Raw genomic sequence first — 56,335 nt, forward strand, 5'->3', positions numbered from 1 at the left:
CAGCCACGGGGCCATCAGCTCGCCGACGACGGTCGCCAGCATCAGCGCGCCGGTGACCAGGCCCGCCTCGTCGCTGCCCCGGCCCGGCACGCTCTGCGCGTACATCGGGACGACCGACAGCAGGAGGAAGAAGCTGGCGGAGGAGCCGATGACGGTGACGAAGCGCATCAGCAGCGCCCGGGTCAGCAGCCGCGGGCGTGCCGCGGCCGCCCGGTGCCGCGGATCGACGGATGAGGTCATGCGGTGACCCCGAGGATCGGACCGGCCATCGGTGTGCTCCCCTTCCATGCCGTCATGCCGGGCGGGTGTGGATCACGAGCCGGTCGGCGGCCCGGCGGGACCGGGCCACGGCGGTGTCCGTGTCGGGGCCCCGGGCGGCCACATGCCCCAGGCCGTCCCACTGGCCGACGAACGGCCGTACCAGGTCGCCGGGGCGCACCCAGAGGTCGACCGCCACCGTGTCCGGGTCCGCCCCGACCGTGTCGAGTCCGTCGACGCGGTGCACCCGTCCCTCGTCGGCCAACAGCAGCCAGCTGGCGGCCGCTCCGCGCGGGGCCGACCGCTCCGGCAGCGGTTCCACCAGGCCCACCGGCCACCCGATGGCCATCGACATCGGGTCGTGGCCGTAGACGTCCTCGATCATGTCGGTCAGCAGGGCGCCGCCGACCCGGTTCTGCGACTCGCAGATCACCGGGCCGCGCGGGCCGAGGATGATCTCCGTGTGCGTGGGGCCGTCCCGGAAGCCCATGGCGTCGAGGAACGCGACCGCCGTGCCGACGACCGCCCGCTCGACGTCCGGGGCGAGCCGGGCCGGGAGGGCATGCCCGACATGGACGTGGTTCGACTTCTCCGTGATCGCCTCCGTCACGGCCATCACCACGTGCCGGCCGTCGAAGCTGAACGCCTCGGCGCTGTAGAGCGGCCCCTCGACGTACTCCTCCATGACGAACCGGTCGATCCGGTAGGCGTCGATCAGCGGATGCCCGGAACCGGCCCGCAGGTGCTGGACCTGACGCCAGACCGGTTCGGTGGCGGCACGGTCCCGCACCACCATCACGCCGAAGCTGGCGGTGCCGTTGCCGGGCTTGACGATGAACGGGTAGCCGTGTGCCTCGCCGAACCGGACGAGGCTGTCGTGGCCGTCCACCAGTCCCGCGGCCACCGGCAGCAGGCCGTCGGGCGCGGTCTCGGCGAGGCGGCGGCGCATCAGCCACTTGTCGGTGAACCGATGGCTCACCTCGTACGGCGTTCCGCCCAGCCCCAGCAGGTCGTTGACGCGGGCGACGGGGTCGAGGCCGGGCTCGGTCAGCGAGACGGCGGCCGAGAAGCCCCACTTCTCGTACGCCTCCTCCACCAGCGGCCGCAGGGTCGTCCAGTCGGTGTAGTCGGTGAGCAGGACGTCGTCGACCAGGTCCCGCTGCTCGGGGGCGAAGTCCTGCTCGAACTGGCAGTACACGACGTCCAGGCCCAGGTCCTTGGCCTTCCGCAGCTGGTAATCCGGGCCTCCGATGAGGAGGACGCGCTTCGGACTCGTCACGGGGATTCCTCGTTGAACAGGTTCGGGAAGTAGTTGATGTCAGCGGTCAGATCGGCGAGCAGCGAGCGGGCCGGTGGGCTGGGTCCCGCGGGCAGGCGCAGGAGTTCCCGGTGGCGCGCCAGGGAGCGGGCGGACAGCTGGAGGCCGCCGGGCGAGAGGTAGCGGACGGCTCCCTCGGGGTCCCGCTTCGGGATGACCCGGGACCGGGCGAACCGGCTGGCGCTGAACGGGATGTCGAGGGTGCCCTGGTCGAACGCCTCGGCGATCGCCGGTATCAGGTCCCGGCGCGCCAGGACCGGTTTCACGATCTCGTCGACCTCGGCCAGTATCCACTCCCGCTCGCGGCGTACCCGGTCCCGGTCCAGCGACCGGGAAAGGAAGCCCAGCAGCGGGGAGTTGCACCGGTCGGCGAGCCTGAGTCCCTCGATGTTCGCGCGGGTGCCGGGGATGCCCAGCGCCTCCTGGTGGGTCTTGGTGATGATCTTGGAGGCGCCGCCCAGCCGGGCCACCAGGGCGCCGTAGAGGATCAGGTCCTCGGCATGGCGGCGGAGCCTCGGGAAGACGCCCATGAACTCGTGCAGCACGGGGTGGACGTCGACGCCCGCGGGCAGGTATCTCCCGGCCAGCTCCGGGATGGTCTCCAGCGCGGCCACGTCCTGGGCCAGATGGCCGCCCTGCGGATAGGCGACGGAGACGCACCGCACCCCGGCCCGGGCGGCGAGCACCGCCTCCAGGACGCTGACGGCCAGGCTGACCGAGGGCGGCACCAGGACGGCGGTCAGGGTGCCGAAGAGCTCCCGGTCGACCACGACCCCCGACTCGGCCAGCTCCCCGCACCTCCTGTCCACGGCCTCCCAGGCGGCCAGCGACGTGGTCAGCGGCACCGCCTTCGCGTAGGGCAGGTTGTACGAGATCCCGCCGCCCTCGAACGACGTGAAGCCGCTGGCGAGCGAGACGTCGAAGAGGGGCCGGGGGTCCGGCGAACCGTGCCGCACCTCCAGCGGGGCCGCGACCGCCTCGTTGAGTTCCCGGCCCCGGCGCCAGCCATGGGCGACGAGCGGATAGCCGTTGAGATCCTCCGGCCGCGTGGCAAGGGTGCGCGCCGCCTGTTCGAAGCGCCGCAACCGGGTGTGGGAGTCGATGGTCACGGTGAGGACGTCGGGTTCGGCCTCCGTCTCCAGGGCGCGCAGCAGTGCCCTCATCTCCTCGTGGCCGCCGACTCCGCACCGGGGCTGCACGGCCACCCGCCGTCGGGCCCGCGCCTCGCCGAGCACCTGCGCCACGGTGGGCTTGCCCAGCGAGGTGATGTAGGAGACCGACTCCCGCAGACCGGGTACGGAGCCGGGCACCCCGGCGCCCCGCCTGCCTCCCCGGCGCCCCGCGGAGGCGAGGGGTATCGGCCGGTTCATGACGCGGCCGACCGCGCGCATCGCCCGACCGAGGCCCGGTCGGCCCGCAGTTCGTCCAGTACGGCGGGCAGGTCGGCGGGGTCCGCCACGATCCGGTCCACGCCGCAGGCGTACAGCCGGGCCAGGGCCGAGGGGTCCTTCCGGCTGCCCACCGACAGGTTCCCGCCGACCACGACCGGGCAGCGGATGCGTCCCGACAGCTTGGCCTCCGCCAGGTCGCGCAGGTCCTCGTGGGCGTGGCCGTTGAGGCTGCCGATCAGGACCGCCTCGGCCTCCGGGTGGTCCGCGCAGGCGTCGGCGAACTCCTCGACGGAGGTGCACGCGCCCAGGTTGACCACGTGGAAGCCGACCTCGCCCAGGAAGTGGGCGATGAGCTGGTTGGCCACCACATGGGAATCGCTGGCGGCCACACCGAGCACGACCAGTCGGCGGCCGTCGGGCGCACGGGGGGCGGGGGTCCGCGGTTGCTCCCCTGACGTCGGCATGTGAACTAGACCAGTTCGCCGGTGCACAGGTCGTCGAGGTACGCCTGCTTGGCGGCGTGGTCGCGCTCCGACAGCAGGTAGCGGGACCAGCCGCGCCGCTCGTGGGCGGTGGCGTCGAGTTCCTCGATGCTCTGGGTGGGCCGCAGGAAGCCGGGCTTCGGCGGGTAGGGCAGGAAGCCCGCGTCGTCCTTGTAGTAGAGGCCCTGCCACATCTCGTTCTTGTCCCGCCAGACGCAGACGAGCATGAAGTACTTGGCGCCGTCCCGGTGCAGCAGGACGAACCCCAGTTCCTGGCGGAACTCGAGCCGTTCGGCCGTGGCCTCCGCCGCGAGGAAGTCCCGCGCCTCGGCGCTGACCTCCGGGGTGGCGTCCTGGTCGGCGCCTCGGATGTCGTACCACTTCAGACAGGCTCCGGGCAGGTACAGGGGCTCGCCCGGGAAGATCGGCTTGGCGCGGTGCGTCCAGTCCGCCGGGTAGTCGGCGAGAGCGTCGAGGGAGGACTTCGTCCGGGTCATGGGATGCGGGTGCCTTTCGGTGGTTGATGTCGCCGGGGTCAGGCGGGCCGGTCGCCCCGGGAGGCGTCGTAGAGGCCGTTCTTCTCCAGGTCGCGCAGTCGCCGGTAGTCCGCCTCGACCCGGGCGGGGTCGGCGGCGGCGAGGTACAGGTAGCCGGGTGAGGTGAACAGGTCGACGGTGCGGGGCAGCGGTGTGTCCTGCGGGACGGTGAGGACCAGGTCGACGAAGGAGTCGAGCGAGCGCAGCTCCGCCAGGTGCCCGGCCGACAGGACCGCCGCCTCGTACGGGTTGACGAGCGTCACGTACCGCAGTCGGGACGAGGGCCGGTAGCGGGGCAGTCTGCGTGCGAAGAGGTCCTCGGGGCGGGCGATGGCCCGTGCCATGCAGTCGAGTTGGTCGGTGCCGAGGAACCGCGAGACCACCGCGGGGGCGTGCGATCCACCGGCCCGCGCGGCGCTCTCGACGAGGACCGGCCCGCGCGCGGTGAGGATCACCTCGGTGTGCGCCGCGCCGTTGCGGATCTCCAGCGCGTCCAGGACGGACAGGACGTACGGCACGACGGTGGCGACCGCCGGGTCCTCGGGCGGCACCGGTTCCTCGAAGTCGTACATCGGACGGGCGCCGTCGATGGGGCTCTTGTGGTACCTCCACACCTCCACCAGGTGGTGGGACCCGTCGCGGCTCACGGTGTTGACGAAGTACTCGTCACCACGCAGGTACTCCTGGGCGAGCACCGTCGTGTTGTCACCGCCGTAGCGGTCGGTGTCGGCGGTGACGGCCTCGAACGCCTCCTTCAGGTCCTGCTCCGCGTGGCAGAAGCGGACGTTGTCCGTACCGGCGCTGGACCGCGGTTTGACCACCACCGGCCAGGAGTCGTGCTCGCGCGCCCACCGTGTCAGCTCCCGCGCGGACGAGGTGGCGATGCCCGCCGCGGTGGCCAGTCCGGCCTCCCGGACGGCCCGGGTCATCTCGTACTTGTCCCGCCGGGCCGTCGGCCGTGCCATGCCGTTGCCGGGCGTGCCGAGTTCGGCGGAGAGCCGGTCGGCGAGCAGGACGCCCGACTCGGTGCCCGCGATGACGAAGCCGACGCCGTGTGCGCGCAGCGCTCGGGCGGTGGCGGCCACGTCGCCGTGGTGCTGTATGTCCACGGCGAAGTCCCCCGCCGCCCGGCCCGCCATCTGGAGGTCCGGGGTGTCGGAGCGCACATGGACGCACGCGACCCGGTGCCGGGCCAGGGCCGCGGGCAGGAAGGCGCCCATGCCGTGGGCGTCGACGACGGCCGCCGTCCCGGCCCCCGCCACGGACGGCTCCGGATCGGCGGAGCTCCGCGCCGTCATACGGCGGTCACCTGCGGGATGCTCGACGCGGCCCGGGCCAGCGCCTCGTCGTCGGCCTCGGCCTCGGTCAGCTCACCGGCGAAGTACGAGTCGTAGGCGGCCAGGTCGAAGTGGCCGTGGCCGGAGAGACCGAACACGATGGCGCGGGAGACACCCTCCTCCCGGCACCGCACCGCCTCGTCGATGGCGACGCGGACGGCGTGCGTCGACTCGGGCGCGGGCAGGACGCCCTCGGCGCGGGCGAAGGTGACGCCCGCCTCCAGACAGGCGACCTGGCCGACGGCGACGGGCTCGATGAGCCCGTCCTCCACCGCGCGGCTGATCAGCGGAGCCATGCCGTGTGCGCGCAGCCCGCCCGCGTGCACGGCCGGTGGCACGAACGTGTGGCCGAGCGAGTGCATCCGGAACAGCGGGCCGAGCCTGCCGGTGTCGGCGTAGTCGTACACGACGGAGCCCTTGGTCAGGGTGGGGCAGGCGGCGGGCTCCGCCGCGATCACCCGCACCGGTGTGCCGCCGCGCAGCATGGCGCCCAGGAAGGGGAACGCGAGGCCCGCGAGGTTGCTGCCGCCGCCCGCGCAGCCGATCACGATGTCCGGGTGGTCGTCGGCCAGCTCCAGCTGCCGGAGGGCCTCCTGGCCGATCACGGTCTGGTGCAGCAGGACATGGTTGGCCCCGCTGCCGAGCACATAACCGAGTGAGGGGTCCTGGGCGAACGCCTCCAGCGCCTCCGAGGTGGCGATGCCGAGGCTGCCGGGGCAGTCCGGGTCGTCGGCGAGCACGGCCCGGCCGACCGCCGTCTGCGGGCTGGGGCTCGGCACGCAGGCCGCGCCGTACAGCTCCATCAGCGACCTGCGGTGGGGCTTCTGCCGGTAGCTCACCCTGACCATGTAGATCTTGGCGGTCAGGCCGAAGAACGAGGCGCTCAGCGCGGTGGCGCTGCCCCACTGGCCCGCGCCCGTCTCGGTGACCAGGCCCGTCTTACCGGCCAGCTTGTTGTAATAAGCCTGCGGGATGCCCGTGTTGGGTTTGTGGCTGCCGGTCGGTGCCACGCCCTCGTACTTGTAGTAGATCCGCGCCGGGGTGTCCAGGGCCCGCTCCAGACGGTGGGCGCGGAACAGCGGGGAGGGGCGCCACAGGGCGTACAACTCCCGTACCCGCTCGGGTATCTCGTAGGTGCGGTCCGTGCCGGTCTCCTGGTCGATCAGCGGCTCCGGCATGGTGTGGGCCATCTCGTCCCGCGTCAGGGGTTTGCCCGTGTCCGCGTTGAGCGCCGGTGCGAGGGGCGGGCCCGGCAGGTCCGCGGCGATGTTGTACCAGTGGGTCGGCATGTCGGCCTCGGCCAGCGTGAACTTCGTCCTCGGCATGTCAGGAACCCTCCACGGTGGTGGCCTCCGCGACGAGCGAGCCGGCGGCGGTCCGGTCCGCGCTCGCGAAGAGCAGCGGATGCGCCTGCCTGATGCCGTCGGTGACCAGGGAATAGGGAACGTCGTCGAACTCGCCGCGCTGGGCGAGGAACTCCATGTGCCGTCGCCCCTGCTCGTCGTAGGGGTGGTAGAGACTGTCCGTCCGGCCGTCGAAGTCGAGCGGCTTGATGCCGTAGAGGCGGCAGAGCAACTTGTTGAAGACCGGAGTGGCCTTGAGCCAGGTGCCGCCGAGGCGGACCGACGTGAGGCTGTGGAAGCGGAAGACGTCGCCCCCGACCAGCTCCCGCAGCCGCGGGGAGGCCAGGTGATTGCGTACGTCCGCGTAGACGATCCGGCTGGGCACGCCCACGGCGCGCAGCGCGGTCGCGTACACGATGGACTTGTGGACGCAGAAACCGGCGCCGCGCTCGATGACCCGGCTCGCCGTCAGACCCCGGCGGGACAGCTCGGCGTCGTAGACGTCGTACCGGATGCCGTCGCGGACGGCGTAGTACAGCGCGACGGCCCGGTCCGTGTCGGTGGCCGCGCCGGTGCCCGAGAGGGCCCGGTCGACGAACTCGCGGACCACCGGGGACTCGTGGTCGAGGAACTCCGTCGGGCTGAGAGTCGCGTCGGGGCTTGCCGTCATGTGCGCACTCCTCTAACCGCCCCGCACCGTGGGGGCTTTGTGCAGGCCCATGAACGAGGCGAGTCGCTGCCGTTGCGTTTCCGAGGTGCCGGAGTAGATGGTCCCGGCGACCGCGTTCCGCAGCTCCTTCTCGATTCCGTGCTCGGTGCTGTATCCGGCTCCGCCGAATATCTGCACCGCCGCGAGCGCCGACCGTACGTTCGCCTCGCTCACCACGAGTTTGGTGATGGCGAGGTCCGTGGCGATGCCCTGCTTCTCGGTGAACTTCTCCGCCGTGTCGTAGAGCCACTTCCGGGATGTCTCCACGTCCATCCGCATGTCGACGACCCGGTGGGAGATCGCCTGGTGGGAGCCGATGTTCACCCCGAACTGGACCCGGTCACGGACCTGGTCGACGCAGCGTTCCAGCCGGTGGGACATCTCGCCGAGGGTGGCCGCGAACCCGCACAGGATCTCCCACTTCATCACCTCGTCCAGGACGAGGAATCCCGAACCGACCGCTCCCAGCACGTGGGTGCCGGGCACCCGGACGTCGTCGAGGAACAGTTCGGAGGTGGGCGAGGTACGCAGGCCCATCTTCTCGATGGGCGCGCCGACGGCGAGGCCGGGCGTGTCCGTCGGGACCAGGAACGCGGTGATGCCGTCCAGGGCACCCGGCGCCCCGGTACGGGCGTAGACGATCACCAGGTCGGCGATCGGCCCGTTGCTCACGAACGACTTGTTGCCCTTGAGTACGAACGCGTCGCCGTCGGCCACGGCGGTGGTGCGCATGTTCAGCACGTCGGAACCGCCCTCCGGCTCGGTGATCGCGTGTGCTCCGATCACCGATCCGGCGCAGACGGCCCGCAGATGGCGCGCTTTCAGGGACTCCGAGCCGAAACGCTGCAGCGGTACGCCCGTGCTGACCAGGTGGGTGACGGCCGAGAAGGTCAGCCCGGCGTCGCGGCATGCGTGGCCGAGGCCCTCCAGGATGTACATCGTGGTCGGCAGGTCCAGCTCCGCGCCGCCCCACGCGGCGCCGAGGGGCGCCCCGAACAGCCCGATGTCGCGCAGTCCCGCCCAGCCGTCCCACGCGAAGCCGCCCGGACCGTCACGCTCCAGATGATCCGCGCCCACGGCCTCGCCGACCTTCTCGGCCGCGGCCCGCAGCGCCTGCTGCTCGTCGCTCCACCGCATCATTCGTGGCCCCCTCAGTACTGCGAGAACGCGTCCTCGTCCAGGGTGTGCCGCTCATCGCCCTGCAGCGGCGGGTTGAAGACGCTGATCAGCTCCAGATCGACGTCCGGAGCCGCGATCAGGAAGTGGGCGTCGTGCTCGTCGAGCGCGTAGAGGACGCCCGGGCGCAGTTCGTGCGTGGTGCCGCCGTCGGCCGTGGAGACCCAGCCGCGTCCGGAGATGCAGTAACAAGCCTCCAGGTGACGCCGGTACTCCAGCCGTGACTTGGTGCCCGCCCGGACCACGGTGTGGCAGAGGCTGAACCCCATCCGGTCGCCCCGCAGGAGGAAGCGATAGCTGAGGCCGTTTCCCCAGTCGACGGCCTTGACCTCTTCTTTCCTTCTGACGATCATCCCCGTCAGTCCCCGTCCGCGCGCGCGTAGGACAACTGCTGGGCGTGCTCCACGAACTCCCGTATCGCCGTGACGGAGCGGAACGAGCGTGGGGACAGCGCCAGGTCGTCGACCGGAATGGCATAGCGGCCGCGCAGCCACTCGATGAGTTCGAGCAGTTGCAGACTGCTCACCACTCCGCTGTCGAACAGGTCCAGCGAGGGCTCGAGTTCGTCGGCGGGAGTGCCGTGCAGATAGGTCGACACGATGTGCTCGGTGATCTCGCGTTCCAGACTCATGCAGGAATCTCCAGGGATCGAACGGCAGATGTGCGGGCACGACGGGGAACCGGACGGCATGGAAGTGACGGGGTGTCGGCCGTCGGCCCGCGGGAGGTCAGGCGAGCGCCGGGTCCGTCCGGAACGCGTCGCGGACGCGGGCCCGGTCGGGCTTCCCCGTCGGGCCGACGGGCAGCGGGTCCCGCGTGAGCCGCACGGTGGGCACGGCCGGACGCGCCAGCCGGGCGGAACAGTGCGCCAGGAGCTTCAGTCCGCTGAGGGCGGCCTCGGGGCGGGTCCGTACGAGGGCGCACAGACGGGTCCCGGCGAGGGTGTCGGGTACGGCGACGACGACGGCGTCCAGCACCTGCTCGTGGCTGAGGATCACCCGCTCCACCTCTTCGACGTTCACGCGCACACCGGCGGCCTTGACCTGGAAGTCGTTGCGGCCGACCAGGGTCAGTTCGCCGTCGGGGGCGCGCCGCACCAGGTCGCCGGTGCGGAACCAGTGGCGTGCCCCGGGTTCCGGGCCGTCCTGGAAGAATTTCTCGTCCGCCGCCTCGGAGCCGAGGTAGCCGTGGGCCTGGAACGGTGTGGAGACGGCAAGTTCGCCGATGCCCGGCCCGTCCAGGACCGCGTCCGCCCCCCGCAGGGACATGTGGACGCCGGGGAGCGGCTGTCCCAGGGGGAGCGTCTCGCGTTCGGCGGCCTCCTCGGCCGTGCACGAGTACATCAGGCTGTCGTTGGTCTCCGTGCATCCGTAGACGTTGTGGAACACGGCGTCCGGGAACATCCGCGCGATCGTGCCGCGCAGCGGACGAGGGGCGTGGTCGCCCGTCAGCAGGACGTGCCGGACGCCGGGGACGCGGTCCGGGGCCTTCGGCGCCTGGGTGAGCAGGCGGAAGAACAGGGGGACGGCCTGTACGACCTCGGGCCGGGTGTCGTGCAGGAGCCGCGCCAGATGGTGCGGGTCGGCGGCTCGTTCCGGGTCGACGAGGACCACACAGCCGCCCTGGCGCAGGGTGGTCCAGATGTCGAGCAGGGTGAGGTCGAAGTTCAGCGGCGCGTGGCTGAGGACTCTGGTGCCCGGTCCGATCCCGAAGGCGCCGCCCGCCCATGCGGTGAACCGGTCCACGGCCGCGCCGCCGAGCGGCACGAGCTTGGGAAGCCCGGTCGATCCCGAGGTGGAGAGAAGGAGGCTCGTGTCCGGCGGCATGGCGGCCGCGGGCGGTGCGGGCTCGGTGGCGGGTCGGGAGGCGGGTTCACCGGGGCGGGCGGGCCGTTCGTCGTCGTCCGCCACACCGTCGTCCGCTGTCACCAGGTCCGGACAGCCGGCCTGCCGCGACAGCCGGTCCAGCGCGTCGTGTCCGATGTCGGGCGACGGCAGGAACACCGTCCGGCCCGCCGCGAGACACGCGAGGACCATCGCGATCGATTCCGGCGACTTCCTGCTCCGCAGGCCGATCGGCTTATTTCTCGGCGCCGCGGATAAACCGATCCTGTCGGCGGCCCGTCGACCGAGTTCTGCCAGATCGGCGTAGGTGACGGCGGTGCCGTTCCATAAGAGCGCCGACGCGTCCGGAGTTCTCCTGGCATGGGCGAGAATATCGCCCGCCAATAATTCTGACACCTGTCTCCCCGTATCCCGGTATCCCCCGCAGGAAACCGCTCTCCACCGTGAGTCCGGTTCCGACTCCGGCCGCCTTGGCGACGATACCCCCACGGCCAACAGAAATCACCCGAGATTTTCCATCGCCTCGGGGATCGTCCTCGCATGGCCTCTGAGCAGGCATTCTTGTAAAATTTTTGACCTTTGCGAGCAAATTTTTTGACCCGAGGAGGCCCCGGAAACAAAAACTTTCGGCCGGAATGGCTCATTCCGCCAGGGTCCTTTCAGGACAGCGTCGACGGATCATTTTTAGACAAGAAGATCCGGCCCTCAACTTCAGAACCCGCTGCCCCGCACCGTTACGACCCGTCGCGGGACACGTCCGATTCCATCGGCCCGCTGTTGACACGGGCCAGGACCTGTGAGAGAAATCTGCGGTCAATCGATCATCGTTTTCGCTGCAATCCGAGCCACTGCACCACCCGGAACACTGCTTTCGCCCATTCCGTCAGTGGAGTTGATGAGTGAGCCGCAACGATGTGACCCGCGGATCGGGCGGGTAGACACCCCTCTTCCTCCTCCTTTCTTCCTCCTCCTTTTCCTTTCGGCCGGCACGCGGGATCTCCCGGGGTGCGGGCCGAGAGCCGTGCCCGCGCGCCGCCTTGGCCGTGCCCCTCCCCCCACGGACGGCAGATCACGTTATGGAGCATGTGCGTGCTTGAGACGTCACCCTTCGACAGGCCGGGAACCAGATCGGCCGACCTCGTGGTGGACGGGGGACGGCCGCCGCACCCGGTGGCCGCCCGCTCCGTCACGGTGCCCGGCGACAAATCGGTGAGCCATCGCGCCCTGCTGGCGGCGATGCTTCCCGGCGCCCCGTCCCGGCTCACCGTGCGCAACGCCAACCTGGGCGGCGCGGTGCGCGCGCTGCTCCCGGCCATGCGGGCCCTGGGACACCGCATCACCATGGCCGAGGACACCCTCACGGTCGAGCACGGCGGCCTCGTCACCCCGCAGCCCGGACGCCCGCACCCGGACATCTCACGCTGGCCGGACGGCGTGCCGTACCTCGAGACAGGCGGGTCCAGCGCCGCCGCACGGCTGCTCATCGGTGTGCTCGCCGGTCTCGGCACCACCGCCGTGGTCGACGGCGACGAGACCCTGCGGCACCGGCCCATGTCCTGGCTCGTCGAGCCGTTGACCCGGCTCGGCGCGGACATCGTCCACCTGGGCGAGGCCGGTCGGCTGCCCGTGCTGGTGCGCGGCGCGGTGCACCGGCCCGGCACCGTCGAGCTGACGGTCGGGAGCGCCCAGGCGAGATCCGGAGTGCTGCTCGCCGCGGTCGCCGCCGGTCTCCCGGTGACGGTGCGCCATCCCGTGCGCTCCCGGGACCACACCGAGCGCATGCTCGCCGCGTTCGGCGCGGCCCTGACCGAGTCCCCCGGCGAAGTCCGCTATGACGGCGGCCCCGTCACCGTGCCGCCGGTCGTCGACGTACCCGCCGACCCCTCGCTCGCCGCGTACCCCGTGGCCGCGTGGCTGCTCACGGGTGACGGCGGGGAGCTGAGCGTGCCGGACGTCTGTCTGAACCCGACCAGGCTCGGCTTCTTCGACGTCTTGCGCCGGGCGGGCGCCGACATCCGCTACCGCGACACGCGCCCGGGGTCCAGCGGGGAGCCGGTCGGCACGATCGTGGTCCGGGGCGGCACCGAGGGCGTCGACGGCGTACGCGTGGACGACCCCGCCACCCTGCACGCGCTGATCGACGAGGTACCTCTCCTGGCAGCCGTCGCCAGCACGCTCCCCGGTGCGTCCTGGATCGGCTGCGCGGAGGAGTTGCGCTTCAAGGAGACCGACCGGCTGACGACCACGGCGGGTATGGCCGCCGCCTTCGGGGCTCGGATCGAGGTCGCCGACGACGGGCTGCTGGTGAAGGGCGGCGCACCGCTGTCCGCCGGTCGTGTGCCCAGTTACGAGGACCACCGCATCGCCATGGCCGCCGCGACCCTGGCGACCCGTCTGCCCGGCCGCACCACCGTGTCCGGCGGTGCCTGCCACCGGACGTCCTTTCCCGACTTCGCCGAGGTACAGCGTGCCGTCGGCGCGACGATCACCGAGGTCACCCCACGATGAACAGCAACCGCGAGAAAACCGTGGCAGAGGCGCGGTCCACCGGCACCACTCTGGGGCCGGAGTTCCACAGCGGACAGGGCCCCTGGTTGTACACCGCCGACGGCACCGCCTGGTTCGACGCCACGTCGGGCAGCGGCGCGGCGACGCTGGGCCATCAGCACCCCGCGGTCGTCGCGGCGGCCACGGCCCAGCTCGGCCGACTGGTGCACACCGGCTGCAAGCTCGGCTCGGACGCCCGGACCGACCTCGTGCGCCGACTGGGCGAGCTCTCCCCGTACCGGTCGCCCGCCGTGCTGCCCACGGTGACCGGTGCCGAGGCGGTCGAGAGCGCGCTGAAGATCGCCCGCGCGGCCACCGGGCACCGGACCGTGGTCGGCTTCACCCACGGGTACCACGGCAAGACCGCCGGCGCCCTGGGACTGACCTGGCGAGCGGAGTTCAGGCGGTACAGCGCGCTTCCGCCCGACGCCGTCGTCACCGCGTCCCTGCCCGAACTGCGCGGCCCCGGAGCGGTGAGCCCCGAGGACACGGCCGCGTTCCTGGCCGGTCTCGAAGCGGCGCTGGACCGCGCCGACCGGCTGGGCGGGACGGCCGCCGTCTTCCTGGAACCGGTGCAGGTCACCGAGGGCGTTCTGATCGTCCCGCCCGCCCTGCTGGACGAGATCGCCCGGGCCGCGCACGCGCGGGGAGCGCTGCTCGTGCTGGACGAGATCTACACCGGGCTGGGGCGCGCGGGCCGGATGTTCACCGCCGAGCTCATGTCCGAGACGCCCGACCTGACCCTCGTGGGCAAGACACTCGGCAACGGGTTCCCGATCGGCGCCGTCGTCGGCGAGCGCGAGGTGGTGGACGCGCTGCCCGCCGGGGTGCAGACCTCCACGTTCTCCGGGAGCCCGGTGAGCTGCGCGGCGGCCGCCGCGGTGCTGGAGACCGTGATGGCCGAGGCGCTGCCCGCCCGGGCCCGCACCCTGGGCGGACTGCTGGCGGACGATCTGGCCCGGCTGGCGAAGACCTTCCCGTGGCTGAACCGGGTGCGCACGGCCGGTGCGCTGGCCGCCTTCGACTGCGTCCTGGACGGACGGCCCGACCCGGGTCTGGCCCGCGGGGTCAGGGAGGCCGCGCTGCGCGGACGGCTGCTGCTGTTCGGCGGCGGCCCGGAGGACGCCACCATCAAGATCGTCCCGCCCGCGCTGCTGAGCGGGAGCGACTACGACTTCCTGATCACGAGCCTGACCGCGGCGATCGAGGAGGCGGGCCGCGCCCTGCCCGTCGCGGCCGACGCGGGGGCGGAGATCCGGCGATGAGCTTCGAACAGCTGGCCAAGGACGTGCTGGAGAACGCCCTGTGCACGGTGTGCGGAGCCTGCCAACTGGCCTGCCCGCCCGGTGTCATCGGCTTCGACGGCCTCAACCCGGTGCTGACCGAGCCCGCCTGGACCGAGTCCGACTGCGGCACCTGCGGCGACTGCCTGGACGTCTGCCCTGGGTCCGACCCGCAGACCCCGCGCTCCGAGGAGCGTCTGTTCGGCCGGACCCGTACCCCGGAGGAACGGTGGACCGGCATCTTCTCCGAGGTGCTCGCCGGGCACTCCCTCGCCCCCTCGGTCTACGAGTCCTCCGCCAGCGGGGGCAGCCTCACCACGCTGCTGCAGACCGCCCTGCTGGCCCTGGACGTGGATGTCGTCCTGTCGATGGGCCGGGACCCCGACGAGCCGTGGCGGGCCGCTCCGGCGGTCGTCCGGGACCCGGCGGAGCTGACCGAGACCGCCCAGTCCACCTACCAACTGGCGCCTTACCTGGGCGCGTTGCGTCAGGTGATGGACGAGGAGCCCGATGCCAGGGTGGCGTTGACGGGCGTGGCCTGCCACATCCAGGCCATGCGCAAGCTCCAGGGGATGGACACCGGGGCGGGCCGGTGGGCCCGTGACCATGTGGTGCTCATGCTGGAACCGGCCTGCTCCTCCAGCACCCGCCCCGAGGGGACCCGTTCGGTGATCGAACGGCGGGCCCTGGTCCCGGCCGAGTCGGTGGTCCGGCTGCGCTACCGCGAGGGCGACTATCCCGGCGACATCGCCATCCGCACCGACGACGGGGAGCGGCACACCGTCCCGTTCTGGCAGGCCGTGCGCGACTTCGCGGGCAACAAGACCCACCGCTGCCTCTCGTGCGGCGACTGGATGTCGGGCCTCGCCGACGTGAGCGTCAGCGACGGCGACCCGAACATCTTCGCCGCGAGCGTGAACCGCAGCGAACAGACCAAGCACGGGCGCGTGTTCGTCCGTACCGGAGCCGGTGCCGACGCGGTCTCCGCGGCGGTCGCGCACCGGTTGCTGTCCGTGCGTCCGGTCGAACTGCGCGGCCTCAACCTGGGTCTGGAGCGCAAACGCAACCGGCGGGCCTCCTACGAGCAGGCCGACGCGGTCATACCGGCCGGGCCCATCCCGGGCCACCGGGAGGAACTGGACATCGTCCCCGACGCGCGCTGGATCGCGGCTCCGGAGGGCACGGACCCGGACGAGACCGCCGCGGACAGGGCGGCGCGACGAGAGGGGAACGAGTGATGCCGACCGGCACCGCCCACCTGGCCTCGCGCCGACTCCTCGCGGGCGGGCACCCGCTGCCGCGCGTCGGGGAGGTGCGCACCGGCCCGCCCGGCGTCGGCGAGCTACGGGTCCGGGCCGCGTACAGCCTGGTCAGCCCGGGCACCGAACTGCACTACCTGGACCGCTTCGCCGACACGGCACAGGACTTCCCTCTCGGCTACTGCTCGGCCGGTGTGGTGGACGCGGTCGGCGCGGACGCGCCCGGGTTCGCCGTCGGGGACCGGGTGATCGCGATGGGCTGGGGCGAGGCCGTGCACGGTGACGTGATCGTCGTACCGCACCGGCTGTGCCGTCCCGTCCCGGACGACATGGATCTGGCGGACGCGGTGGTGGCCAACCTCGCCGCGACGGCCGTGCACGCCGTGGACCGTGCGGTGCTGCGGCCCGGTGACGAGACCGCGGTCGTCGGCGCCGGGATGGTCGGCCTGCTGATCGCGCAGATCACCGCCGCCCGGGGACACCGGACCACCGTCCTGGACGTGCGTCCGCACCGGGCGACCACCGCGGCGGCCCTGGGACTGGGCGCCCACGTCGGACGCAGCTTCCCCGAGGACCGGGCGGCGGCACCGGCCGAGGGCGGCCGCTGTGTCTTCCTGTGCGTCACCGGCGAGGCGGGCGACACGCTCGCCGCGGCGGCCCACTGGGCGGCCCGCGCCCCGGGCCGACCACGTCTGATCGGGGTGGGCCGCTTCACCGCGCGCGTCGATTTCAGCGTCGAGCTGGGCAACGTGGACATCCGCTACGCGGCCCGCTGCGGTGCCGGATACCGCGATCCGTCGTACGCCCGCGGGCTCACCGAGGTCACCGCGCCCGAGGGCGAGGGCACCGTCACCGAGAACCTGGGGCGGGCGCTGGACCTGATCGGTGCCGGAGCCATCCGGCCGGACCTGCTGGGCCTGCCCAGACTGCCGCTGGAGCGGGCCGCCGAGGCATACGCGGAGCTGCGCGAACGCCCGGCGCACCCAGCCGTGATCTTCGACTACGGACAGAGGTGAGTCCCCTGAGGACGAACGCCCCCGGGCCCGCCGCACCCGACGCTGTCGGCGGTCACCGCCCCTTCCCGGCCCCCGCCGAGGCCCGCACCCTGTCCCACCGGTTCCTGGCCATGGCCGCCGCCCATCCCGGCCGGGAGGCGGTCGTCACCCCGCAGGCCCGCTGGACCTACGCGGAGACCCGCGAGAGGTCCGCACGGGTCGCCCAGGGGCTGAGTGCCGCGGGCCTGAACCCGGGAGAACGGGTCGGGCTGCTGTTCTCCCACGGCGCGGAGATGATCGCGGCCCTGCTCGGCGTACTGCGGGCCGGGCTGTCGTACGTACCGCTGGACGCGTCGTATCCGCCGGAGCGGCTCGCCTTCATGGTGGCCGACTCGGGCGTGCACGCCCTGGTCACCGGTGGCCCGCAGTCCGCCCTGGCGACCCGTCTGGCGGCCGAGGCCGGGCTGCCCGCCGGGGCGGTGCTGTCGTACGAGGACCTCACACGGCCCGCCCACCCCGGTGCCGAGGCGGACGTCGACCGCGCCCTCCCCGACGCCGAGGCGTACGTGCTCTACACCTCCGGGTCCACGGGGCGGCCGAAGGCCGTGTCCCAGCCGCACCGCAACGTGCTGCACCACACCAGGGCCTGGGTCGACGGTCTGCGCGTCGGCCCGGCCGACCGGCTGTCGCTGCAGTCCGCCTACAGCTGGGACTCGGCGGTCCAGGACACCTTCTCGGCCCTGCTGACCGGGGCCGCGCTGTACCCGGTCGACCTCAAGGCGCTGGGGGTCACGGGCCTGCTGGAGTGGATGCACACCGAGCGGATCAGCGTCTACCACTCGACGCTGCCGGTGTTCCGGGCGCTGGTGCGGGCGATGGAGAGCCGCGGCATCCGGCTGCCCGCGATGCGGATGCTGGCCCTCGGCGGGGACACCCTGCACCTCGCCGACCTGGATGCCTGCCGACGGCACTTCGACGCCGCGTGCCGCGTGGCCGGTGCGTACGGGTCCACCGAGTGTTCCTGCGCCCTGCTGCGCGTCGCCGACCTCGGCTACCGGCCGCCGACCGGCGTGTTCCCGCTGGGCTTCCCGGTGACCGGGACGGAGGTGCGGCTCACCGACGCCGACGGCCGCACCGTCGAGGGCGCGGGCGAGGGCGAGATCGTCGTCGTCAGCGACCACCTCGCCCCGGGCGCCACTGCCGACGGACGGACCTACCGCACCGGCGACCTCGCGCGCCGCCTGGACGACGGGACGCTGCTGCTCGTCGGACGCCGCGACTTCCAGGTGAAGATCTCCGGCATCCGGGTGGAGACCGGCGAGGTGGAGAGCGCGCTGAAACAGCTGCCGGAGATCCGGGAGGCGGTGGTCGCGCCGTTCACGGACCGGCTGGGCGAACGTCAGCTCGTCGCGTACGTGGTGCCCGGCGACGGCGTCGCACCCGAGGGGCCGGTCCTGCGGGCCGCGCTGCGCCGGGTCCTGCCCGACCACGCCGTGCCCACGGCGTACCTCGCCCTGGCCGAGCTGCCGCTGACGGCGAACCACAAGATCGACCGGGCCGCGCTGCCCGACCCGGTCACCGAGCAGGACCGGCAGGGCCCGTCCGAGGGCCGCCCGCAGACTCCCGGCACGGGCGTGGAGGAGGCCGTCGTCGCCGCCTGGCGCGAGGTGCTCGGGGTGCGCAGGCCGGGCCCGGACGACAACTTCTTCGACCTGGGCGGCACTTCGCTGCGCATGACCGGCGTGCACGAGCTCCTCACCCGCACCGTCGCCCCCGGCCTGCGGATGACCGACCTGTACGAGGCGCCCACGGTGCGCTCCCTGGTCCGGCTGATCTCGGCGTCCGGCGCGGGATCGTCCGCGACCGGTGCCGCCTGGGGACAGAGCCGCGGCGAGCGCCGCCGCGCGGCGGCCCGCGCACCCCGCCGGACGTCGGCCCGCACCCCCCGCAGCCCGTATCCGAGCCCGCTGCCCGGCGAGGCTCATGACAGCGCCTCAGGAGGCACACGTGACTGAACAGCCGCACCAGGACCCCCTGTCCGGGCGCATCGCCGTGGTGGGCCTCGACTGCCGTCTGCCGGGCGCCCGCGACCACACCGAGTTCTGGCGCAACCTCGTCGCGGGCACGAGCCACCTCACGGACCTCGACGAGGAGACCCTGCGGGCCGCGGGGGTGCCGGAGGAGGCGTTCGCCCACCCCCGTTACGTGCGGCGGGCGGCCGTCGTGGAGGACACCGACAAGTTCGACGCGTCGTTCTTCTTCCTCAGCTCCCGCGAAGCCGAGCGCATGGACCCGCAGTTGCGGCTCTTCCTCCAGGCGGCGTGGTCCGCGCTGGAGCACAGCGGGCATGACTCGGAGGTCTACGACGGCCGTATCGGGATCTTCGCCGGGTCGATGACCAGCACGTATCTGCTGAACAACGTGCTCACCGGGGAGCGCGGGTTCAACGGCTCGCTCCAGCGCATGCACCAGGACATGGCCACGCTGATGGGCAACGACCCCAACTACCTGACCACCCGCGCCTCCTACCACCTGAAGGTCACCGGCCCGAGCATCGCGGTGCAGACCGCGTGCTCCACCTCCCTGGTCGCGGTGCACCTCGCCGCGCAGAGCCTGCTGACCCAGGAGTGCGACGTCGCGCTGGCGGGCGGGGTGGCGCTGCGCTTCCCGCAGGAGGCCGGTTACGTCCACGAGCCCGACGGCGTCACCTCGCGCACCGGGGTCGTCCGCCCGTTCGACGCGAACGCGGACGGCACCGTCTTCGGCAACGGCGTCGGAGTCGTCGTGCTCAAGCGCCTGGAGGACGCGCTGGCCGAAGGGGACACCATCTGGGCGGTGCTGCGCGGCTCGGCGGTGGGCAATGACGGCAACGACCGCGCCGGCTACACCGCGCCCGGCGTCTCCGGTCAGGCCGCCGTCCTCGGCGAGGCCCTCGCGGTCGCCGACGTGGACCCGGCCACGGTCAGCTACCTGGAGGCGCACGGCACCGGGACCCGGATGGGCGACCCGATCGAGCTGTCCGCCGCCGCCCAGGTGTACCAGGTGCCCGGCGCCACCCCGCTCACCCTGGGCTCGGTCAAGGCCAACATCGGGCATCTCAGTACGGCGGCCGGGGTCGCCGGGCTGATCAAGTGCGTCCTGATGCTGCGTCACCGCACCCTGGTGCCCACCCCGCACTTCACCGAGTGGAACCCGGACTGCCCGGTCGACGGCACCCGCTTCCAGGTCGGCACGGAGGTCCGGCCGTGGCGGACCGGTGGAGGTGACGGCCCGCTGCGCTGCGCCGTCACCTCCACCGGCATGGGCGGAACCACCGCGCACATCGTCCTGGAGGAGGCGCCGCGGACCGCGGCCGCCCCCGCCGGGACGGCGACCGCACCCCCCATGGTCGTGATCCCGGTCTCCGCCAAGTCACCGGCGGCGCTGGAGAAGGCGCGTCACGCGCTCGCCGACCACCTGGACGAGACCACGCCGCGGGACTCCACCGACGCGGCCGACGACACCTACCTGGACGACGTGGCCTACACCCAGGCCACCACCCGGCACACCTTCGACTACCGGGCCGTCGTCACCGCGCCGGACCGGGCGACCGCCGTACAGGCGCTGCGCGCCGCCGATCCCCGGTTCGTGTTCCAGGACTCCGGCCACCCCGCCGACCGCCGGGTCACCTTCCTGCTGCCCGGACAGGGCGCCCAGTACCCGGGCATGGGCCGGGGCTGGTACGAGCACCTGCCCGTCTTCCGCGCCACCCTCGACGAGTGCGCCGAACTGCTGACCCCCCACCTCGCCCTCGACCTGAGGGACGCCCTCTTCCCGGAACCGCGCGGCCACGAGGGCGAGCGGCTGGACCTCGACCGCACCGCGCTCACCCAACCCGCCCTGTTCGCCGTCGAGTACGCGCTGGCGCGGCAGTGGATGTCCTGGGGCATCCGTCCCTCCGCCCTGATCGGCCACAGCGTGGGCGAGTACGTCGCCGCCACCCTGGCCGGGGTGTTCACCCTGCCCGACGCCCTGCGGGTGATCGCCGAGCGCGGCCGTCTCGTGGACGCGCTGCCCGGTGGTGTGATGCGGGCGGTGATGGCCACCCCCGAGGAGGTGACCCGCCACCTCGTCGACGGAGTCGACCTGGCGGCGGTGAACGAGCCCGGGGTGTGCACGATCGCCGGGCCCAAGGAGGCGATGGGCGAGGTGACCGCGGCGCTGACCGCGGCAGGCATCACCCACCGCAAGGTCGCCACCTCGCACGCCTTCCACTCCGCCCTGATGGAGGCCGCGCGGGCGCCCCTCACGGAGGTGCTGCGCGGGGTCGAACTGCGCCGTCCGCGAATCCCCTTCCTGTCCAACCGGACCGGTACCTGGATCCGCGACGAGGAGGCCACCGACCCCGCCTACTGGGGGGCGCACCTGCGGGAGACGGTCCGGTTCTCGGACTGTGTGGCGACCGCGTTGGACGAGGGGGACCAGGTCTTCGTCGAGGTGGGTCCCGGTCACACCCTGGCCACCTTCGTCCGCCGCCATCCCGACCGGCAGACCGGGATTCCCGTCATCACCTCCACGGCCCGCGGCAAGGACCCGGCCGCCGACCTGACCGCGCTGACCGCCGCCCTGGGCCGGTTGTGGGCGATGGGACTGACCCCGGACTGGGCGGCCTACTACGCGGGCCGCGGCCGCCGCAAGGCTCCCCTGCCCACGTACCCCTTCGAAGGCACCCGGTACTGGGTGGAGCCCGGCTCGGGCGTCCTGACCGGAGCGGGCGGCACCACGAGGCGCACGCCGGGCAAGCTGCCCCTGGACGAGTGGTTCTCGACGCCGGTGTGGCGGCCCGCCGTGGGCACGCTCGACGCCGACGCCGAACCGCTGACGGAGTCCGTGCTGCTGTTCGCCGACCCCGAGGGCACCGCCGCCCGCCTCGCCGGGCACGCCTTCGCGGGCGCGGTGCTCACCGTCACCGCGGGCGACGCGTACGGCCGGGACGGTGACGCCTTCACCGTCCAGGCCGACTCCGAGGAGGACCACAGCCGACTGGTCGGCGAACTCCTCGCCGAGAACCGGCTGCCCGGCCGGATCGTGCACGCCTGGTCCACCGCTCCGCTGCCCGCCGAACGGGGAATCGAGCGGTTCGAACAGGCCCAGCGGGGCGGGCTGTACAGCCTGATCGCCCTGGTGAAGGCGTTCAGCAAGCACGACGTCACCAGCCCGATCCAGCTGGACCTGATCAGCGCCGGAGCGTACGCCGTCACGTCCGCCGAACCGGAACCGGCCGCCGAACTGGTGTCGCTGGCGGTCGCGGCCCGGGTCATCGGCCAGGAGCACGGCAACATCGGCGCACGCCACTTCGACCTCCCGGCCGACGTGGACGAGCGCTCGCTGCGCACCCTCGCCGCCGAGCTCACCGGGCAGCGGTCGCCGGAGCTGGCCGTCACCCTGCGCGGCGACAGCCGCTGGACCGCCGACCTGGCACCGGTGCGCGCCGACTGGTCCGCCGCGGCCCGGTCCCGGCTCCGGGACGGCGGCGTCTACCTCATCACGGGCGGCCTCGGCGAGATCGGCTCCCTGATCGCCCGGTGGCTGTACCAGGAGTGCGGGGCACGGCTGGCCCTGCTGACCCGGGACCCGCTGCCCGACCGCGCGGAGTGGGACGACTGGCTCGCCGGTCATGACGCCGACGACGAGACGGCACTGCGCATCACGCGGCTGCGCGAGCTGGAAGCCGCCGGGGCCGAGACCTTCCTGGTCCACACGGACGTGGCCGAGGTCGACGGTCTGCGCGCGGCCGTGGAGCGCGTCGAGGGGCGCTTCGGGGCACTGCACGGCGTGGTCCACGCGGCGGGCCTGCCCAGCGAGCAGTGGGACCGCGCGATCACCGGCGCGGGCGTGGAGCAGTGCCAGTGGCACTTCGTTCCCAAGGCGCACGGTCAGATCGCCCTGGAGCAGGTGCTCGCCGACCGTCCGGTCGACTTCTGCCTGATGCTCTCCTCGCTGGCGGGAGTCCTCGGTGGGCTGCGGCTGCTGGCCTACGGCGCGGCCAACCACTTCATGGACGCGGCCGCGGAACGGGCCAACCGGGGCCTGGACCGCACGGTGTGGATCAGCGCGGCCTGGGACGTCTGGCAGCACCACCAGGACGAGAAGCGGGCGATCTCGGCCATCGGGCGGAGCATGGACGACAAGGCGATCCAGCCCGACGAGGGGCTGGAGGCCATCCGCCGACTGCTGACCCTGCGGGACGTCTCCCATGTGGCGGTGTCCACGTGGGACATCGGGCACCGCCTGGACCAGTGGGTGCGCGACGAACGGATCGCACGGCCGACCGCCCCCACCGCCGCGCCCGGCCCACGCGGCGGGACGGAGACGGCGGGTGACCTCACCGAGCAGGTGACCCGGCTGGTGCGGGACGCGCTGGGCGAGGAGTCGCTGCCGCCGTCCGGCGACATCTTCGAGTCCGGCGGCGACTCGCTGCTCATCGTGAAGCTGCTGTCCGACATCCGCGAGTTCTTCTCCGTGGAGGTGCCGTTGGCCGACGTGCTCGCCGATCCGACACCGGCCGCCCTGGCCGGACTCGTCCAGCAGCGCCTGGACGCCCGGGTGGAGGCCGAAAGCGCCGCCGTACCCGCCGACGCCGACGCCGACGAGATCGAGGCACTGGCGGCGGAACTGGCCGCGCTGGACCCGGACCTCACCGAGCGGCTGCTGTCCGAGGCCGCGGGCGGGGCCCCGGGCGAAGGCGCCGACGAACCCCAGCGAGAGGGGCACTGACCATGGACTTCAGCCTGATCTTCTTCTCCGGCGACGAGAAGCAGAAGTACCGATTCGTCTTCGACGCCGCCCGGTACGCCGACGAGAACGGCTTCACCGCCATCTGGACGCCGGAGCGGCACTTCCACCGCTTCGGCGGGCTGTACCCGAACCCGTCCGTGCTCGGCGCGGCACTGGCCACGGCCACGCGGCGGCTGCAGATCCGGGCGGGCAGCGTCATCCTGCCGCTGCACAGCCCGATCCGGGTGGCCGAGGAGTGGGCGGTCGTCGACAACCTGTCCCAGGGGCGGGTGGGCATCGCCCTGGCCACCGGCTTCAGCCCGGTCGACTTCGCCATCAACCCGTCCGGCTGGGCGGACCGGCGACAGCGCACCTTCGACGCGGTGACCACGATCCGCGAGCTGTGGGAGGGCGAACCGGTCACCGTCCAGGACGGTCTGGGCAACCACGTGGAGGTGGAACTGCATCCGCAGCCGGTCCAGCCCGAACTGCCGGTCTGGCTCACCTGCACCAAGAGCCCGGAGACCTTCGAGATGGCCGGCCGGCTCGGCTGCAACGTGCTGACGGCCCTCATCGACATGACCAACGAGGAGCTGGAGGACAAACTCGACCTCTACTTCAAGACGCTCGAGGCGCACGGGCACGACCGGGACGACGTGACGGTCACCCTCATGCTGCACACGTTCATCGGCACCGACCTCGACGAGGTGCGCGAGACGGTCTGGCCGCCCTTCAGCCAGTACCTCCGGTCCTTCCTCACCGTCATCGACTCGCAGAAGAAGAACCTCGCGCCCGGCGCGGGCGTCCGGGACATGTCGGAGGGCGACGCCGAGCAACTGGTCCGGTTCGCCTTCGACAAGTACTTCGAGAAGGGCGCCCTGCTCGGCACGCCCGACTCCTGCATGGCCGTGGTCGAGCGGTTCAAGGGCATGGGGGTCACCGAGATCGCCTCCCTGATCGACTTCGGCGTCGACGAGGACCTGGTCGTCCAGAGCCTCGGCCAGCTCAACGAACTGCGGAGGCGCTACGCATGACCTCGTCACCGTCGGCCGCCCTCACCGCCCGGCTCGCGGCCCTCACCCCGCAGCAGCGCGCGCTGCTGCGCGCCAAGGTGCTGGGGACCCGGCCGCAGGAGCGGCTGACACCGGGTCAGCTCAGGCTGTGGGAGACCCATCACGCGATCGGCGGGCGACCCGCGGACGTGGTCTGCCAGGCCGTCCGCCTCACGGGAGCGACGGCCGACCTCGATCGGCTGGCCGCGCGCGTCGAGGGATTCGTCCGGGACCACGAAGCGCTGCGCACCACGTTCGAGGAGACCGGGGGTGAGGTCCGGCCGGTCGTCCACGAGGCGCTGCCGCCCCGGCTGACCCGCTCCCACTGCGCGACGGCCGAGGAGGCAGAGGCCCGCGCACGGGAACTGGCCCATGAGCCGTTCGATCTGGCGAACGGTCCCCTGCTGCGCGTCGTCCTGGCCACGGGAGCCACCGTCCAGGAGGCATGGCTGCTCGTCGTCGTGCACAACCTGGTCTTCGACGCCTGGTCCTTCGAAATGCTGCTGGACGCGCTCGACGGTGCTGCCGACGCACCGGCGCCCTCCGTGGTCCCGTTCAGCCGCTGGGCCCGGGAACAGGCGGCGTGGGTGGCCGGGGACGCGGGGCGTGCCGCGGCCGCGTACTGGGCGGCCGTGGTCGACGCCCCGCCCCCGCCCCTGCCGACGGACCGGCCGCGGTCCGGGACCACGGCACGGAACGGACACCGGGTGGCGTTCTCGCTCCCGTCCGACGTCGCCACGGGGATCGCCGCGCTGGCCAAGCGCGAGGCCGCCTCCGCGTACGCGGGCTGGCTCGCGGTGGCCTGGGCGGCCCTGGAGGGGTTCGGAGGACGCGCGGACGTGGTGCTGGGTACCTTCACCGCCGGTCGGGACCTGCCGGGCGCCGAGGCGGCGGTGGGCTATCTGCTCAATGTGCTGCCGGTGCGGCTGCGCGACCCTGGTGACGGTTCCTGGGCCGCCCGCGTACGGGCCGCCCGCACGCTCTCCCGCGAGGGACTGCGGCACGCGGCGTACCCGGGGGAACTCATCCGCGTCCCGCGCCGGGTCCCCGCTGAACACCCCCTCTTCGACGCCGTGTTCGTCTTCGACAACCTCGGGGAGACCACCCGCACCCTCCAAGGGGCCGCCGTGTCCACGTCCGACGTCGACAAGGGCATCGCCCGCTACGACCTGACCCTGGCGGTCTATCCCCGTGCCGACGGGGTGACGGGCTGGCTCGAGTACGACACCGAGCTGTACGAGGAGGCCACCGTCCGGCGGCTGGCCGAGCTGTTCACCGCCGCCGCCGGGGAAGCGTCCCGGGAGGGCCGCCGGTGATCACTCCACGTCTGTGCGCCCCCGCCTACGAACTGGGCGAGTGCGCCGAGCCGGTGGCCGACCTGCCCGAGTTGTCGGCGGGGTCCCAGGCCGCCGACCTCACCTCCCCCTCGGCCGGGTTCGTCACCTACCACTGGTCCGAGGCACCGATGGTCGAGTTGATGACCGCGTCCGTCCATCGGACACTCGCGCGTTCCGGAGTGCCGGGCAGCGAGATCGACATCGTGCTGCTGGCCACCGACTCACTGCCACCGGGCCGCGCCGCGCACCGGGACGTCTCGGAGTTCCTGGCGGAGACCGGGATGAGCGGGGCGACGGTGATGACGGTCGGTCTGATGGACTGCGCCACGGCCATGGCCGCGGTGGGAACCGCGGCCTCGCTCGTCAGGGACGGCACCGCCCGTCACGTCATGGTGGTGAGCGGTGATCTCGCCGACATCTCGACCGGGGGTCAGCGGGTCGTGGCGGGCGGCGCGGCGGTCGCCAGCGACGGGGCGGCCTCGGCGCTCGTGTCGGCGGAGGCGGCCGGTCTGCCGGTGCTGGCCCTGGCCCACCATGCCGCCCCGGACCAGGAGTCGGGCGGCGGGTCCGCGCACCAGCAGCTCACCTCGCGGATGAACGCGTACCGCGAGGTGTTCGCCCGGCTGGCGACGCGGCATCCCTTCCGCCCGGCGAGGACACTCGTGCTGCCCAGCAACTTCGCGCGCCATGTGATGCGCGTGTATCTCGCGGAGGCCGGTTTCCCCGCCGACCGGATCGCGCTGGAGGGGGTGGGCCGGGTGGCCCACTGCCAGGGCAGCGATCCGCTGATCAACCTCGCCGACCGGCAGGCGGACACGAAGTCGGCCGCCCCGGAACGACCGGCCGAGCCGGAGACGTACGTCCTGCTCGGCGCGGGCATAGCCCATCTCGGTGCCGTACTCCTGGGCACGCGTCCGCTGCCGTGAGCGTGCGGGGCAGCAACGTACCGAGACGGACCCCGCCCGAGGTCACGCCCCTTCGCGCAGCGTCCGTTCCAGTGCCGCCAGGCCCTCGGTGTAGATGCCGTGGAACAGGGCGACCGCCTCCTCCTCGGTGGCGCCGGCCGGGGTGAAGGTGCCGGACCACTCGACGCGGGCGGTGCCGGGCTCGGGGAGGTCGCGCACGGTCAGGGTGGAGAGGTAGCCGGTGACCGGGAAGGGGGCCTCCAGGATGGCGTACGTGTAGCTGCGCGCCTCCTCGTCGAAGGCGGTCAGGCGTTCGACGATGACCCCGCCCTCGGCGTTGGTGAGGGTGCGGACGCGGCCGCCCTCGGAGAGGGTGCTGCCGGGGATGTAGGGGAGCCAGTCGGGCAGCGAGCCGAAGCCGCCGATGAGCCGCCAGACGTGCTCGGGGGTGTGGGGGACGTCGATGTGGGTGCTGGTGCTTGCCATGGTGCTTCTCCGGGCTGGGGTCAGACGGTGGGGACGGGAGCGGCGGCGGAGATCAGGTTCTCCGCGCGCAGGTCGGCCCAGAACGCGGCCGGAACGGTCTCGTGCAGCGCGGCCACGTCCTCGGCGATGCGGCTGGGCCGGGTCGCGCCGGGGACGACGGCGGCGGTGGCGGGGTGGGCCAGGGCGAACTGGAGGGCCGCCGCCTTGATGGAGACGCCGTGCCGCTCGGCCAGGGCCTTGATCCGGTCGACCTTGTCGAGGATGGCCCGCGGGGCCTCCTGGTACTCGAAGTGCCGCCCGCCAGCGAGCACTCCGGAGCTGTAGGGGCCGCCGACGACCATGTCGACGCCCTGTTCGGCGGCGGCCGGGAGCAGCCGCTGGAGGGCGCGGTCGTGGTCGAGCAGGGTGTAGCGGCCCGCGAGGAGGAAAGCGTCGGGGCGGGGCTCGTCGAGGTCGAGGGTCAGCTCGATCGGCTCGACCTTGTTGACGCCGAGGCCCCACGCCCTGATGACGCCTTCGTCGCGCAGCTTCTGCAGGACGCGGAAGGCGCCGGTGCGGGCGGTCTCGTAGCGGGCGAGCCACTGGTCGCCGTGGAAGTCCTGGGCGATGTCGTGGACCCAGACGATGTCCAGCCGGTCGGTGCCCAGCCGCTTCAGGCTGTCCTCGATGGAGCGCAGGGTGGCGTCGGCGGTGTAGTCGTCGGTCATCCGGTTGGGGCGGCCGTGCTCGAAGAGGCCGCCCTTCTCGCCCAGCTCGCGGGCGGCCGGGTCCTCGATGTCGTCGTGGATGACGCGGCCGACCTTGGTGCTGAGCACGTAGTCGTCGCGCGGGCGGCCCGCGAGGGCCTCGCCGAGGCGCAGCTCGGACAGACCGGCGCCGTAGAAGGGCGCGGTGTCGAAGTAGCGGATGCCCTGGTCCCAGGCGGCGGCGACGGTCGCGGCGGCCTCTTCCTCGGGGATGGCGCGGAACATGTTGCCGAGCGGGGCGGTGCCGAAGCCCAGAGGGCCGGGGAGGAGGGACTTGATACCCATAGGAGCGTGAGCCTTGCCTTTGCGGGGTTTCGCGGCCTTGGCGGTGGTCCGCGGTTCTTGCTCTGTCGAGGCTAGGATCGAAGCTTGAGACTGTCCAAGACTTGCTTGGACATACTTGAGTCCCTGGAGGTCTCATATGCTGGATCTGCGCCAGCTCCGCTATTTCGTGGTCGTCGCCGAGGAGGAGCATGTGGGCCGCGCGGCCGACCGCCTGCACATCTCGCAGTCGCCGCTCAGCCGCCAGATCGCCCAGCTGGAGAAGAACCTCGGGCTGACCCTGTTCGAGCGCAGCCAGCAGCGTATCCGGCTCACCGCGGACGGGCGGGTCTTCCTCTCCGAGGCCAAGGCGCTGCTGCGGCACGCCGACCGGCTGGAGAACCTGGGCCGTCGGCTCGGCCGGGGCGAGGAGGGCGGGCTGTGCATCGGGTACACGGTCGACGCCATGCACACCGGGGTGCTGCCGCGGGCGCTGCGGGAACTGCACGACGAACGGCCGGGCATTCACGTCGCCCTCTACAACTTCCCCGCCGCCGAGCAGTTCGAGGGTCTGCGCCAGCGGAGCCTGGACATCGCCCTGGTCCCGGAGCCGCCCGCCGAGGACGACCCGGACCTGCGGGCCGCGCTGCTGACCGACGACCCACTGCTGCTGGCCGTGCCGACCGGGCACCCGCTCGCCGAGTCGGCCGGGGTGGACCCGGCCGACCTGGAGGAGCAGCCGTGGATCGCGGTGGAGAACAGCCGACGCCCGGCCTGGCGGGACGAGTTCATCGCCGCCTGCGCGGCCGCCGGGTTCACGCCGGACATCCGCCTGGAGGCGTCCGAGCCGCTGACCGCGCTCGGGCTCGTCGCCTCCGGGCTCGGGGTGGCGCTGATCCAGCGCAGCATGCTGCGCGGACCGGTGGCGGGGGTCACGGTGCGCGAACTGCCCTGGCTGCACATGTCCGTTCGGCTCTGGGCGGCCTGGCACGCGGTCGATCTGCGGCCCGTGGTCGCGTCGTTCCGTACCACCGTCCTGAACACCCGTGAGCAGGTCAGTACCTGAGCAGCGCCGCCACTCCCCCGGCTTCGGCGAGGGTGCCGTCGGGGACGAACAGGATCTGGGAGTCGGCGTCGACGGCCCGGTCGACGAGTTGCTCGATGATGTCGGTGGCCACGCCCATGGTGTGCGGCGGCGGTTCGACGTCCGGCCTGGGGTCGGGCAGGGTGACCGGCTCGGGCACCTCGACCAGTTCCAGCACCCGGCCGTCCTCGGTGATCCGGCCCGCGAGGTCGAGGCCCTCCTCCACGAGCAGCCGCGCGACCCGCTTGTCCGCGACGGCCGTCCAGACCTCCAGCGGCCCGCCCGCGTACTTGCCGAGCCCGCGCGCCTCGCCCAGCTCGTCGACGGCCTCCGCGACCTGCTTGTCGCGGAACTCGGCGAGGACCGGCTCCAGCCGCTTCATCAGGTCCTTCGCCCGGTCCTTGTCCATCCCGGTCAGCGGCAGGGTGCCCGCGACCATGTCGCCGTGCGTGGTGACGGCCTTGAACGCCGCGAGGATCTTGTCGCCGCCGATGACGAACAGCGGCAGGTCCCCGCCATGTTCCTCGACGGCGTCACCGAGACGCTTGTCGACCATGCGCAGGTACTGCTCGACCCGCGCCTTGTGCCCCTCGTAGGGCGCGGAGTGCGGAATCGCGCCGGGCAGCGCGTCCTCCGGCGACGGGATCTCCGGCGCGCACGGGAAGCCGTGGTGCTCGACCTCGTCCAGGCGCTTCACCGAGCCGTGATAGAGGCGGCACATCTCCTGGTCCAGGACGAGCACCAGGAACGGCCGGGACCGCTGCTCGGCGGCCTCCAGATACCGCGTCAGGAACTGGTCGGCGAACTCCACGCGCGGGCGCACCGGCGCGAGGGAGGTCATCTGCCAGACCTGGACCGGCTCGTCGGCGGCCACGTAGACCACCATGGCGTCGTCGGGGTGGAAGGGGTCGGCCACCTGCTCGATCACCGAGGTGTCCAGCACGTGGTTCCGCAGCTCCAGCCGGGTCTCCCGCGAGACGTCGGGGTCCTCCGCCAGGCGGCGCTTGGCCTCGGTGACGAGGTCGCGCAGCAGGATGCGGTCCTTCTCGCTGAAGGGGAAGTCCGGGTCGGTCGGCATCACCAGGGTGATGGCGGGGTACGGCCTCGGCTCGCTCAGAGCGGCACGGATCTCAGGAGTCAGCTCAGAGGTATGCACCAAGTCAGCGTCGCACCGCGCCCCCGCGCCCGCACCTCGAAACGGGGCCCGGCCCGGTCGCCCGAATGGCGGAGCGGACATACCATGAATCGTGACGAAACGGGCGCCGTCGTACGCCGGTGACCGGATCTCCCCTGACACATCTCCCCTGACACATTTTCCCTGGACATCTCCCTGGACACGCAGACCTGATGCGAGCGAGGAGTCGAGTCATGCGTAAAAACTCTCCGGTGAAGGGGCATCACGGCCTGGGTGCGCGGGGGCAGGGCAAGCAGCTCTACTACCACACCCAGATCCCCGAGGCGGCCGCCCGTCAGGCCAAGGACCAGCCGCACAACCAGCGGCAGCAGCAGGAGCGCAAGCAGCCCAACGGCCGCTGGACCTGACGCTCACCCCTGGCGCGAGCCGGGGCGGAACTTCGGGACCCGTACGGTGATCTTCGTGCCGGCGCCCACGCCGGTCTCGATGACCAGACCGTACGGGTCTCCGTACACCTGGCGCAGTCTGCGGTCGACGTTGCTCAGGCCGATGCCGGTGTCGGGTCCGGCGGTGCCGCGCAGCAGGGCGCGGAGGCGGTCCGGTTCCATGCCGACGCCGTCGTCCTCGATGACGACGCGGGCCTCGGTGCCCTCGTCCTCCGCGATGATCGTGATGCGGCCGCGCTCGGCGGACTCCTCCAGACCGTGCTTGAGCGCGTTCTCCACGAGTGGTTGCAGACACAGGAACGGCAGGGTCACCGGCAGCACCTCGGGCGCGATCCGCAGGGTGACCGCGAGGCGGCGGCCGAAGCGGGCGCGGGCGAGTTCGAGGTACTGCTCGATGGAGCGCAACTCCTCGGCCAGCGTGGTGAAGTCGCCGCCTCTGCGGAACGAGTAGCGGGTGAAGTCCGCGAATTCCAGCAGGAGTTCACGGGCCCGCTCGGGGTCGGTGCGGACGAACGAGGCGATGCTCGCCAGGGAGTTGTAGATGAAGTGGGGGGAGATCTGGGCGCGCAGGGCGCGGATCTCGGCCTCGATCACGCTGGAGCGGGCCCGGTCCAGGTCGACCAGTTCGAGCTGCACGGAGACCCAGCGGGCGACCTCCTCGGCGGCCCGGCGCAGCACCCCGGACTCCCCGTCGCCGAAGGCGGCGAGCACGCCGGTGACCCGGCCGTCCACGGTCAGCGGGGCGAGCACCCCCTGCCGTACGGGGCAGTCCGCCCGGGCGCAGTCCAGGTCCACGCTCTGGGTCCGGCCGCCGCGCACTACGGCGGGCAGCCGTTCGGTGACCTGGGCACGGTGATGCTCGCCCGCCCCGTCCCAGGCGAGCACGGACTCCTCGTCCGCGAGCGCGAGCGCCCCGGTCCCCAGCAACGGCCGGAGCCGCCGCGCCGCCTTCCGCGCGGTGTCCGGCGTGAGCCCGGCCCGCAGCGGGGGCGCGGCCAGCGAGGCGGTGTGCAGGGTGTGGAAGGTGGCCTGCTCGACGGGGGTGCCGGGGCCCGCCGGGTTGGCCTGCTGACGGCGGAGCGCGACATGCCCCAGCGCGGCCCCCAGCACGAACAGCGCGAGTCCCGCGACGGCCAGCAGCAGCACCCCGAGCACGCTCACGTCCGCCACCTCACGCCCGCCCCTCCGGCAGATGCAGCCGCGCCATGGTGGCCGCCGTACCGGGCGGTACCCGGCGCCGGGTGGCCAGCGAGACCAGCACCATCGCCGCGAAGCCGACCGGTACCGACCACACCGCGGGCCAGGCCAGCAGGGTGTGCGTCCAGCCGGAGCGGGCGCCGCCCGCGATGGTCGCGGTGACGGCGGTGAGCGCCGAGCCGCCGCCGAGGATCAGCCCGGCGACGGCACCGGGCGGGGTCAGACCGCGCCACCAGATGCCGAGGATCAGCAGCGGACAGAAGGAGGACGCGGACACGGCGAACGCCAGCCCGACCGCGTCGGCCACCGGCAGCCCGCCGACCACGGTCCCGGCGGCGGTGGGCACGGCGATGGCCGGTACGACGGCGAGCCGGAAGTGCCTCAGGCCCAGCGCCGGGAGCACGTCCTGCGCGAGCACCCCGGCGACGGACATGGTGAGCCCGGACGCGGTGGACAGGAAGGCCGCGCAGGCGCCGCCCGCGACCAGCGCGCCGAGCAGGTCGCCGCCGACCCCGCCGATCAGCCGTTGCGGGAGCACGAGTACGGCGGCGTCGGTGTCGCCGGTGAGCAGCAGATCGGGCGCGTACAGCCGGGCCAGCGAGCCGTACAGGGGGGTCAGCAGGTAGAACGCGCCGAGCAGGCCGAGCACGATGACGGTGGTGCGGCGGGCGGCGCGGCCGTCGGGGTTGGTGTAGAAGCGGACGACCACGTGGGGCAGGCCCATGGTGCCGAGGAAGGTGGCGAGGATCAGCCCGTAGGTGGCGTACAGGCCGTGTTCGCCGCGGCTCGGGGCGAGCGAGGCGGAGCCGGTCGCCCGGTCCGGCAGCGGCACTTGGGCGCCGTGGGGGAAGCGGAGGTCGGTGTGCGCGCCGATGTGGTGGCGGCCCCCGGTGAGGGTGAGGGCGGCCCCGCGCAGGGGGTGTCCGTCGACGCTGCCGGAGACGGTGACGCGTACGGGTTCGCGCACGGTGACGTGCACCGGCCGGTCGACATGGACCTCGGTGGACCGGTGGAAGACGGGCCGCTCGTCCCAGGCGGGCAGCGGGGCGCGGTCGGCGTGCCAGGCGGCGAGCAGGAACACCACCGGCACCAGCAGGGCGGTGAGTTTCAGCCAGTACTGGAACGCCTGGACGAAGGTGATGCTGCGCATGCCCCCGGCGGCGACGGCGGCGGTCACCACGACGGCGACGACCAGCCCGCCGAGCCAGCCGGGCGCGCCGGTGAGCAGCCGCAAGGTCAGCCCCGCGCCCCGCAGTTGAGGCAGCAGGTACAGCCAGCCGACGCCGACCACGAGCATCCCGGCGATCCGGCGCACCGCCCGCGACTCCAGCCGGGCTTCGGCGAAGTCGGGCAGTGTGTAGGCGCCGGAGCGGCGCAGCGGGGCGGCGACGAAGACCAGCAGGACGAGGAAGCCCGCGGTGTAGCCGATGGGGAACCAGAGCATGTCGACGCCCTGGGCGAGCAGCAGTCCGGCGATGCCGAGGAAGGAGGCGGCGGAGAGGTACTCGCCGCTCACCGCGAAGGCGTTGAGGCGGGGGGCGACGGTGCGGGAGGCCACGTAGAAGTCGGAGGTGGTCCGGGAGATGCGCAGGCCGAGCGCGCCGACGAGTGCCGTGGCGAGCACCACGGCGGACACCCCGGCCATTCCGTAGGTCTGGTTCAACGCCCGGTCACGTCACCCTCGTTGCGCTCGGCGCGGCGGATGTACCAGGCGCCGGTGGCGAGCAGGACGGGGTAGGGCGCGATACCCAGCAGCAGCCAGGCGGCGCCCCGACTCGTGTCACCGGGCGGCAGCAGCCGGAACACCACCGGGAGCAGTCCGAGGGGAAGGGCGAGCAGGGAGCACGCGCCGAGGCCGGACCGCAGCTGACGGCGCATCAACTTTTTTACAGTGGCGTCGTCGTGGCCCGATCGTCGCGCGTGCGCCATGCCGGTACGGGTGGGGCGGCCGGTGCCGGGGGCTCCGGTGACCACCTCCCGGCGCGGTGCGGGTTCCGCACCCATGACGCACCCCCCGAGACACCGGTGATCACCTTGTTGCGGCGAGTGTACGCAGCGCCCCCGCGGTGAGACAGGGCCCTGACGGGGTTCGGCACAGGGTCGCCACAGTGCGCCGTCGGACCCCGGCCGCTCAGCGGGCGCGGGCCGCGGTGCCGGTGGCGCGGCGGGCCAGCAGGTCGCGCAGTTCGCGGGCGTTGCGGCGGCTGACGGGGAGGACGCGGCCGCCGACCCGGACGGTCAAGTTGCCGCCGTCCAGCCGCAGTTCCTCGATTCGGGCGAGCGCGACGAGATGGCTGCGGTGGATGCGCACGAACCCGTGCGTCCGCCACTGCTCCTCCAGCGTGGACAGCGGTACGCGCACCAGGTGGCTGCCGCGCCGGGTGTGCAGCCGGGCGTAGTCGCCGTGCGCCTCGGCGTAGTCGATGTCGGCGACGGGCACGAACCGGGTCACCCCGCCCAGTTCCACCGGGACCTGCCCTGCGGTGGGCGGTGCGGCCGGGTGGGCGCGGGGGCCCTGACCGGCGTGGGTCAGTTCGGCCACCCGGCGCACGGCCTCGGCGAACCGTTCCTCGCGCAGCGGCTTGAGGAGGTAGTCGACGGCCTTGAGGTCGAAGGCGCGGACGGCGAAGTCCTCGTGGGCGGTGACGAAGACGATGAGCGGCGGTGCGGCGAACCCGCCCAGCAGACGGGCCAGTTCGAGGCCGTTGAGGCCCGGCATGTTGATGTCGAGGAAGACGACGTCGACGGCCTCCGTACCCCCTTCGACCGCCCGGCCGAGGGTGCGGAGCGCCTCGGTGGCCTCCAGCGCGGGCAGTACGCTGCCGACCCGGGGGTCCTGGTCGAGCAGGTACAGCAGCTCCGAGAGCGCGGGTTCCTCGTCGTCCACGGCGAGGACCCGCAACAGGCCCTCGCCGCAACCGCCTTGCGCACCGGTCTGCCGCGTCCCGCTCATCCCCGCCGATCCCTCTCTCCCGTTCCCGTGGGAGGAATGGTGGGCCCTCGCGCGGGTGGCGTCCAGCACGGGGACGCGGCGATTCACTGGGCCGGGGTCAGGCCACCGTCGCCGTCGCGTCGTCCTTTCCGGCGAACTGGGTGCGGTACAGCTCGGCGTACCGCCCTCCGGCCGCGAGGAGCTGGTCGTGGGTGCCGCGTTCCACGATCCGGCCGGCCTCGACGACGAGGATCTGGTCGGCGGCGCGGACGGTGGAGAGCCGGTGGGCGATGACGACGGCGGTGCGGTCCTGGAGGGCCTCGGTGAGGGCCTCCTGCACGGCCGCCTCGGAGGTGTTGTCGAGGTGGGCGGTGGCCTCGTCGAGGATGACGACACGCTGGCGGGCCAGCAGCAGCCGGGCGATGGTCATGCGCTGGCGTTCGCCGCCGGAGAGCCGGTAGCCGCGCTCGCCGACGACGGTGTCCAGCCCGTCCGGCAGGGACCGTACGACCCCGTCCAGCCGGGCCCGGCCGAGCGCGTCCCACAGAGCGTCGTCATCGGCGTCGGAGCGGGCGAGGAGCAGGTTGGCGCGGACGGTGTCGTGGAAGAGGTGGCCGTCCTGGGTGACCATGCCGACGGTGGCCCGCAGCGAGGAGGTGCTCAGGTCCCGTACGTCGGTCCCGCCGACCCGTACGGCGCCGCTGTCGGTGTCGTACAGCCGGGGCAGCAGCTGGGCGATGGTGGACTTCCCGGCGCCGGAGGAGCCGACCAGGGCGACGGTCTCGCCGGGGGCGGCGCGGAAGGAGACGCCGTGCAGCACCTCGGCGCCGCCGCGTACGTCGAGTGCGGCGACCTCCTCCAGCGAGGCCAGGGACACCTTGTCGGCGGCCGGGTAGGCGAAGCGCACGTCGTCGAACTCGATGGCGACCGGGCCGTCCGGCACCGCGACCGCGTCGGGTTTCTCGGCGATGAGCGGCTCCAGGTCCAGCACCTCGAAGACCCGCTCGAAGCTGACCAGGGCGCTCATCACCTCCACCCGCGCCCCGGCGAGCGAGGTCAGCGGGGCGTAGAGCCGGGTGAGCAGCAGGGCGAGGGAGACGACGGCGCCCGCCTCCAGGGTGCCGCGCAGCGCGAACCAGCCGCCGAGTCCGTAGACGAGGGCGAGCGCCAGGGCGGAGACCAGGGTGAGGGCGGTGATGAACACCGACTGCGCGGTGGCGGTGCGCACCCCGATGTCGCGGACGTGGCGGGCGCGGGCGGCGAACTGGGCCGACTCCTCCTCGGGGCGGCCGAACAGCTTGACGAGGGTGGCGCCGGGCGCGGAGAACCGTTCCGTCATCCGGGTGCCCATGGCCGCGTTCAGCTCGGCCGCCTCGCGCTGCATCCGGGCCATGCGGCGGCCCATCCGGCGGGCGGGCAGCACGAACACCGGCAGCAGCACCAGGGCGAGCAGGGTGATCTGCCAGGACAGGGTGAGCATCACGGCGAGGGTGAGCAGCAGGGTGACCACGTTGGTGACCACGCCGGACAGGGTGGAGGCGAAGGCCCGCTGGGCGCCGATGACGTCGTTGTTGAGTCGGCTGACCAGGGCGCCGGTGCGGGTGCGGGTGAAGAAGGCGACGGGCATCCGCTGGACGTGGTCGAAGACAGCGGTGCGCAGGTCGAGGATGAGCCCCTCCCCCAGCGTCGCCGACAGCCGCCGTACGAAGATTCCGAGCCCGGCCTCCGCCAGCGCGACCGCCGCGATGAGCAGCGAGAGTCTGACCACCCGGCCGGAGTCGTGGCCCGCCACGATGGCGTCGACGACGCGTCCGGCGAGCACCGGGGTGGCGACCGCGAGCAGGGCGGTGACGATCCCGAGCAGGACGAACCGGGTGATGCCCGCGCGGTGCGGTCGGGCGAAGGCGGCGATACGGCGCAGTGTGGCGCGGGCGAGGGGCCTGCGCTGCTGCTGTGCGGTCATCACGCTGTGCAGCTGCGTCCAGGCGGTGGTTTCCATGCTCATGGGTCCAACGTAGGACCTCAAGTTTGCTTGAGGTCAACCACTCGGGGGCCGCGTGCGGCACAGTGGCCCCTTCAGCAGCTCGGCGAGGAGGGTCCCCGGTGCCGGTTCGGGTGGAGACACAAGGCCATGTGACGACGGTCGTCCTGTCGCGCCCGGCGGCGCGCAACGCGGTCGACGGCCCGACGGCGGCCGAACTGGCCGCCGCGTTCCGGGCGTTCGAGGCGGACGACCACGCGCGGGTGGCGGTGCTGTGGGGCGAGGGCGGCACGTTCTGCGCGGGCGCCGACCTGAAGGCGATCGGTACCGAGCGCGGCAACCGGGTCGCGCCGGACGGCGACGGCCCGATGGGGCCGACCCGGATGCGGCTGTCCAAGCCGGTGATCGCGGCCGTGGCGGGGCATGCCGTGGCGGGCGGTCTGGAGCTGGCCCTGTGGTGCGATCTGCGGGTGGCGGAGGAGGACGCGGTGTTCGGCGTGTTCTGCCGCCGCTGGGGCGTACCGCTGATCGACGGCGGCACGGTACGGCTGCCCCGGCTGATCGGCACCGGCCGGGCCATGGACCTGATCCTCACCGGCCGTCCGGTCCCGGCCGCCGAGGCGCACGCGATCGGTCTCGCGGACCGCGTCGTCCCCACCGGCCGCGCCCGCGCCGAGGCGGAGGAGCTGGCGGCGACGATCGCCCGCTTCCCGCAGGACTGCCTGCGCTCCGACCGGGCCTCCGTACTCGACCAGGAGGGGCTGCCCGAGGAAGCGGCGATGCGGAGCGAACTCCGGTACGGCATGGCCGTGTTGACCGAGGCGTCCGAGGGGGCGGCCCGGTTCGCCGGGGGTGCGGGGCGGCACGGGGTGTTCGGGGAGGCGTGACCTCACGGCGGGTACCCGCCCGCAGCCGTCGGCCGCACGAGGGTCGCATTCACCCCCGTACGGCCGACCGCTCCCGCGGGGGCGTCACTTGTAGTAGATGACCCGTCCGTCCCTGCCGTCGTGACCCCGGCGCCCCCAGGGGCCCCGCCTGCCGTCGTCGCCGTCGTCCCCGTCGTCCCCCGGGCGACCCGTGGGGCCGAGGGGACCGGCGTCGCCGGACGGGCCGGAGGGACCGGGCGGGCCGGGCGGGCCCTGGTGCGTGCCGGTGCCGCCGTCCTCGAGACTGACGCGCTGCATCTGCATCTCGTCGAGCTGCTGTTGGTGGGCGACGAGCAGGACCGCCTGCCCGATCAGTACGACGGTCAGCGCCGCGCCGACCGCCATGCGGCGCCGCGTACCGCGCAGCACCTCTTTGACGCTTCTCATGAATCCTCACACTGTGTGACGGTGAAGCACGACGGACGACGGTTCGCGGGGGTGACCGCGGGGGTGGCGCTAGCTCGCCGGAGGGGCGACGGCGTCCTTGCCGTCCTTCCCGTCCTTGCCGTCCTTCCCGGGAGGCCCGGCCGCGCCGTCCGCGCCGTCCGTCCCGTCCTTCCCGGCCGGACCGATGGGACCGGCGGGGCCGGTGGGTCCAGCCGGACCGGAGGGACCGGGCGGACCCGGCTCCATGTCCTTCTGGAAGTCGACGGTCTGCGTCTGCAGACCCTGGATCTGCAGGTGCTGTTCGACGATGACGGCGGACTGCACGACGAGCGCGATGGTGAGCACGGCGCCGAGCACGAAGGGACGCCGCGGGCTGCGCAGCGTTTGAGTCACGCTTCTCATATTTATCCTCACGCTGAGTGACGAGCGAAAGTGTAAAGGACGATTTGTCCAGAAAAGCGAACCGCCGCGTCGAGTGTCCGCGCGGCTCTTCGGGGGCACCTGGCACCGGCACGAACTGCCCCGCACATACGGCAGGATGACCACACGTGCCCTTCATCGAACCTTCGTACAGTGAGCACGTTCGCCCATCCCGGACAGCGAACAGGTGACAACGTGACGCAACATCACATCCGGTCGGCATCGGCGTCCTCGGGCGCCGCGGGACGTCCTGGCGGAGGTGACCGATGAACCGTGGCGTCACCCTGGACGACTTGGTCCTCGCCGGTATCGCGCTGGCCGCCGGTCTGGTGCTGGCCTTCCTGTCCCGCACGGTGCTGCGCTGGCTGGCCAAGCACGCCAAGCGGACCCGCTGGAGCGGTGACGACGTCATCGTGGACGCGCTGCGCTCCGTCGTGCCGTGGGCCGCGATAGCGGGCGGTGTCGCGGCGGGCGCGGCCGTGCTGCCGCTGACCGGCACCGTCCAGAAGCACGTCAACCAGACCCTCCAGGTCTGGCTGATCTTCGTGGTGACCCTGTCGGCGGCGAGGGTGATCGCGGGCCTGGTGCAGAGCGTCACCCAGTCCCGCTCGGGCGTGGCGGGCTCGGCGACCATCTTCGTCAACATCACCCGCGTGCTGGTGCTGGCCATCGGCTTCCTGGTGGTGCTCCAGACGCTGGGCATCTCGATCGCCCCGCTGCTCACCGCCCTCGGCGTCGGCGGTCTGGCGGTCGCGCTGGCGCTCCAGGACACGCTGGCCAATCTGTTCGCGGGCATCCACATCCTCGCCTCCAAGACCGTGCAGCCCGGTGACTACATCCGGCTGAGCAGCGGCGAGGAGGGGTACGTCGTCGACATCAACTGGCGTCAGACGACCGTGCGTCAGCTCTCCAACAACCTGGTGGTCATCCCCAACGGCCAGCTCGCCAAGACCAACATGACCAACTTCACCCGCCCCGAGCAGGAGTTGACGGTGCTGGTGCAGGCGGGGGTCAGCTACGACTCGGACCTGGAGCACGTGGAGAAGGTGACGGCGGAGGTGGTCAACGAGGTGATGACCGAGATCACCGGCGCCGTCCCGGAGCACGAGGCGGCCATCCGCTTCCACACCTTCGGCGACTCGCGGATCGGGTTCACGATCATCCTGGGCGTCGGCGAGTTCAGCGACCAGTTCCGGATCAAGCACGAGTTCATCAAGCGGCTGCACCGCCGCTACCGCGAGGAGGGCATCCGCATCCCGGCCCCGACCCGCACGGTCGCGCTCCAGCAGGGCTCGGTGCTGATACCGCACCAGCGCACGACGGACGACGTGCCCGCACCGTCCGAGTAGTGAGCCCGGTGGCGGCGCCCCCTCCGCGGGGCGCCGCCATCCCTGTCAGTCCTGGTCCGCCGAACTCCGCGACCAGCCCCGCCGCTCGCCCTCGTCGATGAGGTGCCGACCCGCCGTCCACAGCGACGCGGAGGCGTCCCCGATCACCGCCTTGCGGGCCCGGACATCGTCGGCGGTGACCCCGGGCGTACGCCAAGTGCCACCGCGCGCCATCCAGTTGAGGAGCAACGGCTGCAGCCGGTCCATCGCCTTGGCGAACCGGGCCTCGGGGGTGGCGCGTTCCTCGAACTCGTCCCAGAGCGCCCGCATCCGCCGGGCCTGGTCGTCCGGGAGCAGCGCGAAGAGATCGTCGGCCGCGACCGACTCCCGCTCCAGCTGACCGGCGCCGCCCGCGCTGTCGTAGAGCGGGGTGTCCCCGGCGTAGATCTCCACCAGGTCGTGCAGCAGCACCAGCTCGATGGTGCGGCCCACGTCGATGGGCTCGTCGGAGTGCTCGGCGAGGACCGCGACCATCAGGGCCAGATGCCAGGAGTGCTCGGCGTCGTTCTCCCGGCGGTCCGCCGCGGCGAGCGGCGACTGGCGCAGCACGGTCTTGAGCTGGTCCACCTCCACCAGGAAGGTCAGCTGGGCCCGCAGCCGCTCCTCGATGCCGTCGGGCAGGGGCGTCTTGTCCACGAGCAGGTTCCGGCGTTCGTCACTCACCGGCCCATCGTGGCACGCGCGGCGGCGGCGCACGGCAGCGGGCTAAGCTCGAAATAGTATGACTTCCTCTGACACACCGAAGCCCGAGCCCTTCACCCCGCCGTCCCCCGCCGCGCTGGACGCCCGGCTCGACTCGATCACCCGCCAGCCCTTCCGGGCCAAGTTCCACCTGCGCGGACGCGACCGGGCCACCGCCGAGCTGAAGGGCCCGGCCACCATCCGCTGGCACGCGTACGACCTGATCGCCGGGCGGCTCGCCCCGGCCCGGCCGCACAAGGACGGCAAGCAGACCCCGTACCGGGGCCACCCCGTCTTCGTCGCCCAGCACGCCACCGGGACCTGCTGCCGCACCTGTCTGCTGCGCTGCCACGGCATCCCCAAGGGCCGGGACCTGACCCGCGCCGAGCATGTGTACGTGGTGGACGTGATCTGCCGCTGGATCGAGCGGGAGATGACCGGCGGGGCCCGCTGAGCGGTCGGCACCGGACCCCTGTCGAAGCGGACCCGGTCACGAGATATCTTGATGTCGAGCAATGTTGCAGACGTGGAGCGGAGCACCCGGTGACTGACTCGACCATCATCTACACCTACACGGACGAAGCGCCGGCCCTGGCGACCCATTCGTTCCTGCCGGTGATCCAGGCGTACGCCGCGCAGGCCGGGGTCCCCGTGGAGACCCGCGACATCTCGCTGGCCGGGCGCATCATCGCCGTCTTCCCGGAGTACCTGAACGAGGACCAGCGCATCCCGGACGCGCTCGCCGAGCTGGGCGACCTGGCCAAGACGCCGGCCGCGAACATCGTCAAGCTGCCGAACATCTCGGCCTCGATCCCGCAGCTCAAGGCCGCCGTCGCGGAACTGCAGGCCAAGGGCTACGCGCTGCCGGACTACCCCGAGGACCCGAAGACCGACGAGGAGCGCGAGGTCCGCGCCCGCTACGACAAGATCAAGGGTTCCGCCGTGAACCCGGTCCTGCGTGAGGGCAACTCCGACCGCCGCGCCCCCGCCTCGGTGAAGAACTACGCCAAGACCCACCCGCACCGCATGGGCGCCTGGACCCCCGAGTCCAAGACCAACGTGGCCACCATGGGTGAGAACGACTTCCGCTCCACCGAGAAGTCCACGGTGATCGCCGAGGACGGCACGCTCCGTATCGAGCTGGTCGCCGAGGACGGCACCACCACCGTGCTGCGCGAGTCGGTACCGGTCCGCAAGGACGAGGTCGTCGACGCCTCCGTCATGCACGTCGCCGAGCTGGAGCAGTTCCTCGCCGCGCAGGTCGCCCGCGCGAAGGAGGAGGGCGTCCTGTTCTCCGTGCACCTCAAGGCCACGATGATGAAGGTCTCCGATCCGATCGTCTTCGGCCACGTGGTGCGCGCCTTCTTCCCGAAGACGTTCGCCAAGTACGGCCAGACCCTGAAGTCGGCCGGTCTGTCCCCCAACGACGGCCTCGGCGGCATCTACAAGGGCCTGGAGAGCCTGCCGGAGGGTGCCGAGATCAAGGCGTCCTTCGACGCCGAGCTGGCCGACGGCCCGGCGCTCGCCATGGTCGACTCCGACAAGGGCATCTCCAACCTGCACGTCCCCTCGGACGTCATCGTGGACGCCTCCATGCCCGCGATGATCCGCACCTCCGGCCACATGTGGGGCCCGGACGGCGCGGAGCACGACACCCTCGCGGTGATCCCGGACTCCTCTTACGCCGGTGTCTACCAGGCCGTCATCGAGGACTGCCGCGCCAACGGCGCCTACGACCCGTCGACCATGGGCACGGTCCCGAACGTCGGCCTGATGGCGCAGAAGGCCGAGGAGTACGGCTCGCACGACAAGACCTTCGAGGTCGCCACCGCGGGCACCGTCCGCGTGGTCGACGCCGACGGCAACGTGCTCATCGAGCAGCCGGTCGCCGAGGGCGACATCTTCCGCGCCTGCCAGACCAAGGACGACCCGATCCGCGACTGGGTCAAGCTGGCCGTCACCCGCGCCCGCGCCACCGGCGACCCGGCGATCTTCTGGCTGGACGAGACCCGCGCGCACGACGCCAACCTGATCGCCAAGGTCAACCAGTACCTGACCGAGCACGACACCGAGGGCCTGGACATCCGCGTCCTGCCGCCGGTCGAGGCCGCCAAGCTGTCGGTGGAGCGCATCCGCCGCGGCGAGAACACCATCTCGGTGACCGGCAACGTGCTGCGTGACTACCTGACCGACCTCTTCCCGATCCTGGAGCTGGGCACCAGCGCCAAGATGCTGTCGGTCGTCCCGCTGATGGCGGGCGGCGGCCTGTTCGAGACCGGTGCGGGCGGCTCGGCCCCGAAGCACGTCCAGCAGCTGGTCAAGGAGAACTACCTGCGCTGGGACTCCCTCGGCGAGTTCTTCGCCCTGGTCCCCGCCTTCGAGCAGTACGCGGAGACCACCGGCAACACCCGCGCCAAGGTCCTCGCCGACACCCTGGACCGCGCCACGGCGACCTTCCTCAACGAGGACAAGTCCCCGACCCGTCGCGTCGGCGGCATCGACAACCGGGGCAGCCACTTCTTCCTGTCCCTGTACTGGGCGCAGGAGCTGGCCCAGCAGACCGACGACGCCGACCTGGCGAAGGCGTTCGCGCCGTTCGCCGAGTCCCTCGCGGCCGACGAGCAGCGCATCGTCGACGAGCTGAACGCCGTGCAGGGCTCCCCGGCCGACATCGGCGGCTACTACCAGCCGGAGAAGGCCAAGGCGGACGCGGTCATGCGTCCGTCGGCCACCTGGAACGCGGCGCTCGGCTCGCTGAGCTGACCCGTGCGGTAGCTGTGTGAGCGTGCCCCGGCCGGAGTCCTCCGGCCGGGGCACGGTCGTGTCCGGGCTCCACTGCGGCCGTGTTGCGGGGATGTGGCGTACATGAAGTCCTCGTGTCAGGGTTCGTTCCGGGCTGTCCGGGGGTGTCCGCCCGTGCTTTTCTCGTGCCCGAGTCCGCGCCCGCACCGCACGAGGAGCACCATGAGCAGCCAGCCCATCGACTCGGTCACCGCCGGTCACACCCCGGACGAGCCGCCCGCCGGTCCCGACACCTCGGCCTGGTCCTTCGAGACCCGGCAGATCCACGCCGGTGCGGTGCCCGACCCCACGACCGGGGCACGCGCCACGCCGATCTACCAGACCACGTCCTTCGTCTTCCAGGACACCCAGCACGCCGCCGACCTGTTCTCGCTCGCCGAGCCCGGCAACATCTACACCCGTATCCACAACCCGACGCAGGACGTGTTCGAGCAGCGGATCGCCGCGCTGGAGGGCGGGGTCGCCGCCGTCGCGCTGGCCTCCGGGCAGGCCGCAGAGACCCTCGCGCTGCTCACCCTGGCGGGCGCGGGCGACCACATCGTCTCCAGCGCATCGCTGTACGGCGGCACGTACAACCTGTTCCGGCACACCCTGCCGAGGCTGGGCATCGAGGTGTCGTTCGTGGCCGACCCGGACGACGTGGACGCCTGGCGGGCCGCGATCCGGCCCAACACCAAGGCGCTGTTCGCGGAGACCCTGGGCAATCCGCGGGGCAACGTGCTCGACGTACGGGCGGTCGCGGACGTGGCGCACGACGCGGGCGTGCCGCTGATCGTGGACAACACGGTCCCGACCCCGTATCTGCTCCGGCCCATCGAGCACGGCGCGGACATCGTGGTGCACTCCGCGACCAAGTTCCTCGGCGGACACGGCACCGCCATCGCCGGGGTGGTGGTGGACGGCGGCACCTTCGAATTCGGCGCGTATCCGGAGCGGTTCCCGGACTTCTCCGAGCCCGACCCGAGCTACCACGGCCTGCGGTACTGGCCCGCGCTCGGTCCGGGCGCGTTCGCGGTCAAGCTGCGGGTGCAGCTGCTGCGCGACCTCGGCCCGGCGCTCTCCCCGCACTCGGCGTTCCTGCTGCTCCAGGGCGTGGAGACGCTGAGCCTGCGCCTGGAACGGCACTCCGCCAACGCGCTGGCCCTGGCCGAGTGGCTGGAGGGCCGCGACGAGGTGGCCGCCGTCCACTATCCGGGGCTCGCGTCCAGCCGGTGGTACGAGGCCGGGCAGAAGTATCTTCCGCTCGGCTCCGGCGCGGTCGTCTCCTTCGAGCTGCGGGACGGGGTGGAGGCGGGCAAGCGGTTCGTGGACGCGGTGGAGCTGTTCAGCCACCTCGCCAACATCGGCGACGTACGCAGCCTGATCATCCATCCCGCGTCCACCACGCACAGCCAGCTCGACGAGGAGCAGCTGACGGCGACCGGTACCGCGCCGGGGCTGGTCCGGCTGTCGGTGGGCATCGAGAACCTGGCCGATCTGAAGGCGGACCTGGAGGCCGGGTTCCGCGCGGCCAAGGGCGCCTCCTGAGCACCGATCCGCACGCCCGCCCCGCCCCGCTCCCGGCGGTCACCGGCGCCTGGCGGGACGGGGACCCCGCCGGGCGCCGCCGCTGGCACACGGCGGATGCCCCGCTGCCGCTGGAGGCGGGCGGTGAACTGCCGGGCGCGCGGCTGGCGTTCGAGACCTGGGGGCGGCTCGCGCCGGACGGGTCCAACGCGGTGCTGGTGCTGCACGCGCTGACCGGTGACAGCCATGTGGCGGGTCCGGCCGGGCCGGGGCATCCCACTCCCGGCTGGTGGGACGCGCTGGTCGGACCGGGCAGGGCGCTGGACACCGACCGCTGGTTCGTGGTCGCGCCGAACGTGCTCGGCGGCTGCCAGGGCAGCACCGGTCCGGCCTCTCCCCGGCCGGGCACCGACCGGGCCTGGGGCGGAGCGTTCCCGTTCCTGACCCAGCGGGACCAGGTGACGGCGGAGGCGGGGCTCGCGGACGCCCTCGGGATCGAGCGGTGGGCGCTGGTCGTCGGCGGCTCGATGGGCGGGATGCGGGCGGTGGAGTGGGCGGTGTCGTACCCCGAGCGGGTCGGCGCGCTCCTGCTGCTGGCCACGGCCGCCGCCGCGAGCGCCGAGCAGATCGCCTGGGCGGAGATCCAGTTGGGGGCGATCCGTGCCGACCCGCACTGGCGGGGCGGCGACTACCACTCCGGCGGACGCGGCCCGGTAAACGGACTGGGTCTGGCCCGCCGCGTGGCCCACGTGACCTACCGCGCCGAGGCGGAGCTGCGGACCCGGTTCGGCCGGGCTCCGCAGGGCGCGGAGGACCCGTGGCACGGGGGCCGTTACCAGGTGGGCTCGTACCTGGACCATCACGCGGGGAAGCTGATCCGCCGCTTCGACGCGGGGAGTTACGTGGTGCTGACCGAGGCGATGAACGCACACGACGTGGGGCGCGGGCGGGGCGGTACGCGGTCGGCCCTGGCACGGGTCCGGGCGCCCGCTCTGGTCGCCGGGGTGGACTCCGACCGGCTCTATCCGCTGTCCCAGCAGCGGGAGTTGGCCGCGCTGATTCCGTCGGCGGACGGGGTCCGGGTGGTGGAATCGCCGTACGGGCACGACGGGTTCCTGATCGAGACGGAGCAGGTTGGCAGACTGGTGGCCGAGTTGCTGCGCTGATCCCTGGGAGCCGATGTGTCCGAGCCCTCGTTCGAGCTGCTGCCGGGTGACCCCGCGTCGCCGGTGCTGCTGCACGTACCGCATTCCGCGCGGGCGATCCCGGCCGAGGTACGGGCGGGGCTGCTGCTCGACGATGCCGCGCTGGAGCGGGAGTTGGACCACATCACAGACGCGCACACCGCCGAACTGGCCGACCGGGCGGCCAAGTTGGCGGGGGTGCGGCCGTGGCGGTTCGTGAACCGGCTGTCCCGGCTGGTGGTGGACCCGGAGCGGTTCCCGGACGAGCGGGAGGAGATGCGCGCGGTGGGGATGGGCGCGGTGTACACCCGGACCACGCACGGAGAGCCGCTGCGGGCCGAGGACACCGCTCAAGGCCCGCTGATCGAGCGGTACTTCGAGCCGTACGCCCGCGCGATGACCGAGGCGGTGTCGGAGCGGCTGGCCGCGGTCGGACGGGTGGTGGTGATCGACGTCCACTCCTACCCGTCCCGGCCACTCCCCTACGAGCTGCACGGCGAGGGTCCGCGCCCGGCGGTGTGCCTGGGCACGGACCCCTTCCACACCCCGCCGGGGCTGACGGCGGCGGCACGGTCGGCGTTCTCGCCGTACGGGAAGACGGGACTGGACAGCCCGTTCGGCGGGACGTACGTACCCCTCGCGCACTACGGCCGGGAGCGGCGGGTGAGCGCGCTGATGGTGGAGATCCGCCGGGACACGTACATGACGGAGCCCGGCGGACCGCCCGGAGCGGGCCTCGACCAACTGGCGGGCGCGCTGGCCGTGTTGGTGGACGCCCTGGGCTAGCCCTTGACGTGGGCGGCCCAGTCCAGGATCTGCACGGCGGCCCCCGCGGCTTCGAGGCCCTGGCAGTGGCCGTGGTGGCGGCGGGCGATGCCGTCGAGGTCGAGGTGGGTGCCGAAGGCGGGGTGGGCGGCGAGGCGGCGGGCGTAGGACCACAGGGCGGTAAAGCCGGTGATCCGGTGTACGGCAGAGGCGTCGAGGTGGCAGCGGTGCACGGTGTCGAGCTGGACCAGGGAGACCCAGAGGTCGATGTCGGCGGCGGTGAGACGGCCTCCGGCGAGGTACTGCTCGTCGGTCAGCCAGCGCTCCAGCCGCCCCAGGTTGTCGAGCAGGACGTCGAGCGCGGCGGCCCGTCCGGCCGGGTCCTCGTCGGCGCGGCCCGCCCGCTGCGCGGCCTGTTCGATGCCCTCGGCGCAGAGCCGTTCCACGGCGTCGACGGTGGACTCCCAGCCGTGCGGCCGCAGCGGATCGCCACCGGCGCGCGGGAAGAGGTCCAGGTCGCGCAGGATGTCGGGGGCGTGGGTGCTGACGATGCGTCCGGACCAGGCGTCGCTGAGCACGGGGGCGGGCGCCGGGCCGGAGTAGCGGTGTGCGCTGGCCTCGTAGAGCGGGCGGAGGGCGGTGTGGCTGCCGTCCGGGGCGTCGGGGACGGCGGGGAGCAGGGTGACCGGACAGCTCGCGTCCAGACCGAGCAGGCTGTGGGCGATGGCGAGGCGCAGTCCGTCGGGGTCGGCGGTGGAGAGGTGGAGCCGGTAGCGGTGCGGCACGGCGTAGTGGCCGCTGCGCGCGTCCTGGCCGAGCCGCCCCCTGAAGGCGGAGCTGTGCCGGACGGTCGGAAGGGCGGTCGGCGCGGTGATGGGCATACGTACGTCTCCCCAGGGGCGAGGGCGCGCGGGCGCGCCTGCGGTAACAGCGGCGGCTGGTGTGAGAGAGGAGTGTCGAGGAGGGCGCGTTGACGGGGCTGAGGCCCAGGTCAGAGGCGCGGTCCGATGGCGCTGCACACGCGCAGGAGGTCGATGTGCAGGCGGGAGGTGAGGAGGGGGGCCTTGAGGAGGGGGGCGCGCGACGGCGTGCGGCCAATGCGGCCGGTCACCGTCTCCAGGCGCGTCATGCGTCCCCACCTGTTCGCTGGACTTCCCCGACTTGGAGTGTCGGCCCGCGCCGGACGCCGCGTCAAGAGGGGGTCGATCCTTGGGACGGGGCCTTACGTACCATCACACCCATGAGCCAGATCCTCTCGATCGCCCGCCCCGACAGTGTCCGGAGCGTGCGCCTGGAGACCGCCCGGGGAACCTTCGCCGCGTTCACAGCCGGTCCCCCGGACGGCGTCCCGCGCGGTACGGCCCTGCTGGTGCCGGGCTTCAACGGCAGCAAGGAGGACTTCCTGCCGCTGCTGCCGGGCCTGGCCGAGGCGGGCTACCGGGTGATCGCCATCGACCAGCGGGGCCAGTACGAGACGGGCCCGGCGTCGGAGGTCCCGTCGTACGCGCCCGAGGATCTGGCGTCGGACGTGGTCGCGCTGGCGGGGGTGCTGGGCCCGGTGCATCTGGTGGGGCACTCGTACGGGGGGCTGGTGTCGCGCCTGGCCGTACTGAACTCCCCTTCCGCCGCCAGCACTTGGGCCTCGCTGACGCTGCTGAACTTCGGCCCGGCGGCCGTGTCGGAGTCGACGCGGGAGCGTCTGCTGCTTCTGCTGGACGCCCTGCGCACGACTCCGGTCCCGGACCTGTGGCCGTTCCTCCGCCCGGAGGACGGCGGGGTACCCGAGGAGGTGCTCTCCTTCCTGTCGGACCGCTGGGCCCGCAACGCCCCGGAGGCCCTGCGGCTGGCCGCCGAGCAGATGATCGACGAGCCGGACCGCAGCGGGGCGCTGCGCGGGTCCGGCATCCCCCTGTCGGTCGTCTTCGGCACCCCGGAGGAGACCTGGCCGGAGCATGAAGCGGCCGCGATGGCAAGGGAGTTGGGCGCCCGCTACACGGAGATCATGGGCGGCGGGCACTCGCCGAACGTGTACGAACCGGAGACCGTGATCGAGGCGTTGACAGGATTCTGGGACTCGCTGACGTGAGGCGCCGTCAGCGCTCGCCCCGCGCGGCGACCGCCTCGCGCAGCCCGTCCGGCGTGAAGCCGAGGTCACGCAGGATGCCCGCGGCCGTGCTCCCCTCGACCCGGATCAGCCCCAGCAGCATGTGCTCGGTGCCGACCCGGTCGTGACCCAGCTCGGCCGACGCGTTCCGCGCCTGCTCGATGGCTTCCTTGCTCTCCTCCGCGAACGCGATGTGCCCGCGCGGCGCCTTCGCACCGGCGGGCGGCAACACCTCCGCGACCGCGTCGCGCACGCGCTGTTCCGTACCGGCCTGCGCCGTCAGCACCTCGTACGCCAGCCCCTGCGACTCCCCGAGGAGCCCGAGCAGCAGGTGTGCGGTGCCGATGGACTCGTGCTTGCGCGTCCGCGCGGCCTCCTGCGCGAGCACGATGCCGTGCCGGTTGGTCTCGGTGAACCGCTCGAACGGCCCCGGCGCGTGCCGCTGTTGAGCGGCCTGCTTGGACACTCCGATGGCATCCCCGATCTCGGTCCAGGACGCCCCGGACCGCTTGGCCTTGCTGACGTAGTGGTCGATGAGCTGGTCCCCGAGATCGGACAGGGTCTGCGCACGCAGCCGCGCCTCACTGATGTGGGCGAGGTCGCCCGCCTCGGGCAGTTCTTCGTCGAGTCGGGCGATCAGGTCGGCGAGATTGATGTCGAGTGGACTCATGCGTCAAGACTAAGTTGACGCTCCCCGACCGTCAAGAAGAAATTGACGCGCGGTGTCGTGGATCTCTGCCCTACGGTTCCGCCATGAGCAACTCCTCCGCGTCCGCCATCCTCACGACGGCCGACCTCTCCGAAGCGATCGGCGCGGTACGCACCCTGCTGACCTGGGCGGACGCCAGCCAGATGGACGTCGACTTCGAGGCGGTGATCCGGTCGCCGGACACCCTGGCGCGCGTACGCCACGTACTGCCCGACATGGTGTGGTGGGCGAAGGCCGGTGAGGAGCACGGTTCGTCGGAGAACGGTGACGACCCCGCGGGCTGCCTGCCCATCCAGGTCTTCGACTGGTCCCGCCCGCTGGACCGCGCCGAACCCTTCATCGAGGCGCTCGGGCCGGACTCCGCGGCCGCCATCCGCTGGGACCTGGACTCCTGGCTCGCGGTACCCGAGGCGGGCCTGGCGGAGATCAGCCAGAAGTACGCCTACCTCACCCTGAGCGTGCACTCCCTGGACCTCTACCAGGAGGAACCCTCCCCGGACCACACGGTCCACGTACACGTCCGGGACCGGGACGGCGACCATGTCGACCGCGTCCACTGGCTCGCCGGGCAGGTGGGGGGCCGGTTCACGGGGCGGGTGCAGGGGGCGCCCCTGTAGTCCCCGGGCACCTCGGCCGACGCCGCTTCCGGCGCGCGGGGACGGCCAGTGCGGTACACAGGGCCGCGAGGGGGAGTTCCGCGCACACGGCCATGGCCACGGCGAGGGCCAGCTCCGGGCCGGGTGCGGAGGTGGCCACGTCGACGCAGGCATCGGCGAGGAGGAGTACGGCCGCGGCGGCGGCGGGGGCGCGGTGGCGGGGGTCGTGGCGCAGCAGGCGGCTCCCGGCGGTGAGCAGCGCGGCGGCCTCCACCGCGTCGAGCGCCACCCAGGCGGCGGCCTCGGCGGGCGGCAGGGTGGCGGCCAGATAGCCGAGCCAGGGCAGCAGGGCGAGACCGGCGGCCAGGAGTACGCGGCCGTGGGTGGCACCGCTCGTGGGGGCATGGGAGATGAGGGCCATGTCGGGAGTCCACTTCCAGGATCGGGAACCCGACCGTCGGGCTCGTGATCAACCCTCCGGTTTCCGCTCCCCGGAATCAGTAACGTCGCTGTCCGTCCTGGGGTGGCACTGGCTACACCCCCGTCACGGATGGCAGGTGCATGGATGAACGCCGTTGCCGGGACCTACCGTTGGCCCATGAAGATCCCGCCCCGGCCGCGGCGAGCGCTGACGCGCCTGACGCGTGACATCTCCTTCCTCGCCCTGGGGGCACCGCTTCACCTCCTCATGGGGTTCCTGCTCTTCCTGGACTTCGGCCTCGTCTGGGAGTGCGTCGAGGGAGGGGACGCGAGTGCGCCGGTCATGCTCGGGGGCGCGCTGGTGGTGACGGTGTGCTGCGTACCGGCGCTGACCGTGGCGCAGCTCTGGCGTTTCCGGCGGTTCCTCGGGCTCGGCATACCCCGGCCGGGATCGCGGCGGCCAGGGCGTCAGTTCGGCTACCACTTCCTGGCCGGGGCGCTGTTGGGCGGACTCGAAGCGCTGGTGGTGGGGCTCCTGGTGGCCGGGGCGGCCGCGGCACTGACCCCGGTGTGGGTCTACGCGCTGCCGTGGCGGTGGCGGATCGAACACCTCGGCCTCTCCACTCAGGCCGCGTACCTCTGCGCGGCGGGCCTGGTCGCCCTGGCCACGGTTCCCCCCTCGGCCGCCGCCCTCGTACGCCTGGAGAGCCATGTCGGCCCCTCCTGGCTGGGGCGAGGCAGGGAAGAGGACCTGGCGCGACGGGTGGAGGACCTCACCGAGAGCCGGGCCGGGGTGGTGGACGCCGCGGACGCGGAACGGCGGCGCATCGAACGGGACTTGCACGACGGCGCGCAGCAACGCCTCGTCTCCCTCGCGCTGAACCTGGGTCTGGCCAAGGCCACGCTGGTGGATCTGCCGCCGGAGGCGCGCGAGGTCATCGACACCGCACACCGGGAGGCGAAGGAGGCGATCGAGGAACTGAGCAGTCTGGTACGCGGGCTGCACCCCGCAGTCCTGGACGAACTCGGCCTGGACGCCGCCCTGTCGGGCCTCGCGGCCCGCGCCCCGCTGCCCGTACGGCTGCGGGTGGACCTGCCACGGCGGCCCGCACCGGCGGTGGAGGCGGTCGCCTACTTCGTCGTCTCCGAGGCGCTGACGAACGTCGCCAAGCACGCGCGGGAGGCGACCCGTTCGGAGGTGACGCTCACCCTGCTGGGCGGGATACTGAGGGTGGTGGTCACGGACGACGGCCTGGGCGGTGCCGACCCCGCCGACGGGACCGGTCTCACCGGTCTCGCCCAGCGTGTGCGGTCCGTCGACGGAACATTCCGGATGAGCAGTCCCGTGGGGGGACCGACCCTGATGAGTGTGGAGCTGCCGTGCCCGGCACGATGAACGAGGAGCCGACGGTGCGACGCGCGGTGATCGCCGAGGACTCCGTCCTGTTGCGGATGGGCCTGGTCAAGATCGTGGAGATGGCGGGCTTCGAAGTGGCCGCCGAGGTGGGCGACGGCCCGGGGCTGCTGGCCGCGGTGACGGAGCACCGCCCCGACCTCGCCCTGGTGGACGTCCGTATGCCGCCCGGCTTCTCGGACGAGGGAGTACGCGCCGCGCTGACCATCCGCCGCACCCACCCCTCGACGGCCCTGCTCCTGCTCTCCCAGTACGTCGAGGAGCGCTACGCCACCGACCTGCTCGCCGCCAACACCAGCGGCGTGGGCTACCTCCTCAAGCAACGGGTGGCCGATGTCGAGGAGTTCATCGAGGCCCTCCGCCGAGTGGCGAACGGCGGCACCGCCCTGGACCCCCAGGTGGTGGCCCAACTCCTCGTCCGCCGCACCGACACCCCCCTGTCCCGCCTCACCCCCCGCGAACACGAAGTCCTCGCCCTCATGGCCGAAGGCCGCTCCAACGCGGGCATCGCCATCCAACTCGTCGTCAGCGAAAGCGCCGTCGCCAAACACATCAACAACATCCTGATGAAACTGGACCTCCCCCGAGCCGACGCCGACCACCGCCGGGTACTCGCGGTGCTGCAGTTCCTCGGGGTGGATGGTCGGCGGTCCGACGGGGGATGAAGCTCAGGGGTGGGACTCGGCCACGTGGCCCTTTGCCCGAGGGGGACGCCGGTGCGTGCCGGGATCAGGGTCTTCCGTTCGGCCGCCGAACTGCCATGCGTGGACCTCGATCTCCGCGTACCGGTACGGCCCGAGGACCGCGCGTGCCGCTGTACTTCGCCCTGTCGGTCATGACGACCTTCGGCGCGACCGACGTGAGCGTGACCTCGCGGCAGATGCGGCGCACCGTGTCGGCCAACGCGGTCATCGCGTTCGTCTTCAACACCGTGACGGTGGCGAGCCTGGTCTCCGCGCTGGGAGCGGGCTGAACGCCCCGCGCCGGACCACTGTCGTCCCTGGTCAAGAGGGGTGTGCGGAGTCGACATTGGCCGATTGACCTAGCCGAATCGGCCGATTGTCGACGTTCGCGGCCGTGAAGTTGGCGCTGTCCAGGTGGGCGTCCTAGAGTCGACTTGGTTGGTCTAGGCAACCTTTATTCGGGAACTTTCCCGTCCCCCCACAGAACAACAGCAACAACCGGCCGGTGCGCGGTGCGCGCCCGCCCCAGGAGGACCCCCCATGCTCGACGTCGCCGCCCCACGCTTCCGCAACCCGGTGGAGGACATCCTCGACGCCCTGCGGGAGGACCCCGCCCGCGAGGCCCTGGTGCACGGCGAACACCGTGTGAGCGCGGGGGAGTTCCGCGATCTGGTGCACCGGATGGCATGGGCCCTGCAGGCCCAGGGGATCGAGCGCGGCCAGACCGTCACCCTGCTCAGCGGCAACCTGCCCGAGGCGATAGCCGTGCGGTACGCCGCCAATCTGATCGGCGCTCAGGTCAACCACCTGTACAGCAAGCTCTCCGCCGACGTACAGGCCGCCATCGTCGCCGACGTGGAGACGCGGGCCCTGCTGGTCGACCCCCGGCTGACCGACCGGGCCGCGGAGATCACCGCGTCCGTGCCGGTCAAGTCGGTGCTGACGCTGGGCCCTTGCGACAGCGCCGAGGATCTGCTGACGCTGGCCGCCGCCCAGCCCGCCGTACCGTTCCCGAGCCGGGCGGAGCCGGACGACATCTGCGGCATCCGCCACACCGGCGGCACCACCGGCCACCCCAAGGGCATCTGCACCACCTTCCGCCAGGTGCAGGAGACGCGCGCCGCCCGGCCGGTCACCGGTGAAGAGACCGGCGCGCAGCGCCAGTTGGTCGCCACGACCATCGCCCACGCGGCCGGGATGCTCGCCGACGCGGTGCTGGAGACGGGCGGCACGGTGGTCCTGCTGGACGACTTCGAGCCGGGCCAGGTGCTGCGCACCATCGAGCTGGAGCGCATCACCCACCTGTGGCTGCTGCCGCCGCTGCTCTACCAGCTCCTCGACCACCCCGACCTGGCGCACACCGACACCTCCGGCCTGCGCCAGGTCCTCTACGGCGGCTGCCAGTCCTCCCCCGCCCGCATCGCCGACGCCGTACGCCGCCTCGGCCCGGTGCTGATGCAGGGGTACGGGCAGAACGAGGGCGGCCTCATCAGCGTGCTGCCCCCGAAGGACCACGACCCGGACAACCCCGCGCTCCTGCGCACCGCCGGGAAGATCCTGCCGAGCGTCGACGTGGAGATCCGGGACCCGGACGGCAACGTCCTCCCGAACGGCGAACACGGCGAGATCTGCGTCCGCTCCGCCATGGTCATGCAGGGCTACTGGAAGCAGCCGCGGCTCACCGCCGAGGTGCTCCAGGACGGCTGGCTGCACACCGGCGACGTCGGCTTCCGCGACGACGCGGGCTATCTGACCGTGGTGGACCGCCTCAAGGACATGATCGTCGTGGTCGGCGGCCATGTGTACACCACCGAGCTGGAGGACCTCCTCAACAGCCACCCGGACGTCCTCCAGAGCGCGGTCTTCGGCGTCCGCGACGAGGACCGCATGGAGCGCGTCCACGCCGCCGTGCTCCTCTCCCCCGGCGCCACCACGTCCGCCGACGACCTCCGCGCGCTGGTACGCGCCGAGCGCGGCGCCATGTACGAGCCGACCCGCATCACCTTCCCCGCCGCCCTCCCCCTCACGGACGTCGGCAAGCCCGACAAGAAGGAACTCCGCCGTCGCGCGACGGTCTGAGCCACCCGGCGGGCCGCTTTCCGGAGCGGCCCGCCGAGGTCTCGATATTTGCGCAGCCTGGACTGCGCAAGTTAGCCTGTAAATATGATCGAGACCCCTGACACCACCGGTGTGTCCGAATCCGCCGTGCGTGCGGCGCACGAGTTCCGGGTGGTGTTCAGCCGATTGCGGCGGCGAATGCGGGAGAGTTACGACCCCGGTGATCTGACGCCGTCGCAGACGTCCGTGCTCAGCAGGCTCGACAAGGACGGCGAGGCGTCGGTCAGCGAGCTGGCCGCCGCCGAGCGGGTACGGCACCAGTCGGTGGCCGTGACCGTGTCCGTACTGGAGGGGCGCGGGCTCGTGGCCCGGCGGCAGGACCCCTCCGACGGGCGGCGCCAGCTGGTGTTCGTCACCGACAGCGGGCACGCCTTCCTGGAGGACCGCCGACGGGCCGGGGAGGGCTGGCTCACCCGAGCGCTGGAGGGCCAGTGCACGGAGGCCGAGCGGCAGACCCTGCTGGAGGCGGCGGCCATACTGGACCGGGTCGTCCGCTCGTGACCCTGCGCCAGCTGCTCCCCGGCAGGACGAGGAAGAGCGACGGCTTCGACCGGCGGCTGCTCGCCCCGATGATGCTGGGGTCCGTACTCAACCCGGTCAACTCCTCCGTCCTCTCGGTCTCCCTGGTGCCGATCGGCGCCGCGTTCGGCGCGCCGCCCGCGCAGACCGCGTGGCTCGTCTCGGCCCTGTATCTGGCCACGTCCATCGGCCAGCCCGTCGTGGGACGCCTGATCGACCTCTTCGGGCCGCGCCGGCTGTTCCTGGTGGGGACCGCGCTGACCGGTGTCGCGGGCGTCGTGGGCATGCTCGCCCCGAGTCTCGGCGTGCTGATCGCCGCGCGGGTGCTCCTCGGCTTCGGCACCTGTTCCGGCTATCCGGCCGCCATGTACCTGATCCGCAGCGAGGCCCGGCGCACCGGGCGGGAGAGCCCGACGGGCGTGCTCACCGCGCTCGCCGTCACCACCCAGACCGTCGCCGTCATCGGCCCGAGCCTCGGCGGACTGCTGATCGGGGTCGGCGGCTGGCGCGCCACCCTCGCCGTCAACATCCCGCTGGCCCTCGTCGGCCTGTACCTCGGCGCCCGCCGCCTCCCCGCGACCCCACCGGCCCCGCGTACCGAGGACCGGCACCCCCTCGCCGCCCTGGACCTGCCCGGCATGGGCCTGTTCGCCACCGCCCTGATCTGCCTGCTGCTCTTCCTCATGGAACCCGGCGCCGCCCACTGGTACCTGCCCCTGCTGACCCTCCTCGCGGCGGCCGCCTTCACCTGGCGGGAACTGAGGACCCCGCAGCCCTTCATCGACCTGCGCGTCCTCGGCGGCAACCTCCCGCTGCTGGCCACCTACGCCCGCGCGCTGCTCGCGTACATCGTCAGCTACGCCTTCCTGTACGGGTACACCCAGTGGCTGGAAGAGGGACGGGGGCTGTCGGCCTCG

The 56,335-nt window shown here is 72.5% G+C and carries 52 protein-coding genes and 1 pseudogene (2 of these 53 cut by a window edge); 26 read left to right on the forward strand and 27 right to left on the reverse strand.

Features of this window, described 5'->3' with window-relative positions:
* From ACI2LY_RS03685 to ACI2LY_RS03740, 12 genes are all read right to left on the reverse strand, one after another.
* On the reverse strand, window positions 1-240 hold the start of the coding sequence (locus ACI2LY_RS03685) for an MFS transporter (RefSeq protein WP_404705681.1). Its footprint begins 957 nt before the window's first position; 240 of the gene's 1,197 nt are visible here — the first part of the coding sequence; its start codon is at window positions 238-240; the stop codon falls past the left edge of the window.
* A 52-nt stretch (window positions 241-292) separates the two neighbouring features.
* The gene (locus tag ACI2LY_RS03690; protein WP_404705682.1) at window positions 293-1,537 is read right to left on the reverse strand and encodes an ATP-grasp domain-containing protein; all 1,245 of its coding nucleotides are present in this window, start codon (window positions 1,535-1,537) and stop codon (window positions 293-295) included.
* Window positions 1,534-2,946, reverse strand: a complete 1,413-nt coding sequence (locus tag ACI2LY_RS03695) for a methylaspartate mutase (protein ID WP_404706470.1) — start codon at window positions 2,944-2,946, stop codon at window positions 1,534-1,536. The genes ACI2LY_RS03690 and ACI2LY_RS03695 overlap by 4 nt, the downstream gene beginning before the upstream one ends.
* Entirely contained in the window at window positions 2,943-3,431 is a 489-nt protein-coding gene (locus ACI2LY_RS03700) for a cobalamin-dependent protein (RefSeq protein WP_404705683.1), read from the reverse strand. The genes ACI2LY_RS03695 and ACI2LY_RS03700 overlap by 4 nt, the downstream gene beginning before the upstream one ends.
* Window positions 3,432-3,436: 5 nt before the next feature.
* Complete coding sequence (locus tag ACI2LY_RS03705) at window positions 3,437-3,946, reverse strand: hypothetical protein (protein WP_404705684.1); 510 nt, start codon at window positions 3,944-3,946, stop codon at window positions 3,437-3,439.
* Window positions 3,947-3,984: 38 nt separating this feature from the next.
* Window positions 3,985-5,283: an ATP-grasp domain-containing protein gene (locus ACI2LY_RS03710; protein ID WP_404705685.1), complete on the reverse strand. Its 1,299-nt coding sequence runs from the start codon at window positions 5,281-5,283 to the stop codon at window positions 3,985-3,987.
* Window positions 5,280-6,647 carry a TrpB-like pyridoxal phosphate-dependent enzyme gene (locus ACI2LY_RS03715; protein ID WP_404705686.1) on the reverse strand — a complete coding sequence of 456 codons (1,368 nt, stop codon included), beginning with the start codon at window positions 6,645-6,647 and terminating at the stop codon, window positions 5,280-5,282. The genes ACI2LY_RS03710 and ACI2LY_RS03715 overlap by 4 nt, the downstream gene beginning before the upstream one ends.
* A 1-nt stretch (window position 6,648) precedes the next feature.
* Window positions 6,649-7,335, reverse strand: coding sequence for a transglutaminase family protein (locus tag ACI2LY_RS03720; RefSeq protein WP_404705687.1), 687 nt, complete (start codon window positions 7,333-7,335; stop codon window positions 6,649-6,651).
* Between the two features lie 12 nt (window positions 7,336-7,347).
* Window positions 7,348-8,514, reverse strand: a complete 1,167-nt coding sequence (locus tag ACI2LY_RS03725; RefSeq protein WP_404705688.1) for an acyl-CoA dehydrogenase family protein — start codon at window positions 8,512-8,514, stop codon at window positions 7,348-7,350.
* An 11-nt stretch (window positions 8,515-8,525) separates the two neighbouring features.
* Window positions 8,526-8,903: an ectoine synthase gene (locus ACI2LY_RS03730; RefSeq protein ID WP_404705689.1), complete on the reverse strand. Its 378-nt coding sequence runs from the start codon at window positions 8,901-8,903 to the stop codon at window positions 8,526-8,528.
* Window positions 8,904-8,908: 5 nt separating this feature from the next.
* Window positions 8,909-9,181 (reverse strand): acyl carrier protein, encoded by a 273-nt coding sequence (locus ACI2LY_RS03735; protein ID WP_404705690.1) that lies wholly within the window; start codon window positions 9,179-9,181, stop codon window positions 8,909-8,911.
* Between the two features lie 97 nt (window positions 9,182-9,278).
* A complete protein-coding gene (locus ACI2LY_RS03740) occupies window positions 9,279-10,883 on the reverse strand; it encodes an AMP-binding protein (RefSeq protein WP_404705691.1) in 1,605 nt (534 codons plus the stop codon).
* Between the two features lie 600 nt (window positions 10,884-11,483).
* Between ACI2LY_RS03740 and ACI2LY_RS03745 the strand changes: the two genes are divergently transcribed.
* From ACI2LY_RS03745 to ACI2LY_RS03785, 9 genes are read left to right on the forward strand one after another with little or no spacing between them, the layout of a single operon-like run.
* Window positions 11,484-12,902, forward strand: a complete 1,419-nt coding sequence (locus ACI2LY_RS03745; RefSeq protein WP_404705692.1) for a 3-phosphoshikimate 1-carboxyvinyltransferase — start codon at window positions 11,484-11,486, stop codon at window positions 12,900-12,902.
* Window positions 12,899-14,206 carry an aspartate aminotransferase family protein gene (locus ACI2LY_RS03750; protein ID WP_404705693.1) on the forward strand — a complete coding sequence of 436 codons (1,308 nt, stop codon included), beginning with the start codon at window positions 12,899-12,901 and terminating at the stop codon, window positions 14,204-14,206. The genes ACI2LY_RS03745 and ACI2LY_RS03750 overlap by 4 nt, the downstream gene beginning before the upstream one ends.
* The gene (locus ACI2LY_RS03755) at window positions 14,203-15,462 is read left to right on the forward strand and encodes a Coenzyme F420 hydrogenase/dehydrogenase, beta subunit C-terminal domain (protein WP_404705694.1); all 1,260 of its coding nucleotides are present in this window, start codon (window positions 14,203-14,205) and stop codon (window positions 15,460-15,462) included. Before ACI2LY_RS03750 ends, ACI2LY_RS03755 begins: the two co-directional genes overlap by 4 nt.
* Window positions 15,462-16,499 carry a 3-hydroxyacyl-CoA dehydrogenase NAD-binding domain-containing protein gene (locus tag ACI2LY_RS03760; RefSeq protein WP_404705695.1) on the forward strand — a complete coding sequence of 346 codons (1,038 nt, stop codon included), beginning with the start codon at window positions 15,462-15,464 and terminating at the stop codon, window positions 16,497-16,499. The genes ACI2LY_RS03755 and ACI2LY_RS03760 overlap by 1 nt, the downstream gene beginning before the upstream one ends.
* Window positions 16,496-18,493, forward strand: a complete 1,998-nt coding sequence (locus ACI2LY_RS03765) for a non-ribosomal peptide synthetase (protein ID WP_404705696.1) — start codon at window positions 16,496-16,498, stop codon at window positions 18,491-18,493. Before ACI2LY_RS03760 ends, ACI2LY_RS03765 begins: the two co-directional genes overlap by 4 nt.
* The gene (locus ACI2LY_RS03770; protein ID WP_404705697.1) at window positions 18,486-23,234 is read left to right on the forward strand and encodes a beta-ketoacyl synthase N-terminal-like domain-containing protein; all 4,749 of its coding nucleotides are present in this window, start codon (window positions 18,486-18,488) and stop codon (window positions 23,232-23,234) included. Before ACI2LY_RS03765 ends, ACI2LY_RS03770 begins: the two co-directional genes overlap by 8 nt.
* 2 nt (window positions 23,235-23,236) lie before the next feature.
* Complete coding sequence (locus ACI2LY_RS03775) at window positions 23,237-24,268, forward strand: MupA/Atu3671 family FMN-dependent luciferase-like monooxygenase (RefSeq protein ID WP_393912201.1); 1,032 nt, start codon at window positions 23,237-23,239, stop codon at window positions 24,266-24,268.
* Window positions 24,265-25,602, forward strand: coding sequence for a condensation domain-containing protein (locus ACI2LY_RS03780; protein ID WP_404705698.1), 1,338 nt, complete (start codon window positions 24,265-24,267; stop codon window positions 25,600-25,602). Before ACI2LY_RS03775 ends, ACI2LY_RS03780 begins: the two co-directional genes overlap by 4 nt.
* Window positions 25,599-26,549: an acyl carrier protein gene (locus tag ACI2LY_RS03785; RefSeq protein ID WP_404705699.1), complete on the forward strand. Its 951-nt coding sequence runs from the start codon at window positions 25,599-25,601 to the stop codon at window positions 26,547-26,549. Before ACI2LY_RS03780 ends, ACI2LY_RS03785 begins: the two co-directional genes overlap by 4 nt.
* A gap of 42 nt (window positions 26,550-26,591) precedes the next feature.
* On the opposite strand, the gene ACI2LY_RS03790 is transcribed toward ACI2LY_RS03785, so the two are convergent.
* Together ACI2LY_RS03790 and ACI2LY_RS03795 are read right to left on the reverse strand one after the other, a co-directional pair.
* Window positions 26,592-27,014: an SRPBCC family protein gene (locus ACI2LY_RS03790; RefSeq protein WP_404705700.1), complete on the reverse strand. Its 423-nt coding sequence runs from the start codon at window positions 27,012-27,014 to the stop codon at window positions 26,592-26,594.
* A gap of 20 nt (window positions 27,015-27,034) precedes the next feature.
* Complete coding sequence (locus ACI2LY_RS03795) at window positions 27,035-28,045, reverse strand: aldo/keto reductase (RefSeq protein ID WP_404705701.1); 1,011 nt, start codon at window positions 28,043-28,045, stop codon at window positions 27,035-27,037.
* Between the two features lie 136 nt (window positions 28,046-28,181).
* Here ACI2LY_RS03795 and ACI2LY_RS03800 point away from each other — a divergent pair, with 136 nt between their 5' ends.
* Window positions 28,182-29,087, forward strand: a complete 906-nt coding sequence (locus ACI2LY_RS03800; RefSeq protein ID WP_404705702.1) for a LysR substrate-binding domain-containing protein — start codon at window positions 28,182-28,184, stop codon at window positions 29,085-29,087.
* Here the strand turns inward: ACI2LY_RS03800 and ACI2LY_RS03805 are convergent.
* Entirely contained in the window at window positions 29,077-30,261 is a 1,185-nt protein-coding gene (locus tag ACI2LY_RS03805) for a hypothetical protein (RefSeq protein ID WP_404705703.1), read from the reverse strand. The two genes, ACI2LY_RS03800 and ACI2LY_RS03805, sit on opposite strands and share 11 nt — an antisense overlap.
* 212 nt (window positions 30,262-30,473) lie before the next feature.
* Here ACI2LY_RS03805 and ACI2LY_RS03810 point away from each other — a divergent pair, with 212 nt between their 5' ends.
* The gene (locus ACI2LY_RS03810; RefSeq protein WP_217463662.1) at window positions 30,474-30,647 is read left to right on the forward strand and encodes a hypothetical protein; all 174 of its coding nucleotides are present in this window, start codon (window positions 30,474-30,476) and stop codon (window positions 30,645-30,647) included.
* A 3-nt stretch (window positions 30,648-30,650) separates the two neighbouring features.
* Here ACI2LY_RS03810 and ACI2LY_RS03815 read toward each other — a convergent pair whose 3' ends face one another.
* From ACI2LY_RS03815 to ACI2LY_RS03835, 5 genes are all read right to left on the reverse strand, one after another.
* Window positions 30,651-31,847 carry a sensor histidine kinase gene (locus ACI2LY_RS03815; RefSeq protein WP_404705704.1) on the reverse strand — a complete coding sequence of 399 codons (1,197 nt, stop codon included), beginning with the start codon at window positions 31,845-31,847 and terminating at the stop codon, window positions 30,651-30,653.
* A 10-nt stretch (window positions 31,848-31,857) separates the two neighbouring features.
* Window positions 31,858-33,528, reverse strand: coding sequence for a cation acetate symporter (locus ACI2LY_RS03820; protein WP_404706471.1), 1,671 nt, complete (start codon window positions 33,526-33,528; stop codon window positions 31,858-31,860).
* A gap of 14 nt (window positions 33,529-33,542) precedes the next feature.
* Entirely contained in the window at window positions 33,543-33,887 is a 345-nt protein-coding gene (locus tag ACI2LY_RS03825; protein WP_404705705.1) for a hypothetical protein, read from the reverse strand.
* A 127-nt stretch (window positions 33,888-34,014) separates the two neighbouring features.
* Window positions 34,015-34,788 (reverse strand): LytR/AlgR family response regulator transcription factor, encoded by a 774-nt coding sequence (locus ACI2LY_RS03830; RefSeq protein WP_404706472.1) that lies wholly within the window; start codon window positions 34,786-34,788, stop codon window positions 34,015-34,017.
* A 145-nt stretch (window positions 34,789-34,933) separates the two neighbouring features.
* Complete coding sequence (locus tag ACI2LY_RS03835; RefSeq protein WP_404706473.1) at window positions 34,934-36,814, reverse strand: ABC transporter ATP-binding protein; 1,881 nt, start codon at window positions 36,812-36,814, stop codon at window positions 34,934-34,936.
* Between the two features lie 104 nt (window positions 36,815-36,918).
* On the opposite strand from ACI2LY_RS03835, the gene ACI2LY_RS03840 reads away from it, so the two are divergent.
* A complete protein-coding gene (locus ACI2LY_RS03840) occupies window positions 36,919-37,683 on the forward strand; it encodes a crotonase/enoyl-CoA hydratase family protein (RefSeq protein ID WP_404705706.1) in 765 nt (254 codons plus the stop codon).
* 84 nt (window positions 37,684-37,767) lie between these two features.
* Here ACI2LY_RS03840 and ACI2LY_RS03845 read toward each other — a convergent pair whose 3' ends face one another.
* Window positions 37,768-38,109: a hypothetical protein gene (locus tag ACI2LY_RS03845; protein WP_404705707.1), complete on the reverse strand. Its 342-nt coding sequence runs from the start codon at window positions 38,107-38,109 to the stop codon at window positions 37,768-37,770.
* A 69-nt stretch (window positions 38,110-38,178) separates the two neighbouring features.
* Window positions 38,179-38,502: a hypothetical protein gene (locus ACI2LY_RS03850; protein ID WP_389005794.1), complete on the reverse strand. Its 324-nt coding sequence runs from the start codon at window positions 38,500-38,502 to the stop codon at window positions 38,179-38,181.
* Between the two features lie 293 nt (window positions 38,503-38,795).
* On the opposite strand from ACI2LY_RS03850, the gene ACI2LY_RS03855 reads away from it, so the two are divergent.
* The gene (locus ACI2LY_RS03855) at window positions 38,796-39,878 is read left to right on the forward strand and encodes a mechanosensitive ion channel family protein (protein WP_404705708.1); all 1,083 of its coding nucleotides are present in this window, start codon (window positions 38,796-38,798) and stop codon (window positions 39,876-39,878) included.
* A gap of 45 nt (window positions 39,879-39,923) precedes the next feature.
* Here the strand turns inward: ACI2LY_RS03855 and ACI2LY_RS03860 are convergent, their stop codons facing one another.
* Window positions 39,924-40,580, reverse strand: a complete 657-nt coding sequence (locus tag ACI2LY_RS03860; RefSeq protein WP_404705709.1) for an HD family hydrolase — start codon at window positions 40,578-40,580, stop codon at window positions 39,924-39,926.
* A 58-nt stretch (window positions 40,581-40,638) separates the two neighbouring features.
* Here ACI2LY_RS03860 and ACI2LY_RS03865 point away from each other — a divergent pair, with 58 nt between their 5' ends.
* The 5 genes from ACI2LY_RS03865 to ACI2LY_RS03885 all read left to right on the forward strand — a co-directional run bounded on the left by ACI2LY_RS03865 (window position 40,639) and on the right by ACI2LY_RS03885 (window position 46,876).
* Complete coding sequence (locus tag ACI2LY_RS03865) at window positions 40,639-41,052, forward strand: DUF4186 domain-containing protein (protein WP_404705710.1); 414 nt, start codon at window positions 40,639-40,641, stop codon at window positions 41,050-41,052.
* Window positions 41,053-41,141: 89 nt separating this feature from the next.
* Window positions 41,142-43,361: an NADP-dependent isocitrate dehydrogenase gene (locus tag ACI2LY_RS03870; RefSeq protein WP_404705711.1), complete on the forward strand. Its 2,220-nt coding sequence runs from the start codon at window positions 41,142-41,144 to the stop codon at window positions 43,359-43,361.
* 201 nt (window positions 43,362-43,562) lie between these two features.
* Window positions 43,563-44,927 carry a bifunctional o-acetylhomoserine/o-acetylserine sulfhydrylase gene (locus tag ACI2LY_RS03875; RefSeq protein WP_404705712.1) on the forward strand — a complete coding sequence of 455 codons (1,365 nt, stop codon included), beginning with the start codon at window positions 43,563-43,565 and terminating at the stop codon, window positions 44,925-44,927.
* A complete protein-coding gene (locus ACI2LY_RS03880; protein ID WP_404706474.1) occupies window positions 44,924-46,072 on the forward strand; it encodes a homoserine O-acetyltransferase in 1,149 nt (382 codons plus the stop codon). The genes ACI2LY_RS03875 and ACI2LY_RS03880 overlap by 4 nt, the downstream gene beginning before the upstream one ends.
* A gap of 15 nt (window positions 46,073-46,087) precedes the next feature.
* The gene (locus ACI2LY_RS03885) at window positions 46,088-46,876 is read left to right on the forward strand and encodes an N-formylglutamate amidohydrolase (protein ID WP_404705713.1); all 789 of its coding nucleotides are present in this window, start codon (window positions 46,088-46,090) and stop codon (window positions 46,874-46,876) included.
* Here the strand turns inward: ACI2LY_RS03885 and ACI2LY_RS03890 are convergent.
* Window positions 46,873-47,736: a glutathione S-transferase C-terminal domain-containing protein gene (locus ACI2LY_RS03890; RefSeq protein ID WP_404705714.1), complete on the reverse strand. Its 864-nt coding sequence runs from the start codon at window positions 47,734-47,736 to the stop codon at window positions 46,873-46,875. The two genes, ACI2LY_RS03885 and ACI2LY_RS03890, sit on opposite strands and share 4 nt — an antisense overlap.
* A gap of 110 nt (window positions 47,737-47,846) precedes the next feature.
* Complete coding sequence (locus tag ACI2LY_RS03895; protein ID WP_404705715.1) at window positions 47,847-47,984, reverse strand: putative leader peptide; 138 nt, start codon at window positions 47,982-47,984, stop codon at window positions 47,847-47,849.
* Window positions 47,985-48,095: 111 nt separating this feature from the next.
* On the opposite strand from ACI2LY_RS03895, the gene ACI2LY_RS03900 reads away from it, so the two are divergent.
* Entirely contained in the window at window positions 48,096-48,941 is an 846-nt protein-coding gene (locus tag ACI2LY_RS03900) for an alpha/beta fold hydrolase (protein ID WP_404705716.1), read from the forward strand.
* A 7-nt stretch (window positions 48,942-48,948) separates the two neighbouring features.
* On the opposite strand, the gene ACI2LY_RS03905 is transcribed toward ACI2LY_RS03900, so the two are convergent.
* The gene (locus ACI2LY_RS03905) at window positions 48,949-49,629 is read right to left on the reverse strand and encodes a Clp protease N-terminal domain-containing protein (RefSeq protein WP_404705717.1); all 681 of its coding nucleotides are present in this window, start codon (window positions 49,627-49,629) and stop codon (window positions 48,949-48,951) included.
* 83 nt (window positions 49,630-49,712) lie between these two features.
* Here ACI2LY_RS03905 and ACI2LY_RS03910 point away from each other — a divergent pair, with 83 nt between their 5' ends.
* Entirely contained in the window at window positions 49,713-50,285 is a 573-nt protein-coding gene (locus ACI2LY_RS03910) for a hypothetical protein (RefSeq protein ID WP_404705718.1), read from the forward strand.
* Here the strand turns inward: ACI2LY_RS03910 and ACI2LY_RS03915 are convergent.
* Entirely contained in the window at window positions 50,254-50,685 is a 432-nt protein-coding gene (locus ACI2LY_RS03915; protein ID WP_404705719.1) for a hypothetical protein, read from the reverse strand. The two genes, ACI2LY_RS03910 and ACI2LY_RS03915, sit on opposite strands and share 32 nt — an antisense overlap.
* 177 nt (window positions 50,686-50,862) lie before the next feature.
* Here ACI2LY_RS03915 and ACI2LY_RS03920 point away from each other — a divergent pair, with 177 nt between their 5' ends.
* From ACI2LY_RS03920 to ACI2LY_RS03945, 6 genes and pseudogenes are all read left to right on the forward strand, one after another.
* Complete coding sequence (locus ACI2LY_RS03920; protein WP_404705720.1) at window positions 50,863-52,080, forward strand: sensor histidine kinase; 1,218 nt, start codon at window positions 50,863-50,865, stop codon at window positions 52,078-52,080.
* Window positions 52,077-52,763, forward strand: a complete 687-nt coding sequence (locus ACI2LY_RS03925) for a response regulator (protein WP_404706475.1) — start codon at window positions 52,077-52,079, stop codon at window positions 52,761-52,763. The genes ACI2LY_RS03920 and ACI2LY_RS03925 overlap by 4 nt, the downstream gene beginning before the upstream one ends.
* A gap of 149 nt (window positions 52,764-52,912) precedes the next feature.
* A pseudogene (locus tag ACI2LY_RS03930) lies at window positions 52,913-53,071 on the forward strand (DUF1345 domain-containing protein); the annotation flags it as partial.
* A gap of 250 nt (window positions 53,072-53,321) precedes the next feature.
* On the forward strand, window positions 53,322-54,860 hold the full coding sequence (locus ACI2LY_RS03935) for an AMP-binding protein (RefSeq protein WP_404705721.1): 1,539 nt from the start codon (window positions 53,322-53,324) through the stop codon (window positions 54,858-54,860).
* Window positions 54,861-54,944: 84 nt separating this feature from the next.
* Window positions 54,945-55,400 (forward strand): MarR family winged helix-turn-helix transcriptional regulator, encoded by a 456-nt coding sequence (locus ACI2LY_RS03940; RefSeq protein ID WP_404705722.1) that lies wholly within the window; start codon window positions 54,945-54,947, stop codon window positions 55,398-55,400.
* 68 nt (window positions 55,401-55,468) lie between these two features.
* A protein-coding gene (locus ACI2LY_RS03945; protein ID WP_404706476.1) for an MFS transporter crosses the window boundary here: on the forward strand, window positions 55,469-56,335 show its 5' portion. 480 nt of this gene lie beyond the right edge of the window; the window shows 867 of its 1,347 coding nt (coding positions 1-867); its start codon is at window positions 55,469-55,471; its stop codon lies off the right edge, out of view.

Origin of the sequence: Streptomyces sp. NPDC002176 (assembly GCF_044903645.1) — a bacterium.
Taxonomy (GTDB): domain Bacteria; phylum Actinomycetota; class Actinomycetes; order Streptomycetales; family Streptomycetaceae; genus Streptomyces.

Coding starts and splice junctions, on each gene's coding strand:
- ACI2LY_RS03735 (WP_404705690.1), bottom strand. CDS start 9,181: ATGAGTCTGGAACGCGAGATCACCGAGCACATCGTGTCGACCTATCTG.
- ACI2LY_RS03925 (WP_404706475.1), top strand. CDS start 52,077: ATGAACGAGGAGCCGACGGTGCGACGCGCGGTGATCGCCGAGGACTCC.
- ACI2LY_RS03760 (WP_404705695.1), top strand. CDS start 15,462: ATGCCGACCGGCACCGCCCACCTGGCCTCGCGCCGACTCCTCGCGGGC.
- ACI2LY_RS03750 (WP_404705693.1), top strand. CDS start 12,899: ATGAACAGCAACCGCGAGAAAACCGTGGCAGAGGCGCGGTCCACCGGC.
- ACI2LY_RS03810 (WP_217463662.1), top strand. CDS start 30,474: ATGCGTAAAAACTCTCCGGTGAAGGGGCATCACGGCCTGGGTGCGCGG.
- ACI2LY_RS03835 (WP_404706473.1), bottom strand. CDS start 36,814: ATGGAAACCACCGCCTGGACGCAGCTGCACAGCGTGATGACCGCACAG.
- ACI2LY_RS03695 (WP_404706470.1), bottom strand. CDS start 2,946: ATGAACCGGCCGATACCCCTCGCCTCCGCGGGGCGCCGGGGAGGCAGG.
- ACI2LY_RS03800 (WP_404705702.1), top strand. CDS start 28,182: ATGCTGGATCTGCGCCAGCTCCGCTATTTCGTGGTCGTCGCCGAGGAG.
- ACI2LY_RS03905 (WP_404705717.1), bottom strand. CDS start 49,629: ATGAGTCCACTCGACATCAATCTCGCCGACCTGATCGCCCGACTCGAC.
- ACI2LY_RS03895 (WP_404705715.1), bottom strand. CDS start 47,984: ATGACGCGCCTGGAGACGGTGACCGGCCGCATTGGCCGCACGCCGTCG.
- ACI2LY_RS03795 (WP_404705701.1), bottom strand. CDS start 28,045: ATGGGTATCAAGTCCCTCCTCCCCGGCCCTCTGGGCTTCGGCACCGCC.
- ACI2LY_RS03845 (WP_404705707.1), bottom strand. CDS start 38,109: ATGAGAAGCGTCAAAGAGGTGCTGCGCGGTACGCGGCGCCGCATGGCG.
- ACI2LY_RS03730 (WP_404705689.1), bottom strand. CDS start 8,903: ATGATCGTCAGAAGGAAAGAAGAGGTCAAGGCCGTCGACTGGGGAAAC.
- ACI2LY_RS03875 (WP_404705712.1), top strand. CDS start 43,563: ATGAGCAGCCAGCCCATCGACTCGGTCACCGCCGGTCACACCCCGGAC.
- ACI2LY_RS03940 (WP_404705722.1), top strand. CDS start 54,945: ATGATCGAGACCCCTGACACCACCGGTGTGTCCGAATCCGCCGTGCGT.
- ACI2LY_RS03790 (WP_404705700.1), bottom strand. CDS start 27,014: ATGGCAAGCACCAGCACCCACATCGACGTCCCCCACACCCCCGAGCAC.
- ACI2LY_RS03715 (WP_404705686.1), bottom strand. CDS start 6,647: ATGCCGAGGACGAAGTTCACGCTGGCCGAGGCCGACATGCCGACCCAC.
- ACI2LY_RS03755 (WP_404705694.1), top strand. CDS start 14,203: ATGAGCTTCGAACAGCTGGCCAAGGACGTGCTGGAGAACGCCCTGTGC.
- ACI2LY_RS03720 (WP_404705687.1), bottom strand. CDS start 7,335: ATGACGGCAAGCCCCGACGCGACTCTCAGCCCGACGGAGTTCCTCGAC.
- ACI2LY_RS03890 (WP_404705714.1), bottom strand. CDS start 47,736: ATGCCCATCACCGCGCCGACCGCCCTTCCGACCGTCCGGCACAGCTCC.
- ACI2LY_RS03780 (WP_404705698.1), top strand. CDS start 24,265: ATGACCTCGTCACCGTCGGCCGCCCTCACCGCCCGGCTCGCGGCCCTC.
- ACI2LY_RS03710 (WP_404705685.1), bottom strand. CDS start 5,283: ATGACGGCGCGGAGCTCCGCCGATCCGGAGCCGTCCGTGGCGGGGGCC.
- ACI2LY_RS03910 (WP_404705718.1), top strand. CDS start 49,713: ATGAGCAACTCCTCCGCGTCCGCCATCCTCACGACGGCCGACCTCTCC.
- ACI2LY_RS03915 (WP_404705719.1), bottom strand. CDS start 50,685: ATGGCCCTCATCTCCCATGCCCCCACGAGCGGTGCCACCCACGGCCGC.
- ACI2LY_RS03705 (WP_404705684.1), bottom strand. CDS start 3,946: ATGACCCGGACGAAGTCCTCCCTCGACGCTCTCGCCGACTACCCGGCG.
- ACI2LY_RS03920 (WP_404705720.1), top strand. CDS start 50,863: ATGAAGATCCCGCCCCGGCCGCGGCGAGCGCTGACGCGCCTGACGCGT.
- ACI2LY_RS03725 (WP_404705688.1), bottom strand. CDS start 8,514: ATGATGCGGTGGAGCGACGAGCAGCAGGCGCTGCGGGCCGCGGCCGAG.
- ACI2LY_RS03865 (WP_404705710.1), top strand. CDS start 40,639: ATGACTTCCTCTGACACACCGAAGCCCGAGCCCTTCACCCCGCCGTCC.
- ACI2LY_RS03935 (WP_404705721.1), top strand. CDS start 53,322: ATGCTCGACGTCGCCGCCCCACGCTTCCGCAACCCGGTGGAGGACATC.
- ACI2LY_RS03820 (WP_404706471.1), bottom strand. CDS start 33,528: ATGGCCGGGGTGTCCGCCGTGGTGCTCGCCACGGCACTCGTCGGCGCG.
- ACI2LY_RS03700 (WP_404705683.1), bottom strand. CDS start 3,431: ATGCCGACGTCAGGGGAGCAACCGCGGACCCCCGCCCCCCGTGCGCCC.
- ACI2LY_RS03775 (WP_393912201.1), top strand. CDS start 23,237: ATGGACTTCAGCCTGATCTTCTTCTCCGGCGACGAGAAGCAGAAGTAC.
- ACI2LY_RS03900 (WP_404705716.1), top strand. CDS start 48,096: ATGAGCCAGATCCTCTCGATCGCCCGCCCCGACAGTGTCCGGAGCGTG.
- ACI2LY_RS03825 (WP_404705705.1), bottom strand. CDS start 33,887: ATGGGTGCGGAACCCGCACCGCGCCGGGAGGTGGTCACCGGAGCCCCC.
- ACI2LY_RS03855 (WP_404705708.1), top strand. CDS start 38,796: ATGAACCGTGGCGTCACCCTGGACGACTTGGTCCTCGCCGGTATCGCG.